This window comes from Micromonospora sp. NPDC047762, from assembly GCF_043204655.1.
Taxonomy (GTDB): Bacteria; Actinomycetota; Actinomycetes; order Mycobacteriales; family Micromonosporaceae; genus Micromonospora.
On the sequence record NZ_JBIDCQ010000005.1, the window covers coordinates 396029 to 453144 of the forward strand.

At 71.1% G+C, this 57116-nt stretch carries 52 protein-coding genes, 1 tRNA gene and 1 other RNA gene (2 of these 54 running past the window's edge); 12 read left to right on the forward strand and 42 right to left on the reverse strand.

Annotated elements, in window-relative coordinates; genetic code table 11:
- The 6 genes from ACGF3C_RS18920 to ACGF3C_RS18945 form a co-directional block, all read right to left on the reverse strand.
- Positions 1-84 carry the beginning of a sigma 54-interacting transcriptional regulator gene (locus tag ACGF3C_RS18920; RefSeq protein ID WP_357228747.1) on the reverse strand. The gene continues 1377 nt to the left of window position 1, outside the view, so 84 of the gene's 1461 nt are visible here — the first part of the coding sequence; the start codon lies at positions 82-84; the stop codon falls past the left edge of the window.
- Between the two features lie 57 nt (positions 85-141).
- A complete protein-coding gene (locus ACGF3C_RS18925; RefSeq protein WP_393223480.1) occupies positions 142-1218 on the reverse strand; it encodes a hypothetical protein in 1077 nt (358 codons plus the stop codon).
- A gap of 76 nt (positions 1219-1294) precedes the next feature.
- Entirely contained in the window at positions 1295-1945 is a 651-nt protein-coding gene (locus ACGF3C_RS18930; protein WP_393223483.1) for a response regulator transcription factor, read from the reverse strand.
- Positions 1942-3186 (reverse strand): sensor histidine kinase, encoded by a 1245-nt coding sequence (locus ACGF3C_RS18935; RefSeq protein WP_393223486.1) that lies wholly within the window; start codon positions 3184-3186, stop codon positions 1942-1944. The genes ACGF3C_RS18930 and ACGF3C_RS18935 overlap by 4 nt, the downstream gene beginning before the upstream one ends.
- A 55-nt stretch (positions 3187-3241) precedes the next feature.
- Complete coding sequence (locus ACGF3C_RS18940; protein WP_030331463.1) at positions 3242-3739, reverse strand: hemerythrin domain-containing protein; 498 nt, start codon at positions 3737-3739, stop codon at positions 3242-3244.
- A 5-nt stretch (positions 3740-3744) separates the two neighbouring features.
- Positions 3745-4725, reverse strand: a complete 981-nt coding sequence (locus ACGF3C_RS18945) for an aldo/keto reductase (RefSeq protein ID WP_393223489.1) — start codon at positions 4723-4725, stop codon at positions 3745-3747.
- Positions 4726-4795: 70 nt separating this feature from the next.
- On the opposite strand from ACGF3C_RS18945, the gene mgrA reads away from it, so the two are divergent.
- On the forward strand, positions 4796-5791 hold the full coding sequence (gene mgrA, locus ACGF3C_RS18950; RefSeq protein WP_357228734.1) for an L-glyceraldehyde 3-phosphate reductase: 996 nt from the start codon (positions 4796-4798) through the stop codon (positions 5789-5791).
- Positions 5792-5818: 27 nt separating this feature from the next.
- On the opposite strand, the gene ACGF3C_RS18955 is transcribed toward mgrA, so the two are convergent.
- Entirely contained in the window at positions 5819-6748 is a 930-nt protein-coding gene (locus ACGF3C_RS18955) for a lytic polysaccharide monooxygenase (protein WP_393223493.1), read from the reverse strand.
- A 124-nt stretch (positions 6749-6872) separates the two neighbouring features.
- On the opposite strand from ACGF3C_RS18955, the gene ACGF3C_RS18960 reads away from it, so the two are divergent.
- A complete protein-coding gene (locus tag ACGF3C_RS18960) occupies positions 6873-6995 on the forward strand; it encodes a 50S ribosomal protein L36 (RefSeq protein ID WP_030490864.1) in 123 nt (40 codons plus the stop codon).
- Between the two features lie 157 nt (positions 6996-7152).
- On the opposite strand, the gene ACGF3C_RS18965 is transcribed toward ACGF3C_RS18960, so the two are convergent.
- Together ACGF3C_RS18965 and ACGF3C_RS18970 are read right to left on the reverse strand one after the other, a co-directional pair.
- Positions 7153-7225, reverse strand: a tRNA-Ala gene (locus tag ACGF3C_RS18965).
- An 88-nt stretch (positions 7226-7313) separates the two neighbouring features.
- On the reverse strand, positions 7314-7904 hold the full coding sequence (locus ACGF3C_RS18970) for a YqgE/AlgH family protein (protein WP_355005543.1): 591 nt from the start codon (positions 7902-7904) through the stop codon (positions 7314-7316).
- A gap of 321 nt (positions 7905-8225) precedes the next feature.
- Between ACGF3C_RS18970 and mdlC the strand changes: the two genes are divergently transcribed.
- Positions 8226-9821 (forward strand): benzoylformate decarboxylase, encoded by a 1596-nt coding sequence (gene mdlC, locus ACGF3C_RS18975; protein WP_357227872.1) that lies wholly within the window; start codon positions 8226-8228, stop codon positions 9819-9821.
- A gap of 6 nt (positions 9822-9827) precedes the next feature.
- On the opposite strand, the gene ACGF3C_RS18980 is transcribed toward mdlC, so the two are convergent.
- The 10 genes from ACGF3C_RS18980 to pruA all read right to left on the reverse strand — a co-directional run bounded on the left by ACGF3C_RS18980 (position 9828) and on the right by pruA (position 18615).
- A complete protein-coding gene (locus ACGF3C_RS18980; RefSeq protein WP_393223497.1) occupies positions 9828-10781 on the reverse strand; it encodes a hypothetical protein in 954 nt (317 codons plus the stop codon).
- A gap of 45 nt (positions 10782-10826) precedes the next feature.
- The gene (locus tag ACGF3C_RS18985; RefSeq protein ID WP_357227876.1) at positions 10827-11351 is read right to left on the reverse strand and encodes a hypothetical protein; all 525 of its coding nucleotides are present in this window, start codon (positions 11349-11351) and stop codon (positions 10827-10829) included.
- Between the two features lie 70 nt (positions 11352-11421).
- A complete protein-coding gene (locus ACGF3C_RS18990) occupies positions 11422-12189 on the reverse strand; it encodes a hypothetical protein (protein WP_393223500.1) in 768 nt (255 codons plus the stop codon).
- A gap of 69 nt (positions 12190-12258) precedes the next feature.
- Positions 12259-12634, reverse strand: a transfer-messenger RNA (tmRNA) gene (gene ssrA / locus ACGF3C_RS18995).
- Between the two features lie 104 nt (positions 12635-12738).
- Positions 12739-13218, reverse strand: coding sequence for an SsrA-binding protein SmpB (gene smpB, locus ACGF3C_RS19000; protein WP_124854050.1), 480 nt, complete (start codon positions 13216-13218; stop codon positions 12739-12741).
- 149 nt (positions 13219-13367) lie between these two features.
- A complete protein-coding gene (gene ftsX, locus ACGF3C_RS19005; RefSeq protein ID WP_112582377.1) occupies positions 13368-14243 on the reverse strand; it encodes a permease-like cell division protein FtsX in 876 nt (291 codons plus the stop codon).
- 67 nt (positions 14244-14310) lie between these two features.
- Positions 14311-14991, reverse strand: a complete 681-nt coding sequence (gene ftsE / locus ACGF3C_RS19010; RefSeq protein WP_030331491.1) for a cell division ATP-binding protein FtsE — start codon at positions 14989-14991, stop codon at positions 14311-14313.
- Between the two features lie 118 nt (positions 14992-15109).
- On the reverse strand, positions 15110-16231 hold the full coding sequence (gene prfB, locus ACGF3C_RS19015) for a peptide chain release factor 2 (RefSeq protein WP_357208119.1): 1122 nt from the start codon (positions 16229-16231) through the stop codon (positions 15110-15112).
- A 64-nt stretch (positions 16232-16295) separates the two neighbouring features.
- Positions 16296-16811 carry a PadR family transcriptional regulator gene (locus ACGF3C_RS19020; protein WP_238666587.1) on the reverse strand — a complete coding sequence of 172 codons (516 nt, stop codon included), beginning with the start codon at positions 16809-16811 and terminating at the stop codon, positions 16296-16298.
- Positions 16812-16986: 175 nt separating this feature from the next.
- Positions 16987-18615: an L-glutamate gamma-semialdehyde dehydrogenase gene (gene pruA / locus ACGF3C_RS19025; protein ID WP_357203330.1), complete on the reverse strand. Its 1629-nt coding sequence runs from the start codon at positions 18613-18615 to the stop codon at positions 16987-16989.
- A 291-nt stretch (positions 18616-18906) separates the two neighbouring features.
- On the opposite strand from pruA, the gene ACGF3C_RS19030 reads away from it, so the two are divergent.
- Positions 18907-20034, forward strand: a complete 1128-nt coding sequence (locus ACGF3C_RS19030; RefSeq protein ID WP_393223506.1) for a hypothetical protein — start codon at positions 18907-18909, stop codon at positions 20032-20034.
- Between the two features lie 130 nt (positions 20035-20164).
- Here the strand turns inward: ACGF3C_RS19030 and ACGF3C_RS19035 are convergent, their stop codons facing one another.
- On the reverse strand, positions 20165-20674 hold the full coding sequence (locus ACGF3C_RS19035) for a DUF6912 family protein (protein WP_357233072.1): 510 nt from the start codon (positions 20672-20674) through the stop codon (positions 20165-20167).
- Positions 20675-20890: 216 nt separating this feature from the next.
- On the opposite strand from ACGF3C_RS19035, the gene ACGF3C_RS19040 reads away from it, so the two are divergent.
- Positions 20891-21118 (forward strand): helix-turn-helix domain-containing protein, encoded by a 228-nt coding sequence (locus tag ACGF3C_RS19040; protein ID WP_355005552.1) that lies wholly within the window; start codon positions 20891-20893, stop codon positions 21116-21118.
- 351 nt (positions 21119-21469) lie between these two features.
- The gene (locus ACGF3C_RS19045) at positions 21470-22060 is read left to right on the forward strand and encodes an Rv3235 family protein (protein WP_357233070.1); all 591 of its coding nucleotides are present in this window, start codon (positions 21470-21472) and stop codon (positions 22058-22060) included.
- Positions 22061-22164: 104 nt separating this feature from the next.
- On the opposite strand, the gene secA is transcribed toward ACGF3C_RS19045, so the two are convergent.
- Positions 22165-25092, reverse strand: a complete 2928-nt coding sequence (gene secA / locus ACGF3C_RS19050; protein ID WP_393223510.1) for a preprotein translocase subunit SecA — start codon at positions 25090-25092, stop codon at positions 22165-22167.
- 168 nt (positions 25093-25260) lie between these two features.
- On the opposite strand from secA, the gene ACGF3C_RS19055 reads away from it, so the two are divergent.
- Entirely contained in the window at positions 25261-26415 is a 1155-nt protein-coding gene (locus ACGF3C_RS19055) for a GNAT family N-acetyltransferase (protein WP_393223513.1), read from the forward strand.
- Positions 26412-27524, forward strand: a complete 1113-nt coding sequence (locus ACGF3C_RS19060; protein ID WP_393223516.1) for a GNAT family N-acetyltransferase — start codon at positions 26412-26414, stop codon at positions 27522-27524. Before ACGF3C_RS19055 ends, ACGF3C_RS19060 begins: the two co-directional genes overlap by 4 nt.
- 53 nt (positions 27525-27577) lie before the next feature.
- Here the strand turns inward: ACGF3C_RS19060 and hpf are convergent, their stop codons facing one another.
- The 8 genes from hpf to efeU all read right to left on the reverse strand — a co-directional run bounded on the left by hpf (position 27578) and on the right by efeU (position 37026).
- Positions 27578-28213 (reverse strand): ribosome hibernation-promoting factor, HPF/YfiA family, encoded by a 636-nt coding sequence (gene hpf, locus ACGF3C_RS19065; protein WP_357228985.1) that lies wholly within the window; start codon positions 28211-28213, stop codon positions 27578-27580.
- 245 nt (positions 28214-28458) lie between these two features.
- Positions 28459-29166 carry a ComF family protein gene (locus ACGF3C_RS19070; protein ID WP_393223520.1) on the reverse strand — a complete coding sequence of 236 codons (708 nt, stop codon included), beginning with the start codon at positions 29164-29166 and terminating at the stop codon, positions 28459-28461.
- A gap of 4 nt (positions 29167-29170) precedes the next feature.
- Positions 29171-30949: an LpqB family beta-propeller domain-containing protein gene (locus tag ACGF3C_RS19075; RefSeq protein ID WP_393223641.1), complete on the reverse strand. Its 1779-nt coding sequence runs from the start codon at positions 30947-30949 to the stop codon at positions 29171-29173.
- A 32-nt stretch (positions 30950-30981) separates the two neighbouring features.
- On the reverse strand, positions 30982-32739 hold the full coding sequence (gene mtrB / locus ACGF3C_RS19080; protein WP_357228979.1) for an MtrAB system histidine kinase MtrB: 1758 nt from the start codon (positions 32737-32739) through the stop codon (positions 30982-30984).
- A 12-nt stretch (positions 32740-32751) separates the two neighbouring features.
- Entirely contained in the window at positions 32752-33441 is a 690-nt protein-coding gene (gene mtrA, locus ACGF3C_RS19085) for an MtrAB system response regulator MtrA (RefSeq protein WP_030331519.1), read from the reverse strand.
- Positions 33442-33667: 226 nt separating this feature from the next.
- Complete coding sequence (gene efeB, locus ACGF3C_RS19090; protein WP_393223525.1) at positions 33668-34945, reverse strand: iron uptake transporter deferrochelatase/peroxidase subunit; 1278 nt, start codon at positions 34943-34945, stop codon at positions 33668-33670.
- 25 nt (positions 34946-34970) lie between these two features.
- Complete coding sequence (gene efeO / locus ACGF3C_RS19095; RefSeq protein WP_357228975.1) at positions 34971-36104, reverse strand: iron uptake system protein EfeO; 1134 nt, start codon at positions 36102-36104, stop codon at positions 34971-34973.
- 22 nt (positions 36105-36126) lie between these two features.
- Complete coding sequence (gene efeU / locus ACGF3C_RS19100; protein WP_393223529.1) at positions 36127-37026, reverse strand: iron uptake transporter permease EfeU; 900 nt, start codon at positions 37024-37026, stop codon at positions 36127-36129.
- A 136-nt stretch (positions 37027-37162) separates the two neighbouring features.
- Between efeU and ACGF3C_RS19105 the strand changes: the two genes are divergently transcribed.
- Complete coding sequence (locus ACGF3C_RS19105) at positions 37163-37318, forward strand: hypothetical protein (protein ID WP_393223532.1); 156 nt, start codon at positions 37163-37165, stop codon at positions 37316-37318.
- 277 nt (positions 37319-37595) lie between these two features.
- Here the strand turns inward: ACGF3C_RS19105 and ahcY are convergent, their stop codons facing one another.
- The 12 genes from ahcY to ACGF3C_RS19165 all read right to left on the reverse strand — a co-directional run bounded on the left by ahcY (position 37596) and on the right by ACGF3C_RS19165 (position 52432).
- The gene (ahcY, locus tag ACGF3C_RS19110) at positions 37596-39095 is read right to left on the reverse strand and encodes an adenosylhomocysteinase (protein WP_357203292.1); all 1500 of its coding nucleotides are present in this window, start codon (positions 39093-39095) and stop codon (positions 37596-37598) included.
- A 279-nt stretch (positions 39096-39374) separates the two neighbouring features.
- The gene (gene manA, locus ACGF3C_RS19115; protein WP_393223536.1) at positions 39375-40538 is read right to left on the reverse strand and encodes a mannose-6-phosphate isomerase, class I; all 1164 of its coding nucleotides are present in this window, start codon (positions 40536-40538) and stop codon (positions 39375-39377) included.
- Positions 40539-40541: 3 nt separating this feature from the next.
- On the reverse strand, positions 40542-41546 hold the full coding sequence (locus ACGF3C_RS19120) for a cation diffusion facilitator family transporter (RefSeq protein ID WP_357232157.1): 1005 nt from the start codon (positions 41544-41546) through the stop codon (positions 40542-40544).
- 67 nt (positions 41547-41613) lie between these two features.
- Positions 41614-42810 (reverse strand): SIS domain-containing protein, encoded by a 1197-nt coding sequence (locus ACGF3C_RS19125; protein ID WP_357232160.1) that lies wholly within the window; start codon positions 42808-42810, stop codon positions 41614-41616.
- On the reverse strand, positions 42807-42992 hold the full coding sequence (locus ACGF3C_RS19130; RefSeq protein WP_091394023.1) for a Trm112 family protein: 186 nt from the start codon (positions 42990-42992) through the stop codon (positions 42807-42809). The genes ACGF3C_RS19125 and ACGF3C_RS19130 overlap by 4 nt, the downstream gene beginning before the upstream one ends.
- Positions 42993-43053: 61 nt before the next feature.
- A complete protein-coding gene (locus ACGF3C_RS19135) occupies positions 43054-44439 on the reverse strand; it encodes a phosphomannomutase/phosphoglucomutase (RefSeq protein ID WP_393223540.1) in 1386 nt (461 codons plus the stop codon).
- Positions 44440-44508: 69 nt separating this feature from the next.
- Positions 44509-45567, reverse strand: a complete 1059-nt coding sequence (locus ACGF3C_RS19140; RefSeq protein ID WP_393223543.1) for a hypothetical protein — start codon at positions 45565-45567, stop codon at positions 44509-44511.
- 151 nt (positions 45568-45718) lie between these two features.
- On the reverse strand, positions 45719-46426 hold the full coding sequence (gene nfi, locus ACGF3C_RS19145) for a deoxyribonuclease V (protein ID WP_393223545.1): 708 nt from the start codon (positions 46424-46426) through the stop codon (positions 45719-45721).
- Between the two features lie 361 nt (positions 46427-46787).
- A complete protein-coding gene (locus ACGF3C_RS19150; protein ID WP_393223548.1) occupies positions 46788-47228 on the reverse strand; it encodes a hypothetical protein in 441 nt (146 codons plus the stop codon).
- Positions 47225-51589 carry a toxin glutamine deamidase domain-containing protein gene (locus tag ACGF3C_RS19155; protein WP_393223551.1) on the reverse strand — a complete coding sequence of 1455 codons (4365 nt, stop codon included), beginning with the start codon at positions 51587-51589 and terminating at the stop codon, positions 47225-47227. Before ACGF3C_RS19155 ends, ACGF3C_RS19150 begins: the two co-directional genes overlap by 4 nt.
- Positions 51590-51605: 16 nt before the next feature.
- A complete protein-coding gene (locus ACGF3C_RS19160; protein ID WP_355005572.1) occupies positions 51606-51938 on the reverse strand; it encodes a hypothetical protein in 333 nt (110 codons plus the stop codon).
- On the reverse strand, positions 51935-52432 hold the full coding sequence (locus ACGF3C_RS19165; RefSeq protein WP_357235146.1) for a YbaB/EbfC family nucleoid-associated protein: 498 nt from the start codon (positions 52430-52432) through the stop codon (positions 51935-51937). Before ACGF3C_RS19165 ends, ACGF3C_RS19160 begins: the two co-directional genes overlap by 4 nt.
- A gap of 3 nt (positions 52433-52435) precedes the next feature.
- Here ACGF3C_RS19165 and ACGF3C_RS19170 point away from each other — a divergent pair, with 3 nt between their 5' ends.
- Entirely contained in the window at positions 52436-53683 is a 1248-nt protein-coding gene (locus tag ACGF3C_RS19170) for an SUKH-3 domain-containing protein (protein WP_393223555.1), read from the forward strand.
- Here ACGF3C_RS19170 and ACGF3C_RS19175 read toward each other — a convergent pair.
- Positions 53680-55119: an aldehyde dehydrogenase family protein gene (locus tag ACGF3C_RS19175; protein WP_393223558.1), complete on the reverse strand. Its 1440-nt coding sequence runs from the start codon at positions 55117-55119 to the stop codon at positions 53680-53682. The genes ACGF3C_RS19170 and ACGF3C_RS19175 overlap by 4 nt on opposite strands.
- 142 nt (positions 55120-55261) lie before the next feature.
- Between ACGF3C_RS19175 and ACGF3C_RS19180 the strand changes: the two genes are divergently transcribed.
- Positions 55262-56698: a gamma-aminobutyraldehyde dehydrogenase gene (locus ACGF3C_RS19180; RefSeq protein WP_393223561.1), complete on the forward strand. Its 1437-nt coding sequence runs from the start codon at positions 55262-55264 to the stop codon at positions 56696-56698.
- A 27-nt stretch (positions 56699-56725) separates the two neighbouring features.
- Positions 56726-57116, forward strand: the 5' end (the start) of a protein-coding gene (gabT, locus tag ACGF3C_RS19185) for a 4-aminobutyrate--2-oxoglutarate transaminase (RefSeq protein WP_393223565.1). Its footprint extends 917 nt past the window's final position; only the first 391 of its 1308 coding nucleotides appear in the window; its start codon is at positions 56726-56728; its stop codon lies off the right edge, out of view.

Sequence of the window (57116 nt, forward strand, 5' to 3'; positions counted from 1 at the left end):
GGCCGCCCGTAGCGCGCCGAGCGTGCCGGGCAGGTCGGCCGGTGGAACCGGGATTACCGGGGTAGGCGCAGTCACCCGACCCACGCTAGCTCACATTCGCGGGGGCGCCCCGGGCATCAGGGGGCACCCCCGCTCCCACCCTCAGCCCCGATCGCAACGCCGGCAGGCACCGCGGCGGCGCAGGTGGTACGCGTACGTGGCGACGCCGAGGGCCACGCCCCACAGCGGCCAGAGCAGCATCGGCGCCCCGGTCATGCTGAACCCGCCGGTCAGCCGCCAGAACTCGGGATTGCTGAGCAGCCCCAGAGAGGCCGCGGTCACGGAGATGGCGACCAGGGTGGCCGGCACCACGGCCAGCTTCACCGGCACCCGACGGCCGGCCAGGCCGAGCATCCAGCGCGGGAACCGCTCGCCCCAGCGCTGCACCAGTCCGAGGGTGAGGATCGCGCCGACGCTGGCGAAAGCGCCCAGCCCGAGCCCGGCCCAGACCAGCCCGGTGTCCTGCATCTCGGTCAGGAACTCGCGGGAGATGCCGAGCGGGACGCCGGCCGCCCAGGCGAACCGGGTGACCGCGTACGTCAGGGGGATCACCGCGGCGATGCCGGCGGCCCACCGGCCCCAGCGGGTGGCGGCGGCCGGGGTGGTCCACCCCTTGCCGGTGTCGGCGCGGCCGCAGCCGACGCAGGCCCCGGCGGTACGGCGCTGCCAGGCGAGTACCGCCCCGACCAGCAGCAGCCCGCCGGCCAGCGCCGCGAACCGGGCGAACAGCGCCCAGTTGAAGACATCGGAGTAGTCGATGGGCGGCCAGCCGAACGGTGCCCCGACGATGAGTATCGGCAGGTAGCCGAGGACGATCAGCACTCGGACGTCCGGCACGATCAGGACAAGGACGAACGCGACCGCCCAGCCGTAGCCGGCGAGCAGCGCCCGCAGCGGGCCGGGTGATCGCGCAGCCGGGCGGCTCATGGCCAGGGCGGCCACCGCGGCGGTGAGCAGCACACCGGAGAAGAGCGGGGTGGCCACCTCCACCGGCACCAGGCGGAGCAGGCTGACGTCGCCGCCGTGGGGGTCGTTCGGGCCGAACGGGTAGCCGGCGCCGGTGAGCGTGCCGAGCAGGGCGAGCACGCCCCACAGGCCGAGCCAACCGGCGGCCAGTGGGGCCAGCCGGTCCGGCCAGCGGGAGTCGGTACGGGGCAGAGATGCAGTTATCGTCGTCATGCTCTCAGCCTCGACTGGCAGCCGCCGGATTCCCTCCCGGCCGGCGGTGAACCCGCTCCCCCGGTGGAGGGACCGATCAGCCGGACGGGGTGACGAAGCCGGACTCGTAGGCGGCGATGACCGCCTGCGTGCGGTCGCGGACCCCCAGCTTGGCCAGCACGTTGCCGACGTGCGTCTTGACCGTCTCCACCCCGACCACCAGGTGCGCGGCGATCTCCGGGTTGGACCGGCCAGTGGTCATCAACCGCAGCACCTCGGCCTCCCGTTCGGTGAGCCGGGCGGTGCTCAACCGGTCGCCGCCCGCCGGCCCGTACGCCCCGACCAGTTGGCGGATCGCGGCCGGGAAGAGCAGCGACTCGCCGGCCGCGACCACCCGGACCGCCTCGACCACCTCGGCGGGCCGGGCCCGTTTGAGCAGGAACCCCGAGGCACCGGCGCGCAGCGCCTCGTAGACGTACTCGTCGTTGGCGAAGGTGGTGACCACCAGCACCCGGGGCGGGTCGGCGGAGGTGGCCATCAGGTGCCGGGTGGCCTGGATGCCGTCGATGCCGGGCATCCGTACGTCCATCAGCACCACGTCGGGCCGGTGCCGGGCGACCAGCGGCGGCACCTCGGCACCGTCGGCGGCCTCGGCGAGCACGTGCAGGTCCGGTTGGGCGTCGATGATCGCTCGCAGCCCGATTCGGATCAGCTCGTCGTCGTCGACGATGAGCACCCCGGTGGTCATCGGGTCTCCTCGTAGGGCAGGCGGGCCCGGATCAGCCACCGGTCGCCGTCCGGGCCCACTGTGATCCGGCCGCCGAGCAGCAGCACCCGCTCCCGCATGCCGTCCAGACCCCGACCGCCCCGCCCCAGCCGGGACCGGTGGGGGTGGCTCACGGCGTTGACCAGTTCCAACTCCAGCGCGTCCGGGTGCAGGTCCAGGCGTACCGTCACCGGACCGTGGCCGTGTCGGGCGGCGTTGGTCAGTCCTTCCTGGACGATCCGGTAGCCCTCCCGGGAGACCACAGCGGGCGCCCGCGCCGGGTCGCCGGAGCGTTGCGCGTGCACGGCCAGGCCGGCCGCGCGCGCGTCGGTGATCAGCCGGTCCAGGTCGGCGAGGGTACGCTGCGGCGCCACCACGGGCCGGTCGCGTCCGTTCTCCCGGAGCAGCCCGAGGACGTGGTCGAGGTCGTCCATCGCGGTCCGCCCGACGTCCTCGATGGCGGTGAGCGCCCGCCGGACGAACTCGGGGTCGGTGTCGAGGACTTCACGGGCGGCCCCGGCCTGGAGGGTGGCCACTGTCAGCGCGTGGCCGACGGAGTCGTGCAGCTCCCGGGCCAGCCGGTTGCGTTCGGCGAGCCGGGCGGCCCGTGCTTCGAGGGCGGCGATCCGCTCCGCCTGGGCCGGGCCGAGCAGCACCGGCGCCATGGACCCGGCGAGCGCGCCGAGACCGGCGACCGCGTAGCCGAGGACGACCAGCAGGAGCACCCCGGTCACTGTCAGCCAGCCGCTGTCCTGTCCGTCCAGTGGCCCGAACTGTTCCCGGCTGATCAGCTCGGTGCCGATGCCGAACTGTTGGGCGATGAACGCCAGTGCCATCGGCAAGGCGCTGAACAACCCGATCATCACCAGCGCGCCGACGATGAGGTGGGTGGCGATCCAGAGCGCGCTGCGCAGCCGGGTCTCCCGGTCGCCGTGGTGGCCGGGCGCGGGGTCGGGCAGGTCGACGCCGAGAAGGGCCCGGACGGCGGCGATCTCCAAGGCCCGGCTGCCGTCCAGCAGCAACGGGACGACGGCGATCAGTACGGCGATGACCAGCAGGACATAGACCATCGGACGGGGGATCGCCGAGTCGGCGAGCAGTTGGGCGAAGGTCACCGCGAGCAGCCCGTACGGCAGTGCCAGCACGCCGCCGAGCAGCAGGAACACGCCGCGTCGCCAGGTGGTGCCGGCGACCAGCGGGGCCAGCGCCGCTCGGAGGGTCACCTCGTCATTCTGCTGCCCGGACGGGTCCCGCCGACTCCCCCGCGTCGGGGAGATGTCAGCGGTGGTCGGCGACGTACTGCTGCGGGTCCTTGTCGCGGAACGGCAGGTTGCGGCCGTTCTTGTGCTCGCCGTAGAAGGTCAGCCAGCGTTGGCCCAGCTCGGCGCGGAGTTCGGTGCTGGCGTGCCGGCGGAAGTCGGGCAGCGCCTCGTCCTCTTCCTCGGCCAGGTGTTCGCTGTTCTCCCGGCGGGCGGTGCCGACCGCCTCCCACCACTGGTCCGAGCCGACCGGGTGCAGTTTCGCCTCGGCGATGGCGTCGCGGATCTTGTTGTGGTCGCCGATCGCGTCGGCGGTCTCGTCCTCGCCGTCGTCGCCGTGCTTGACCAGGTGCGGGTAGAGGATCGCCTCTTCCGCCTCGGCGTGGATGTCCAGGTGCAGGGCGAGAGCGTCCCAGATGGCGAGCATCTCCTGCTCGTCGCGGGCGTCGTCGAGGCGGGCGAAGCCACGCCGGAAGGCGGCGTGGTCGTCCAGGATCAGTGCGGTGATGTCGTCCACTGTGCTCACTTTCCGGTTGGGTTGCCGATCCGGGCACGCAGCATCGCCGGCATCGCGGCGAGCCCGGTGATCGGGCGGAAGCGTTTCGCCGCCTCGGCCAGCGCCGTGTACTCGTCGTCGGCGAGGTCGATGTCGGCGGCGGCGGCGTTGCGTTCCATCTGCTCGACCCCGGACGCCCCGGGGATGGCGAGCACGTTCGGGTGGCGCAGCAGGTAGGCCAGCGCGATCTGGCTGGGGGTGGCGTCGTGGGCGTCGGCGACCTGGCGCAGGGTGTCGATCAGGGCCGCGCCGCGCTCAAGGTTCTCCGGCAGGAAGTACGGGTTGGCCCGCCGGACCGCACCGGTCGGCGGGTGCTTGGCGTCGTAGCGGCCGGAGAGGAAGCCCTGCGCCAGCGGGCTGTACGCGATGACCACCCGGCCGGCCTGCCGCGCGTACGGCAGCAGGTCCTGCTCGGGCGCGCGGTCCAGCATGCTGTAGCGGACCTGGTTGCTGAGCACCCGCCGGCCGAGCGCGGCTTCGGCGATCTGCCAGCGGCGCAGCCCGTAGTTGCTCACGCCGACGTCGCCGATCAGCCCGACGTCCTGCAGGGTCCGCATGCCGCGCATCGTGGTGTGGTCGGCGACCAGCGGGTTGTGCTGGTGCACCTGGTAGAGGTCGATGCTGGTGACGCCGAGCCGGGCCGCCGAGGCGACCGCCCTCTGCTGCACGACAGCGGCCACCGGCAGCACCGGCAGGATCTTGCTGGCGATCACGACCTTCGGCCGGTCGTCGCCGAGGGCCGCGCCGAGGATGCGTTCGCTGCGCCCGAAGCCGTAGATCTCAGCGGTGTCGAAGACCGTCACACCCAGCTCGACGGCCCGCCGGACGATCTGCGCCGCCTGCCGCTCGAAGTCCGGGCCGTACCCCCACTCCCTGGAGCCGAACTGCCAGGTGCCCAACCCGATCTTGGACAGCGGTTTGGGGGTGTCGAGCGCAATGAAACGCATGGCGTCGAAACTACCCCGATGTCCTGGTTTCCACGCCCGATCCACGCCAGGGCGGGCCGGAGCTAGGCTCATGATCGTGACTTACCTCGCCGCGGATGACCGCTACGACACCATGACCTACCGGCGCAGCGGACGCAGCGGCCTGCGACTGCCTGCCGTCTCGCTCGGGCTGTGGCACAACTTCGGTCCGGACCGCCCGTTCGAACGGCAGCGCGACATCGTCCGCCGCGCCTTCGACCTGGGTGTCACCCACTTCGACCTGGCCAACAACTACGGCCCGCCGCCCGGTTCGGCGGAGGAGAACTTCGGCCGGATGCTCGCCACCGACCTGAAGCCGTACCGGGACGAGTTGGTCATCTCCAGCAAGGCCGGGTACCTGATGTGGCCCGGCCCGTACGGCGAGTGGGGCTCGCGCAAGAACCTGATCTCGTCGCTGGACCAGTCGCTGGGCCGGATGGGGCTGGACTACGTCGACATCTTCTACTCGCACCGGTTCGACCCGGACACCCCGCTGGAGGAGACGATGGGGGCGCTCGACGCCATCGTCCGCTCCGGCAAGGCGCTCTACGTCGGCATCTCGAACTACAACTCGGAGCAGACCACGCGGGCCGCCGCGATCCTGCGCGAGTTGGGTACGCCGCTGCTGATCAATCAGCCGTCGTACTCGATGCTCAACCGCTGGACCGAGTCCGACGGCCTGCTCGACACGCTGGAGCAGGTCGGTGCGGGCTGCATCGCGTACAGCCCGTTGGCGCAGGGCCTGCTGACCGACCGCTACCTGGGCGGCATTCCGGCCGACTCGCGGGTTCGCACCAGCGTCTTCCTCAACGAGAGCGACCTCAGCGACGAGAAGATGGCCACCATTCGTGGGCTCGGCGCGGTCGCCGAGGGGCGCGGCCAGTCCCTCGCTCAGCTCGCGTTGGCCTGGGCGCTGCGTGACCCGCGGATGACCAGCCTCATCATCGGCGCGAGCAGCGTCGAGCAGTTGGAGACGAACATCGCCGCGCTGGACAACCTCGACTTCACTGCCGACGAGTTGGCCGAGATCGAGCGCCACCTGGGCTGAACACCGTCGGGTTCCGGGCGGGTCGGTTCACCAGATCCGGCGCCGCCCGGCCCGGTGGTTACGCACCTCGCACTGCCGGCCCACCGGTGCTGCGGCGCTGCGGCGTCGCCGTCCGGCACCGATCAGCAGCAGCGCCAGGACCAGCACGGTGGCAGCACCGGCCAGCACCGGCCACCGACCGCCGAGGGTGGTCACCGACGCCACCGGCACGCCCGGGTCGGCCGCCGCCGCCACCGCCGCCTCGGTGGCGGCCGGCCCACTCGCGGCGGTACGCGGCGCGCTCTTCGGCGCGGCGGCCTTCGCCGGGGTGGGGGTGGCCGTGGCACCGGTGGCCTTGGCACCGCGGAACACCACGTCGGAGCAGGAGTAGTAGGTGTCCGGCGTGTTGGAGTTCTGCCAGATCGTGTAGATCAGCTGTCGGCCACTGCGGCCCGCGGGCAGCCGGCCCGCCAACTGGTACGCCCCGGCCCGCACCGGCGGGTCGGTCAGCGTCAGGAACGGGCGCGACTCCAGATCCGCCCAGGTCAGCTTCTTGCTCGGGTCGTAGTCGGGCGTGGTGACGTAGAGCCGGAAGGTGCCCCGGTGCTCGATGGTGGTCCGGTACCGGAAGGTGAACTTCGCGCCGGTGGTCAGCGTGGTGCTGGGCCAGTCGGTGCGGGGCAGGTCCAGTCCCCGGTACGCGGACAGCCCGCCGCTGCACAACTCACCGTCCGGGATCCGTTCCCGATCTCGCCCGTTGATCGTGGAAACGCGCACGTTGTCCCATTCGCGGACCGCCGCGCCGGCCTGGATCGCCGCCCGGCAGGCGCTGGTGGTCGCGTACCGGCCCTCGGGGCCACAGGCAGCCGCGCGACTGATCGGGTCGGTCGGGGCGCCGTGGGCGGCTGCGGGTGTGGCGGCCAGCGGCACTGTCGCGGCAGCGACCAGCACCGTGGCGACGAGCCGGCGTACGGGCATGAGGATGACCTCCGCCCACTGGTACGGCTGGCAGACGGCAAAGGTTCGACGCTGACCGGCCGGGAATCCGGCGGGTGGGTACGGCGTTTCGATACTCGGAACCGCTGGCACCGAGGAGGCAGACATGAAGGTACGTAGCTCGTTGCGTGCGCTCAAGCAGAAGCCGGGTTCGGTGGTGGTCCGCCGTCGCGGCCGGGTGGTCGTGGTGAACCGCGCCAACCCGCAGTGGAAGAGCCGCCAGGGCTGATAGGCCCCACACGGACATAACAGTCGAACAGCGCCCTGACCGGATACCGGTCAGGGCGTTTTCGACCGAGTGGGGTGGCTCCACGATGCGGCAGAATACCGCCAACAACAGCAGAACGCCCTGGTCGGATAATCCCGACCAGGGCGTTTCTCAAGGGTGGAGCCGAGGGGACTCGAACCCCTGACCCCCACACTGCCAGTGTGGTGCGCTACCAGCTGCGCCACGGCCCCTTGCTGTTCTCCCGGTCGCCCGGGCACTGGGAAACTATACACAGACCGGCCCGCATGGTCATCTCGCGGGGTCCCCCGCCAGGCCGGGTCAGTTGAGCGCCACGTCCGGCGGAAAGTGCGCGACGGCGGCCATCATTCCGCCCTGTCGGCGCAGCACCATCGGCCACAGGTCGTCGGGCCGGTCGACGAAGGCGTCCCCGGGCAGCCCGTCCAGCACGAACCAGGACCCGTCGGCGATCTCCTGCTCCAACTGGCCGCTGCCCCAGCCGGAGTAGCCGGCGAAGACCCGGATGCCGCCGATGCTCTCCCGCAGCCGCTCCGGGTCGACCGAGAGGTCGATAGTGCCGACCGCTCCGGAAACCTGGTGGAAGCCCTTCACCCGGCGCATCGGGTGCCGCATCCGGGCGAGGCAGATGGCCGAGTCGGGCTGCACCGGGCCACCCTCGAAGAGCACCGCCGGGTGGCGGGCCAGGTCGCTCCAGTCACCGAGCACCTCGGCCACCGGCACCTCGGTGGCCCGGTTGAGCACCACGCCGAGCGCGCCGCCAGGCTCGTGGGCGACCAGCATCACCACCGTACGGTCGAAGTTCGGATCCTTGAGCGCCGGAGTCGCAACCAGCAGCCGCCCGGTCATCGACTCCATCGCTCGTCCGCCGATCGCCTGGCCCTCTCCCTGCATGCCACACACCCGTCAACCGTGAGCCCGCGCCGGGCGTCGGTCATCGACCGGATCCGCCCGCCGCATCGGGTTCAGCCGCGCTGTCAACGCCATGCCTGGCACCATAGCCTGCGTGCTGGGTGCTGGCTAAGGTCTGACCGGCGGGTGATCGGACAGTTAAGACGAAGGGCCGACGCACCCGGCGGCGGAGCTCCCGGTGATCGACCGATCGGAGCCACCGGCGGCCGAGAAACGCCCGAAAGGTCCGTCACATCCCGATAGATTCGGCTGATCGGGAGGGCGAACGCGGTTGCCCCTGCCCGCGACACGGAGGCGGGTGCGATGGCAACTGTCCGGGACGCGACGTACGACGTGCTCCGCACCCTCGGTATGACCACTGTCTTCGGCAACCCTGGGTCCACCGAGGAGCCGTTCCTCCAGGACTTCCCCTCCGACTTCCACTACGTCCACGCGCTGCACGAGGCGACGGCCGTCGCGATGGCCGACGGCTACGCCCAGGCCACCGGGATGCCCGCCCACGTCAACCTGCACACCGCGCCGGGCACCGGCAACGGCATGGGCAACCTGGTCACCGCCTGGCACAACAAGACCCCGCTGATCGTCACCGCCGGCCAGCAGACCCGGGAGATGCTGCTCCTGGAACCCCGGCTGGCCAGCCGCCGGCCCACCGAACTTCCGCAGCCCTACGTGAAGTGGGCCTACGAGCCGGCTCGGGCGCAGGACATCCCCGCCGCGATGCTGCGGGCGTACGCGACGGCGGTGCAGCCACCGGCCGGGCCGGTCTTCCTCTCCCTGCCGATGGACGACTGGGCCCAGCCGGCCGACCCGCCGCCCGCGCCGCGAACGGTGGCCACCCGGTTCGCGCCGGACCCACAGCGGTTGGAGGAGTTCGTCCGCGTGCTGGCCGGCAGCCGCAACCCGGTGCTCGTGTACGGGCCGGGGGTGGACCGTTCCGCGAGCTGGTCGACGGCGGTGGCGCTGGCGGAGCGGCTCGCCGCGCCGGTCTGGTCGGCTCCCGCCACCGAGCGGGCGGTGTTCCCCGAGGACCACCCGCACTTTCGCGGCGTGCTGCCGTACGCGATCGGTCCGCTCGCCGATGCGCTGCGCGGGCACGACACGGTGCTGGTCGTCGGCGCCCAGGTGTTCCGCTACTACCCGTACGTGCCGGGCGGGCACCTGCCCGACGGTGCCCGCCTGCTGCACATCACTGACGACCCCGACGAGGCCGCGCGGGCCCCGGTCGGTGACAGCCTGCTCAGCGACCCGGGACTGGCCCTGGCCGCGCTGGTCGAAGGGGTGCCGCCGAGCGACCGGCCGGCACCCGGGCGACGGGACGCGCTCGCGCCGCCGGAGGTCAGCACCCCGATGAGCGCCGACGCCCTGTTCGCCGCACTGGCCGCGCACTGGCCGCCGGACGGCGTGCTGGTCCAGGAGTCACCATCCAATCTGTCCGCGCTGCGTCGTCAGCTGCGGATCACCCGCCCGGCGTCGTACTTCACGATGGCCAGCGGCGGCCTCGGCTACGGCCTGCCGGCGGCCATCGGCATCGCACTGGCCGAACGGGACACCGGGCGCGGTCGCCCGGTGGTGGCGGTGATCGGCGACGGCTCCTTCCACTATTCGGTGCAGGCGCTCTGGACGGCCGCGCGCCTGGCACTGCCGGTGGTGGTCGTCGTCCCGGTCAACCAGCAGTACGCGATCCTCAAGGCGTTCGCCGAGCTGAAGCACACTCCCGGTGTGCCCGGCCTGGACCTGCCGGGGTTGGACGTCGTCGCGATCGCGGCCGGCTACGGCTGCGCCACGCAGGTGGCCGAGACCCCCGACCAGCTCGGCGCGGCGCTCTCCGCCGGGCTGCGCGCCGACCGGCCCACTGTGGTGCCGGTACCGATCAGCACCGAAGTGCCCAGCATCCTCTGAACCGGGTCAGCGTGGTCCGATCGACAGCGGGGCACCGGTGAAGACGTCCAACACCGGTCGGTTGCCCAGCGGTGTCGCCAGGTTCACGGTGACCGGCTCCACCTTCAGCAGGGCGATGCATTCGCCGGTGGCCCGGGTGACGCCGCCACCGACCACCACGACGTCCGGCCGTTCCCACACCAACGGCGTGATCCCGGTGTCGCACGCGCCGACGCCGAGGCGCACTGTCAACCGGGCGCCGTCGACGGCGGCCAGGTCCTGGGCCGCCACCAACCCGTCCGGCAGCGGCCGGGCCGGCGTGGTCGGCTCGGGCACGGGGGTGACGGCCGTCGGCGCGACGGCGAGCCGGACCACCGGCGTGGTCAGCTCCTTGATGGTGAACAGCCAGGCCGGGACCTGCGCCACGCCACGGCTCGTGCGCACCGGCACGGCGTCCAACGTGACAGCGGTGACGGTGAGCGGAAGGCAGGCGGTCTGCGTGCTGCTCGTGACCCACCCGTCGGGCCCCGGTTCGACTGTGGGGCCGCCGGGGGTGGGTCGTCCGGGCCGTTTCGGCCGCCCCGGGCAGGGCAGTGGGTCACCCTGGTCGAGCTGCCGGTACGCCTCGGCGGCACTGACCAACGGCAGCGTCAACCGCCCGTCCGGGAACTGGATCTCGCCGCCGACCCGGGTGGGCGGTATTCCGACCTGCTCGCGGTACCACCCGGCCCGGAAGGCCGCCTCGGTCTCGGGGGTGAAGCCCGGGTCACCGGTGAGCAGGGTCGGCCCCTCCAACGGCACGTAACCCGTGCGCCACTCGACGCCGGGCCGCCACGCCTCGGCGACCTGGGCGGCCCGCTGGGCGAAGGCCGCCGCCCCGTCCGTGCGGCTGGGCGGGCCACCGGCCGGACCGGCGTCGGTCGCGGCACAGCCCGTCAGGAGCAGCAACGGGAGTACGAGCAGCAGGGCGAACCGATTCATGCACGGTTCGACGCCCCCGCCGACCGGCCGGTTCCCGACCTGAGCTCAGGTCTCGCCACCCAGATCCGTCTGGTACGCCTCCCAGAGCAGGTCGGCACCGCGCCGCCGATGTCGGGCCAACCGCCGCAGCAGGTGCCCGGCCCGGTGTCGCAGCTCATCGGGGCGCGCCTCGGGTTGCTCGGCGATCTGCTGAACCGCCAGGATCGCGGCGACGATCGCCACGTGCTCCCGGGTCAGCAGCCGCACCCCGTGGTCAAGTCGTGGCGACTGGCTGAGCAACTCCCGGTAGAGGCCGGTGGGACCTTCGGTGACCCGGACGTGCTCGGCGAAGCCGTGGCGCACCGGACGCAGGCGAAGGAGCACCTCCTCGCGCCAGCACGGCTCGGTGCTCGCGACGGCGACGGCCCGGCCGAGGGCGTGCACGTCACCGGCGAGGCCGGCCGGGCGCGGCACGCCGGGCAGACCGATGGAATGTGGATCGGCGGGGAGCCCCGCCGGATGCGCGACGCGCGCTTGGGCGACGACTGACGGCTGCTGGACCGGACCGGTGACCATTGGCACCTCCCGCACGGCGGCTCTGCTACCCCATACCGCGATGGTGAGGCTGCCCGGCCCGCCCTGTCCAGGGCCCAGGCTCGTCTCATCTGCCCCGTTGACCCCAGTGACCCCACCAGCCCCGCTGCTGTGGCCTCCAGCCCTCCGCGTCGGCCTCCTGGGACGTACGACCGCCTCGGTCGGCCGACGGGCGCTCTGCCAGCCGGCGCAGGTGGTCGGCCACGGCGGTCGCGTCGCCCGCCGGCTCATCGCCCCGTCGACCCGTCGTGATCGCCTCGGCCAGCGCCCGCAGCTCGGACGGCGGCAGGACGGGCAGCCCCATGCCGCGCAGTGGGATGGTGACCCCCCGGGCGCTCCCCGGGTCGGTCGCGAGGATGGCCCGCGCCTGCGGTTCGCCGGCCGGGTCGTTGACGTCCGCCTCGCGGTACGACACCGCACCGGACTCGATCCGGGCGGTGGCGAGGTCGACGGTGCGGGTGCGCAGCGCACCGCGTACCCGAGCCCTGCTGCCGTCCAGCCAGGCGGCCGTACGGAGCACCCGCAGCACCAGGTAGAGGCCGAGCAGCACGAAGGGCAGACCACACAGGCCGACGAACGGGCTGGGACCGGACTGGTCCGGGTCGACGGAGTCGCGCAGTCCGGGCGGCAACAGCCCCGGTGGCAGGTCGCGAGCCTCCTCATAGGAGGCGAACGCGTCGCCCCGGCCGGTCAGTCGGCGCAGCAGCCCATCGGCGATGAGGGGCAGTGCCACGAACGCCGCGCCGACGGCCGTGAGCAGGACGCCGAACACCACCGCCACGACGCGCTGGCCGGGCGACGCGCCGACCGACAGGCGCAGCTCCTGGTTGGTCACAGGAGGCAGCGTAAGACCCCGCGAACAACGAAGCGCCCCGGCTGGTGGGCCGGGGCGCTTCGTTCGAGGTGGTGGAGGTGCCGGGAATCGAACCCGGGTCCTTCGCCGGTTTGTCAGGGCTTCTCCGAGCGCAGCTCGCTGTGCCTCTACTCGGCCCCACCGCTCACGCGAGCAAGTTGGTGTGACGGGCCCAGTCGCTGATTAATCTCGCCGCACGGACCCCGCGACCGGGTCCGATTGGCCAGCCTCCTAGCTGATGCCGGCTACTGGGACGAAGGCGTTCCCAGGCCGACAGACTTAGCTACTCGCCTCAGGCGGCGAGAGCGAAGTCAGCGCGATTTTGCTTGGCGCTTATAAGTTTCCGACGACCGATTCTCGAGACGACGTCGGCTTCCTCGGCTCGCTTCCCCTGTCGCTGCGTACGAAGTCGAAACCAGTCACCCCCTCGACAGGCCGCCGATGTGGCGGCACTGACAAGACTAACGCCTGCCGCAACAGCTTTCATCCCGAGCCCCGGGCCGGCACGCCGACCCGGGCAAACAGGATGAACTAGTCGTCCATTCCCTTGCCGCGTCGACCGGACACCCGGGCGATCTCCCGGTCCGCGTCGCGCTTGGCGAGATCCTGGCGCTTGTCGTACGACTTCTTGCCCTTGGCCAGGGCGATCTCGACCTTGGCCCAGCCGTCCGAGAAGTAGACCTGCAACGGGACGATGGTGAAACCGCCCTCGCGGGTCCTGCCGAGGAGCTTGTCGATCTCGCCCCGGTTGAGCAGCAGCTTGCGGGTACGCCGAGGCTCATGGTTGGTCCAGGTGCCCTGGGTGTACTCCGGGATGTGCATCGCGTGCAGGAACAACTCGCCGTCACGTTCCTGCGCGAACGCGTCGACAAGTGACGCCCGCCCGGCCCGCAGCGACTTGACCTCGGTGCCGGTCAGCGCCATGCCCGCCTCGTACGTGTCGAAGATGGCGTAGTCGTGGCGCGCCTTCTTGTTGGAGGCGACCACCTTGCGCCCCTTTTCCCGTGGCATCGGTGCCACCCCCTCTCCTGGCGTCCGCGGCCGGGCTCACCCCGGCCGGACAACCGATCATGCTACCCGAATCACAAGGACCCTCCCGCGCCGTTTATTTCCGGCTGCGGGAGGGTCCTCGGGAGACCACGGGACGACCCGTACGGTGCCTAGACCCGCAGGTAGAAGCGCAGGGTGATCCAGGCGGTGCCCGCGCTGACCAGACCACCGACGCCGGCCATCAGCGGGAAGATGAACAGGATGTCGCCCCAGGTGATCGGCGAGAGCAGACCCTGCAACGCGCTCAGCGACCCGTCGAAGAGCAGATACTTCGCCGCGACCAGGGCCACCAGACCGAGCAGTGAACCGATCAGGCCGGCCACCACGGCCTCCAGCACGAACGGCGCCTGGATGAACCAGTTGGACGCGCCGACCAGCTTCATGACCGCCACCTCACGCCGCTTGCTGTACGCGGCCACCTGAATGGTGTTCGCGACGAGCAGCAGGGCGGCGACCGCCATCACGATGGCGGCGGCCAGGGCGATGTTCTGGATCGCGGTGAGGATGTTGAAGATCTTGTCGAGCAGTCGACTCTGGTCGACGATCTCCTCGACACCCTCCGTGTCCTTGTACTGGTCGTAGACGTTCTTGTACTGCTCCGGATTGTTCAGTGTGAGTCGGAAGGACTCGGGCAGCTGGTCCGGCTTGACCGCGTTGACCAGATCCGGCGCGTCCTGGTACATCGACTTGAAGCGCTCGTACGCCTGGGCCTTGTCGACGTAGATGACCTCCTTGACCAGGGGGTCGCCGTCGAGCTTGGTCTGCAGGTCGGTGCGCTGCTGCTCGCTCACCTCCTGCTCCATGAAGATCGAGACCTGGATGTTCTTGTAGTAGAGGTCCTTCATGTCGTCGACCTGGCGGTACATCAGACCGCTGGCGCCGAGCATGGTCAGCGAGACCGCCATCGTGATGATCATCGCGATGGACATGGTCACGTTGCGCCACAGTCCGACCAGTACCTCGGACAGGACGTATTTCACGCGCATCGGGATTTCCTCCGGGTCTCCGGCATGAGGTGTTCGTCGTCAGGCTGCGCAGGGGTGGAGCGCCGGCTCACCCGTAGACGCCGCGGGCCTGGTCACGCACGATGCGACCGCTCTCAATCTCAACGACGCGGCGGCGCATCTGGTTCACGATGTTGGAGTCGTGGGTGACCATCACGACGGTCGTGCCGGTGCGATTGATCCGGTCCAGCAGACGCATGATCTCGATCGAGGTGTCCGGGTCCAGGTTTCCGGTGGGCTCGTCCGCCAGCAGGATCAGCGGACGGTTCACGAACGCCCGGGCGACGGCGACCCGCTGCTGCTCACCACCGGAGAGCTCGTGCGGGTAGCGATGCTCCTTGCCACCGAGCCCGACCAGCTCCAGCACCTCCGGCACGACCCGGCGGGCAACCGCCTTCGTCTTGCCGATCACCTCAAGGGCGAACGCCACGTTCTCGTAGGCGGTGCGGTTGGGCAGCAACCGGAAGTCCTGGAAGACGCAGCCGATCGAGCGCCGGAAGTGGGGTCGCTTCCAGGAGCGCATCGACGTGACGTCCTTGCCGTTGACGACGACGCGCCCCTTGTTGGGGGCCACCTCGTGCAGCAGCATTTTGATGATCGTGGACTTGCCGGAGCCGGATGGACCGATGAAGAAGACGAACTCGCCCTTCTCGATCGAGACGGACACGTTGTCGAGCGAAGGCCGGGACGCCTTCGGGTACGTCTTCGTCACTTGCTCAAGCTGAATCACGGGTGGTGAGTCTACGCGGTGTAACAACTGAGCCAAGCCCCACGCCCCACAGATCCGGCGCGCGTCGTCGAATCAGGCCTCTACCTGGAGATCGATGACGCGCTCCGCCCGCGAGCCGTCACGCAGTGTCGTTGGCGAGTTGACGCTGCTTGCGCCAACGGATGCCGGCCTCGATGAAATCGTCGAGGTCGCCGTCGAAGACCCCGCTCGGATTGCCGGTCTCCTGCTCGGTTCGGAGATCCTTCACCATCTGATACGGGTGCAGGACGTAGGAGCGCATCTGGTCGCCCCACGAGCTCGTGCCGCCGCTCTTGAGGCCGGCCATCTTCTCTTCCTCCTCCTGGCGCTTGCGCTCCAGGAGCCGAGCCTGAAGCACCCGCAGCGCGGAGGCCTTGTTCTGCAACTGGGACTTCTCGTTCTGGCAGGTCACCACGATGCCCGTCGGAATGTGCGTCAGGCGCACCGCCGAGTCGGTGGTGTTGACGCTCTGCCCACCCGGCCCGGAGGAGCGGTAGACATCGACCCGAACCTCGTTCTCCGGGATGTCGATGTGGTCGGTCTGCTCGGTGACCGGCAGAACCTCGACACCCGCGAAGCTGGTCTGCCGACGGCCCTGGTTGTCGAACGGGCTGATCCGGACCAGCCGGTGCGTGCCCGACTCGACGCTGAGCGTGCCGTACGCGTACGGCACCTTGACCGCGAAGGTGGCCGACTTCAGGCCCGCCTCCTCGGCGTACGACGTCTCGTAGACCTCGGTGGGGTAGCCGTGCCGCTCCGCCCAGCGCAGGTACATCCGCAGCAGCATCTCGGCGAAGTCCGCGGCGTCCACGCCACCCGCGCCGGCTCGGATGGCGACCAGCGCCTCCCGGGAGTCGTACTCGCCGGAGAGCAGGGTGCGGACCTCCATCTCCTGGATGGCCTTGGTCAGCCCGGTGATCTCCGACTCGACCTCGGTCAACACACCCGGGTCGGCCTCGGCCTCGGCCAGCTCCAGCAGCACCTGGGCGTCGTCGAGGCCGGAACGCAGGCTGCCCAGCTTGCTGATCTCGCCGTTGACGTACGACAGCTGCGAGGTCACCTGCTGGGCCTTGGCCTGGTCGTCCCACAGATCGGGGGCGGAGGCCTCCTGCTCCAGGCGGGCCTTGTCCTCGTGGAGCCGGTCGAGGTTGAGGACGGCCTCGATGTTTCGCAGGGTCGCGTCGAGTTCCTTGAGCTGTTCGGCGTAATCGGCAGCGGTCACGACAGACAAGCGTACTGCGTCGGGAGCGGAGCAGCTCGTTCCCTATGCGCGAACCCGCCGAGCGTCACCCGACGGGGGCGGACTTCAACCACGACAGGGCCGCCCGGTGGTAGGCGACGGCGAACTCCAGCGCGCTGGCGTCGTACGTCTCGCCGTCCCGTTTGGCGTTCTTCACCTGCTCCCGCACCTGGGCGAGGGCCTCGGTGTGGTATTCGTTGGCCGAGGCGTACAGGCCCTTCAGCTGGCTGGCGGAGTGCAGGTTGCCGAACGCCATCCGGAGCGCTATCGGGTTGCGGATGGTGTCCCGCCCCGGGTTCTCCGCGAGCCAGCGGGAAAACGTCCGTTTTCCGCTGGCGGTGAGTGCGTAGGGCTGGCTCATCCGCGGGCCCGGCTTGCCGAGCCGCACGTAACCCCGCTCAGCCAGCACCGGCAACTCGCGGTACACCTGACTGCGGGTCATCGACCAGTACGGCGCCAGACGGCGCTCAGCGGCGGCCATCAACTGACCGCCTGTCATCGGGCCCTCGTGGAGGAGGCCGAGAAGGGCCGCCGCCGTAGGGTTGACTCCGGAATCCGCCATGGCCACTACGCTGCCACTTTGCGCACCCGGCGTCCAGGATTTGCCGGTTTGCCACCCGACAGGACTTCCTAAGTGCACTGTCGGCGGCAGACTGTCCGTTGAGGACTATCGATGGATTGCCACATTCCGGGCATCCCGCCGGCGGCGCCACGCGCCGCCGGCGGGTCGTCGCCGGTCAGCCCATGTGGGGGTACGTGTGGTCGGTCGGCGGCACGAAGGTCTCCTTGATCGTCCGCGGAGAGACCCAGCGGACCAGGTTCAGCCAGGAGCCTGCCTTGTCGTTGGTGCCGCTGGCACGGGCGCCACCGAAGGGCTGCTGCCCGACCACAGCGCCGGTCGGCTTGTCGTTGATGTAGAAGTTGCCGGCCGCGTACCGCATCCGCTCGCCGACCGACTCGACGACCCGGCGGTCGGTGGCGAACACCGAGCCGGTCAGCGCGTACGGGGCGATCGACTCCGCCTGCGCGACGACCTCGTCGAAGCGGGCGTCGTCGAACACGTGCACGCCCAGGATCGGCCCGAAGTACTCGGTGGTGAAGGTCTCGTGAGCGGCGTCGCCGCACTCGAAGAGCGTCGGTCGCACGAAGTAGCCGACCGAGTCGTCGGCGGTGCCGCCGGCCAGCACCCGGCAGCTGTCGTCACCGGCGATCAGCTCCAGCGCGGCGGTGTGCCGGGCGAAGGCCTTGTCGTCGATGACCGCACCGCCGAAGTTGCCGAAGTCGGTCACGTCGCCGTAGGTCAGCGAGTCGGCGGTGGCGGCCAGCCGGTCCCGCAGCCCACCCTCCCAGATCGAGCGCGGCACGTACGCCCGCGAGGCCGCCGAGCACTTCTGGCCCTGGTACTCGTACGCGCCACGGATCAGCGCGGTGTGCAGAGCGTCCACGTCGGCGCTGGTGTGCGCGACGACGAAGTCCTTGCCGCCGGTCTCGCCGACCAGGCGCGGGTAGCCCCGGTAACGGGAGATGTTGTCGCCCACGGTCCGCCACAACTGCTGGAAGACCTTCGTCGAGCCGGTGAAGTGGATGCCGGCCAGATCCGGGTCGGCGAGCACGACATCGGAGACCTCCTCGCCCCGACCGGTGACCATGTTGATCACGCCGGGCGGGAGGCCGGCGGCCTCGAACAGCCGCATCGTGAAGTGCGCGGCGAACTGCTGGGTCGGGCCCGGCTTCCAGACCACGGTGTTGCCCAGCAGGGCCGGCGCCGACGGCAGGTTGCCGGCGATGGCGGTGAAGTTGAACGGGGTGACCGCGTAGACGAAACCCTCCAGCGGGCGGTGGTCGAAGCGGTTCCAGACGCCGGGCGAGGATGCCGGCTGCTCCTCCAGCAGGCGACGCGCGAAGTGCACGTTGAACCGCAGGAAGTCGATGAACTCGCACGCCGCGTCGATCTCCGCCTGGATCGCGGTCTTCGACTGACCGAGCATGGTGGCGGCGTTGAGCGTGTCCCGCCAGGGACCGGCGAGCAGCTCGGCGGCACGCAGGAAGATCGCGGCGCGCTCCTCGAAGGGCAGCGCCCGCCACATCGGCGCGGCGTCCTTGGCCGCCCTGGTCGCGGCGCGGGCGTCGTCGTGGGTGGCGTGCCCGGTCACCCCCAGCACGTGGGCGTGCTTGTGCGGCTGCACCACGTTGATCGGGTCACCGCCGGCCATCCGCTGCTCACCGCCGATGGTCATCGGCAGGTCGATGCGCTCGGCGGCGAGCTCGGTCAGCCGCCGCTGGAGCCGGTCCCGGTCGGGGCTGCCCGGCTCGTAGTTGCGAACCGGCTCGTTGCGCGGCTCGGGAACGGAGAACACGGCATCCATCAAGGCTCCTGGCGATCTCGACAGCAGTGGCGAAACCGGACCCGCGGGCACCGACCGGATGGCCGGACACCGGACACCGCACGGGAGGCCGAGCAGCGGCGGGACCTCCCGTGATTCTCCCACGACGGGCCGCGCGACCCACTTCCGCCACCGCCCCGCGCCAAGGACCGCCCCACCCCTCCTCCCCTTACCGACCGGCCTCGATCCGTCCCGCCGTCCCGGGGCGACAGGCAGCCCAGCGGGCCCGCGTACCCTGAATGGTCGGTGACCTGCCGCCTCGAAGGGGAGACGATGACCAAGCAGCCCGGCCGCGTCCCGGCCGCCGAGTCGGACGAGCCGGTGGTCGACGCGGCCAGCGCCGGCAGTCGGCCGCTTCCCGCCCCCGGCGCCGCAGTGCTCGCGCTGCTGGCGCTCGGCTGGCTGGCCGCCATGCTCTGGTCCACCCGGGAGGCCATCACCTCGGCGGCGGCCGGGGTCACCGCGATCAGCCTCTCCGCGTTCGCCCTGCCCGGCGTGATCTCGGCCGCGCTGGTGGCCGGGGCAGCCGTCGCGCTGGCCGCCGGCAACCTGCTGGCCCGCCGGTACGGCGACTGGGCCACCCTGCGCTTCGCCGGGGCGATCGGCGGCGGAATGCTGGTCGGGCTCGCCGCCGCGGTCGCCATCAACCTCACCTACTTCGACACGTCCACCACCAACGTGATCGCCGGCACCACGGCGGCCGCGGCGATCATCGGCGGCGCGCTGGCCGGCGCGCGGACCGCCCCGGCGATCGGTGCTGTGGTCACCGCCGCGCTGGGCACGCTGATCTTCGTGGTCGCGTTCAGCCGCGCCCGGGACCCGCTGTTCGACCTCTTCGGCTCCGGCGACAGCCAGGAGTCGTTGATCAACGCAGCCAAGTGGGTGTCCCGCACCGAATCGCTCGTCGCCGGGCTGCTCGCCGGGCTACTGGCCTTCGGCTACCTGACGTGGGCGCGGCGTCGAGCCGTCCGCCGCGATCCCGAGGCACCGACGCTGCGCTGGCCGGCGTACCTGCTCGCCGGCGCCGGCCCGGGGCTCCTCCTGCTGCTCGCCGAAGTGATCATCAGGGTTGGCGGCCGGTCGCTGCTCGACCTCGCCAGCGCGCTCAGTGAGGCCGACGCGGTGGCCCAGACCTCGCTGGGCACCTCGCGGGTCGACAACGGCATCTGGGTGCTCTTCGTGGGGGCGCTGACCGCGCTCATCGCGTTCGGCCGCACGCTCAGCCCCGCCCACAGCGACGACGACGAACCCACCCACGACCCGAACCCGGTCGCGGCCCAGGTCGACCCGGCGGACGACAAGCCGGGCTACGCCAAGGCGTTCGACGCCGACCCGGCCGAGACGTTCGACGCACCTGAGACCTCCGACGCCGACCAGGCAAAGGCAGACCCAACGCGCTGAGCCGCCCCCTTCCCCGGTCGATCATGGAGTTGTGGTGGGCGGTTCACCCGCCTGTGCGGCTTATGCTCACCACCACAACTCCATGATCGGCGCCGGGGGCAGCTCGGGCGGTCTGGGCCGGTGTTCCCGGTCAGTCGGTGGCGTGGAGAAGCTGGTCCAGCTCCGTCACGTCGTACCACTCCAGTTCGTGGTCCTCGGCGCCGTCGACGGTGAACTGGGCGTCCGGGTCACCAGCCGCCGCCTCGGCCACCACGTCGGCAGCCGCGCCGACCTCCTCGGCCGCGTCCGCGCCATCCACGTGGATGGCCGCGACGGCGCCCACCGGCACGGCGTTGGTCAACGCCACAGAGCTGGAGCCGAGCTCACCGTCAGCGCGCCCGACCGCCGCCGACGGCAGGTCGACCGAGACGACGACGCGACGCCGGGGAGCGGTCGGATCGGCCCGGAGCAGGTGCAGGGCGTCCTGGGCTGCGCGGGTGAAGGCGACGTACTCCAACTCCTCCTCGTCACCCTCGGCGTACCACTCACGAAGCGCCGGAGTCACGGCGTGCGCCTGGTCGGCGGCCAGCCCCTCCTCGCGAAGCCGGGCCAGCATCGGTACGGTCGCCGGCACGTACACCCGGACAAGCTCGTCGGTCACCGGTCGTCTCCCCGCGTCGTCCTCCACCGGCGGCCGCCGGCACGGGCGCAGATCATGCCGCACGCCGTGACCGTCATACACCCCGGCTCCGGCCGGAGGAAGTTTCCCGCCGGTGTGTCCCGCGCGGGTTGGTCGGCCACCGGACCGGTGCGGCGCTGGGCGGCGGGGTCTGTCGGTGGCAAACTGAGCCAAACGACATCAACCCCGGGAGTTTCTGTGGAACCCAGGTTCCTGCTGCTCTCCGACGTGGCCGCCGAGCTCAACGTGTCGGACTCGCAGGTCTACCACATGGTGCGCAGCGGTGAACTGCCGGCGATCAAGATCGGCGGGCGCGGCCAGTGGCGCGTCGAGCGCACGCGGCTGGAGGAGTACATAGCGCGCAAATACGATGAAACGGCAGACTGGGTGCAGAGCAACCCGCTGGTCGACCGCGACCCGGAGTAGCAGCGCCCCGCCCCACCCGTCCATCCCGCCCGCCGAGCCCCGTCGAGGCCCGCCGACGCCCGTCGACGCCCGTCGAGGCCCGCCGAGGCCCGTCGAGGCCCGTCGAGGCCCGTCGAGGCCCGTCGAGGCCCGTCGAGGCCCGTCGAGGCCCGCCGAGGGCATGATCCACTCGGTTTCGCGGAAGTCGGGGCATTGAGGCCGCTCGGACACCGCGTCATCAAGGAACCCGAGTGGATCATGCCCTTTGTCGGGTCGAGGCCACCGCGAAGCCATTGACCGAGGCCGTTCCGTCACTCAGAATCGAACTAGTCGGAGGCAAACGTAGGCAAACGCAAGATCGAAGGGGCCCTGATGAGCGGAGCGCGACCCGGTCCTTCCCGACCACCAGTGCGGCTACGCCCCGTTCCGCCCTTCGACCCGCCCTACGTGGACGAGAGCGACGGGTCGTACTGGCCGGGGCCGACCGACGGTCAACTCGCCCTCGACCTGTTCGCCTCCACCCGACCCAGCCCGGTTCGGCCGGCGGAGCGGCGAGCAGCCCTGCGCCCGGTGCCCAGCCGGTCCACCACCCACCCGGTCGCGTCGTTGCCGCCGTCGACCGCACCGGAAACCACCCGGGCCGCGCACCGCTTCGTCGGCACCTGCCTGGAGGTGGTCAACGGCTACCGTTCGCCGACCCAGGTGCGAGCGCTGCTCGACCCGGCCCGAGCGGGTGACCTGCTGACCGAGCTCGCCCGCGCATCCGGCCGGGCCGGGACATCCCGCCGCCGTAGCGGCCGGCCGCTGGTCCGGCTGCTACGCCTGCGGGTCTGTGAGCCCCGGGAGACCGCAGTGGAGGCGGCAGCCGTCCTCACCGGCGCGGGCGGCCGAAGTTGGGCGATGGCTTTGCGCCTCGAACATCGCCGGGGCCGCTGGCTCTGCGTCGCCCTGCACGTGCTCTGACCCGCCTGCCCCACACGGCGGCGAGGCTCACAAGAACACCGACGGGCCCCGGCCTGGTCGGCCGGGACCCGTCGGTCAGACGCTGTCGGTGCAGCTGCTGTTGGTCAGTTGCCGCCGTTGGGCGCGCCGTGGCAGCGCTTGTACTTGCGGCCCGAGCCACACGGGCACGGCGCGTTGCGGGACGGGCCGTTGCTCGCCTCCGCCTGGTTCGGTGCCGGCCGACGGGCAGCAGCCGACGGAACAGCCGGGCCACGCAACCCGGATGCCGGCCGCTGCGGCGCGGACGGCGCGCTCCGCCCCGGTGCCGCCGGAGCACCCGGAGCCGGTCGGCCCACACCGAGCGCCGGTGCCTGCTGTTCGGCCTGCTCCACGGCGACCGCACCCGGGCTGGCCTCACCGTCGATGGTGGGGGCGGAGTATTGCAGGCCCTGCCGCCGCGGTGCCTGGTTGAGGCCCTTGGCCCGGATCTCCACCGGCTTGTCGAGCAGGGTGACCTCGTCGGCCCCCTCCTCCGGCTCCGGTTCGGTCACCTGGACGTCGACGTTGTAGAGGAAACCGACTGTCTCCTCCTTGATGCCCTCCATCATGGTGGCGAACATGTCGAAGCCCTCGCGCTGGTATTCCACCACCGGGTCGCGCTGGGCGTACGCCCGGAGGTTGATGCCCTCCTGGAGGTAGTCCATCTCGTAGAGGTGCTCGCGCCACTTGCGGTCGATGACCTGGAGCAGCACCATCCGCTCGAGCTGGCGAACGCCCTCGGTGCCGAGCTGCTCCTCACGCCGGTCGTACGCGGCGTTGGCGTCGTCCTTGAGGCGGGCGACCAGGAAGTCGGCGTCCATGCCGGCCCGGGAGCCACCGGCCTCCTCCTCCAACTCCTCGATCGTCACGCCGACCGGGTAGAGCTGCTTGAGGCTGGACCAGAGCTGATCGAGGTCCCAGTCTTCGCCGTAGCCGTCCGAGGTGGCGCCCCGCACGTACGCCTCGACGGTGTCGTCGATCATGTTGCGGACCTGGTCGGAGAGGTCTTCACCGTTGAGCACCCGGAGCCGCTCGGCGTAGACGACCTGGCGCTGCTTGTTGAGCACCTCGTCGTACTTCAGCACGTTCTTGCGGATCTCGGCGTTCTGACCCTCGATCTGGGCCTGGGCGCTCTTGATCTGCCGGGTGACCATCTTCGACTCGATGGGCACGTCCTCCGGGATGTTGAAGCGCTCCATCACCGCCTCGACCGCTCCGGCCCGGAAGCGCCGCATCAGCTCGTCCTGAAGGGACAGGTAGAAACGGGACTCGCCCGGGTCGCCCTGCCGGCCGGCACGACCACGCAGCTGGTTGTCGATCCGCCGGGACTCGTGCCGCTCGGTGCCCAGCACGTAGAGGCCGCCGGCGGCCGAGACCTCTTCCGCCTCGGCGTCGCAGGCCTGCTTCCAGGTCGGAAGGACCTCCTCCATCGCCTTGGCGTACTCTTCCTCGTTCTCCAGCGGGTCGAGGCCGCGCTGGCGCAGCTCGTTCGCGGCGAGGAACTCGGCGTTGCCACCGAGCAGGATGTCGGTGCCGCGGCCGGCCATGTTGGTCGCCACGGTGACCGCGCCCTTACGCCCGGCCTGGGCGACGATCTCGGCCTCCCGGGCGTGGAACTTGGCGTTCAGCACGTTGTGCGGGATGCCACGGCGGCGCAGCAGCTGGGAGAGGATCTCGGAGTTTTCCACCGAGACGGTGCCCACCAGCACCGGCTGACCCATCTGGTGCCGCTCGGCGATGTCCTCGATGACGGCGTTGAACTTGGCCTTCTCGGTCTTGTAGATGACGTCCGGCCGGTCCTCGCGAACCATCGGGCGGTGGGTCGGAATGGTCACGACGCCGACCTTGTAGACCTTGTTGAACTCGCTCGCCTCGGTCTGCGCCGTACCGGTCATCCCGGACAGCTTCTCGTAGAGGCGGAAGTAGTTCTGGAGGGTGATGGTGGCCAGGGTCTGGTTCTCCTGCTTGATCTCCACCCCCTCCTTGGCCTCGATCGCCTGGTGCATGCCCTCGTTGTAGCGACGGCCGTGCAGGATGCGACCGGTGAACTCGTCGACGATCAGGACCTCACCGTCGCTGACGATGTAGTCCTTGTCGCGCTTGTAGAGCTCCTTGGCCTTGATGGCGTTGTTGAGGTAGCCGACCAGCGGGGTGTTCACCGACTCGTACAGGTTGTCGATGCCGAGCCGGTCCTCGACCTTGGCGACACCCCGCTCGGTCACCGCGATGGTGCGCTTGGAGTGGTCGACCTCGTAGTCGCCCTCGCCGTCGGTGCCGGGCTGGAGCCGGGCCACCACGCCGGCGAACTCGCCGTACCAGCGGGCGGAGTGCTCGGCCGGGCCGGAGATGATCAGCGGGGTGCGGGCCTCGTCGATCAGGATGGAGTCGACCTCGTCGACCACCGCGAAGTTGTGCCCGCGCTGCACCAGCTCTTCCTTCGACCAGGCCATGTTGTCGCGCAGGTAGTCGAAGCCGAACTCGTTGTTGGTGCCGTAGGTGATGTCGCACTCGTAGGCGGCCTTGTGCTCACTTGCCGGCCGGTTGGGCAGCACCACGCCGACGGTCAGCCCGAGGAACTCGTGCACCCGGCCCATCCACGCCGCGTCACGCTGGGCGAGGTAGTCGTTGACCGTGATCACGTGGACGCCCTTGCCGGAGAGCGCGTTGAGGTAGACGGCCATGACCGAGGTCAGCGTCTTGCCCTCACCGGTCTTCATCTCGGCGATGTTGCCGAAGTGAAGCGCCGCGCCGCCCATCACCTGGACGTCGTACGGGCGCTGGCCGAGCACCCTGGCGGCCGCCTCACGGGCCACCGCGAACGCCTCCGGCAGCAGGTCGTCGAGGGTCTCACCCTCGTCGAGCCGCTCCCGGAACTGTTCGGTCATGCCGGCCAGTTCCTCGTCGGTGAGGTTGACGTAGTCGTCCTCGATCGAGCTGACGGCATTGGCGATCGCCTTGAGGCGGCGCACCATGCGGCCCTCGCCCGCGTTAAGGACCTTTTCCAGAATCGACACGGATCAACGCTCCCCTAGACAGTCTCGAACCATCGTAGGCGCTTCATCGGCGCGATGGTCACTGGTGGCGGTGCTCGACCCCGCCGAACCCGACATAACTCGCGTCCTGCACACGCCCCAAACGTTATCCGGTTACGCCGTCGGCGAACGCTACGGCAGGATGCACGGGTGGAGCTCGTGGAGATCATCGAGGACGGCGTGCTGCTGCGGCCCTGGCGAGAGACGGATGCCGAGGCCGTGCACCGAGCCTGCCAGGACCCGGACATTCAGCGTTGGACCACCGTACCGCGCCCGTACCGGCCGGAACACGCCCACGGATTTGTCACCGAGATGAGCCGGAAGGCCTGGGCCGAGGGCACCGGGGCACCGTTCGCGGTCTGCGACCCGGACACCGGGGAGCTGCTGGGTTCCAGCGGGCTCACCTCGATCGGCGAGGACGGCACCGGTGAGATCGGCTACTGGACGGCACCCTGGGCGCGTGGTCGAGGCGTGATGGTCCGGGCCACCCGGGCGGTTGCCCGCTGGTCCTTTGACACCCTCGGGCTTCGCCGGCTCATCTGGCAGGCCGAGGTGGGCAACCACGCCTCCCGGCTGGTGGCCCTCCGGGCAGGTTTCCGGATCGACGGCAGGTTGCGGCTGGCCGACCCGGCGCTGCTGCCCGGAAGCGCGGACGGCTGGATCGGCTCGCTGCTGCCCGGCGAGGTGCCGGCCGCCGGGTCGGCCGGTCCGGCCGGACCGGGCACCCTCGCCGCCCTTCGGGCCGCCGTCTTCGGCCGCCCGCAGCCCGTTCTGTTCGCCGAGACCGGGGCTGGCGAGCTGCGGCTACGGCCGATGGAGGAGAAGGACCTGAACGCGGTGGTGCAGACCTGCCGGGACCCGGAGACCATCCGCTGGACGACGGTGCCGGACCCGTACGACCGCGCCGACGCGGAGGGCTACCAGGCGTACGGCCGCGACTCCTGGGCTCGGGGGGACGCCGCCTGTTTCATGATCGCCGACGCCGACGACCGGTACGTGGGCACGCTCGACCTGCGGCTCTCCCCCACCGACCCGCTGGTGGCCGACACCGGCTTCATGACCGCGCCGGCAGCCCGGGGCCGGGGCTACCTGCCCGCCGCGCTGGTCGCGCTCAGCGCCTGGGGCTTCAGCACGTTGGGCCTGGCGCGGATCGAGTGGAAGGCGAACGTGGGCAACACCGCCTCCCGGCGAGCGGCGGAGAAGGCGGGCTTCCTGATGGAGGGGACCGCCCGGGGTGGCGTGCAGCACCGGGGCGAGCGGGTGGACGTGTGGGTCGGGGCACTTCTCGCGAAGGATCTGGGATGAGATTGCGGCCGGTGGTCGAGGCGCACGGGGTGCGGCTGCGTCCCTTTCGCCCGGAGGACAACGCCGACGTCGTCGACGGCTGCGCGGACCCGCTGACCCAACGGTTCGTCTCGAACCTCCCGACGCCGTACACCGAGGCCGACGCCCGCTGGTGGATCGACGTCGGCGCCCCGGCGGCCTGGACCGGCGGCGGCACTGCGTACGCCGTCGCGGACCCCGCGACCGATCGGCTGCTCGGCGCGGTGGGGCTGAACAACCCGGTGCCCGCCAGGGGTCAGCTGGAGATCGGCTACTGGATGCGGCCGGCGGCCCGCGGTCGCGGGCTGGCCACCGCGGCGACCCGCGTGCTGAGCGAGCACGCGTTCGCTGCCGGGGCGGCCCGGCTGGAACTGCTCACCGAACCGGAGAACGGTCCGAGCCAACGGGTCGCGCTGGCCGCCGGATTCCGCTACGAGGGTCTGCGCCGGTCGGCCGGTGCCTCCCGCGACGCGGGCCGGCACGATCTGCTGGCCTGGGTACGCGTCACCGGTGATCCGCCCGGCCCGACCGCCCGGCTGCTGCCCGACCTGCCCGGCGGGGCGCTCACCGACCAGGTGGTGGCGCTGCGCCCTCTCGCGCCGGACGACGCGGCGCTGATGTACCGGTTGCACAGCCGACCCGAGGTGGTGGCGAACCAGGCGCCGCCGGTGCCGCCGACCCGCGAGGCGATGGAGCGGCGTTGTCGTCTCGCGCAGAGCGGCTGGCTGACCGGCGAGATCGCCAGGCTGATGATCACGGACGTGACCAGCGGCGAGCCCGTGGGCAGTTGCGGCTTGTCGTACACCGACGTGGCCGCCGGCGAGGCGTCGGTCGGCTACGCGTTGCTGCCGGACTGGCGCGGCCGGGGGTACGCGACGAGGGCAGTCCGGTTGCTCGCGGGCTGGGCGTTCGGCTCGGTCGGTATCGCCCGACTGTCGGCCGGAACGGTGCCGGACAACACCGCGTCGCACCGGGTGCTGGAGCGGGTCGGTTTTCGCCGCGAGGCAGTTCAGCGCGGCCGACTGCCCGGACTGGCCGGCGCCCGCCTGGACGACCTGACCTTCGCGTTGCTGCCCGCCGACCCCCGCTGACCGGTGTCGTGGGGTTGTGGTGGGGCACCCACCGCAACCCCACGAGCTGCCGGTCAGGTATCGAGGGAGATGATGCCGTAGTCGTACGCGTGGCGCCGGTAGACGACGCTGGGGCGGCCGGACTCCTTGTCCTGGAAAAGGTAGAAGTCGTGGCCGACCAGTTCCATCTCGAACAACGCGTCGTCGATGGTCATCGGCTCCGCCGGGTGGACCTTCTCCCGGGCGATGTGCCACGGCTGGTCGTCGTGCTCCTCTTCGACCCGCTCCGCGACAGCCGTGCCGGCGCGGGCGCCATCGCTCGGCGCGCTCAGCGCGTTGGGCACCAGGTCCGCGACCGGCAGGCCAGCGGTGGCCTCGGCGACGGAGATCGGCGCGTGCCGGCCCCGGTGTACGCGGCGACGGTCGGCCGCGCGGCGCAGCCGGGTGTCGAGCTTCGCGATGGCCGCGTCGAGCGCGCTGTAGAAGTCGTTCGTGCAGGCTTCGGCCCGCATGACCGGGCCCCGGGAAACGCAGGTGATCTCCACCCGCTGGCAGTGGTCGGCTTGGCGCGGATTGCGCTCGTGAAACAGCTCGACATCAACGCGAATAAGTTTGTGGTCGTAGCGTTCGATCTTCGCGAGTTTCTCGGCTACGTGTACCCGGTAATGGTCCGGCACTTCGACGTTTCGGCCCTTGACCACGATGTCCACGTGACCTCCCTTTTTCGGACGGTCTTCGATCCGGTTACCCGGCCGCGCGCCGTGGGGAGACCCGCTGGCGTCGACCGGTTGGTACGGCTACGCCTCCTCTCACCGCCGAGGGTGGTGGGAACGACCTCCTACCCCCGACAGCGAAACGCTAACTCTTGTTTGCCCGGCAGTCACCCCATGTTGCCGAGACGACCCAGGATTTTTCGCAGCTCGTACACCAACGGGTGAAACGGAAACACTAAGGGTTACGACTGGTGCCTTTTCTCGGTCGCCGCGAGCACCGCCGCAACACCCGGTGCCCATCCTGTCGCGGTCAGCACCCGGCTCGCGGCGGCGAGGGTCACGCCGGTGGTGACGATGTCGTCGAGCAGCACCACGACCGGCGCCGGGCCCCCGGCACGACCCTGGAGCGGCCCTGTCGGGCGGGGCTGGAAGGCCGCCTCGGCCGCCGCCGCGCGCGCGGCGCTGTCCAGGGTGACCGAGTCGGGCCGGGGTGACGCCCGCAGCGGACGGTGCACCCGCACCGCCCAACCGCTCCGGTTGAGCCGGGCCGCGCAGTGCCGGGCCAGCCGGTCGAGGTGGTCTCCGTAGCGGGACCGGGCCGCCGCCGCGGTGTCCGGGACCGGAACCAACGCCAGCGGACGGGCCCCACCGACAGCCGCCGCGACGACCTCGGCGAGCAGCGCGCCGAGCGGGCGAGCAAGCCCGTGTCGGCCGTGTTCCTTGTACGCCAGCAGGGACTCGCGCAGCGGACCCGCGTACGGGCCGAGGGTGACGCAGGACGGCAGGCCCGGCGGGGCGGGGGTGGGGCGGACCGCCCGTGGCCGCAATGCACCCAGCGCCACGACACAGGCTGGGCAGACCCCGTGCCGCAGGCCGGGTCGGCGCTCCCGACAACCGGCGCAGTCGGCGGGCAGCACCAGGTCGGCGAGGTCCGCCCAGAGCCCGCTCACCGTGTCAGTAGAGGAAGAACGGCGCGGACGGGTTGCTCGGCCGGACACCGGTCGGCACCGGGGCGATGTCGCGTACCCGGCCGGGCTCGATCCGTTCGAATGGGCTGCTGCGGTAGGCCACCCCGTTCGCCTCGTACATGTACGCCCCGCTGGGCGTCCGCACACTGCGGTTGGTCGGGTACGCGGTCAGGTGGGTGACCTTGGCGCCGAGGTCGGTCCGCAGCGGTGTCTCCAGGGCGCCGTCGACACTGATCTCGTAGATCGCCGGCTGGCCGACCGACCCCGCCACCACCAACTGGTCCTCCCTGCCCCAGTCGACAGCCGTCGGGTTGGTCAGCGAGGTGACCAGCTCTCGGGGCGGGCCGATGGAGGCCCCGCCGCCGTCGAGGTTGACCGCGGCGACGTAGAGACGGCCGCCGACGATCAGCGCCACCCGCTGGCCGTCCAACCCGGCAGCCACCGCGGTGACCGCGGCGGAGGGCAGGTTGAGCGGCACCGGATACATCCGGGCCGCCTCGTCGAACCGGTAGAGCTGCCCGTCGGCCACGACGAGGCCGCGGCTGGGGCGGTTGTCGACCGTACGCAGCCAGACCGGTCGGCCGATCGAGGAGTATTCGGCGCCGCTGCGGCTGACCACGGAGACCGGGTCGGCACCCGTGCCCACGGCGAGTCGGTACCGGTTCTTGCCGCTGCTGGCGACCACCATCGCGGCGAGGATCCGGCGGTCCTTGGCCAGCCCGAGGCTGGCGGAGACGACGTTACGGTTGGCCTCGGGTGTCAACGGCACCGTGCCGCTGGGCTCGCCGTCGAAGTCGAGTGGGTGGATCGCGCCGTCGTACACGCCGAACCGCTGCGGGCTGGCGGCATACGGGTAGAGCACTCGGGCGTCTCGTCGCTCGCCCAGGTCCACCACGGGCTGCGCGTTGTTGCGGATCTTCAACTCCAGCTGACCGGTGAGGTCGCCCAGCGACCAGGCGATCTGCGTGATCAACTGGTCGATCCCGCTCTGGTCGTCGCCAGACATGTCCAGGTTGACCTCCCACCGACCGTTGCCGCCGGTGGCGTTGTTGATCAGCTCGGTGCGGTCCGGCAGCCCGACGACTCCCGGGCGCAACCAGTCGGAGGGGCCACCGACCAGCCACTTCACCACCTCGTTGACCTGCCGCTCGACCGGCACCGCCTGCGGTCGGTAGCGCTGGTCGGGCACCAGGCGGCTGCGGTCCGAACTCCAGAAGTAGATCGTCTCGTCCTGGTAATACTCCCGAAGGGCGGTGTCGCTGAGCAGCAGCACGTTGGGCGGGTTGATGACGTAGAGGCCGGCCCGGTCATCGTTGACGCCGCCGTTGAAGGACGCGCTGCGCAGGCCGAACTCGTACTCGGTCTCGGTCGCCACCGGTGGGGCCAGGATGCCGTTGGTGCGCAGCACCCCGATCTGCTGCACGGCGATCTTGACGGTCGTGGTCGAGTCGCTGTTGAGGGTGTAGACCGCCTCGCGCAGCCGGACCACGTTCAGCGCGACCTCGCTGCCCTTTTTGTCCTGCAGGCGAGTCTTGTCCTCCGGGGCGATGAACGCCTTGACCCGCTCGTACGCCCGATCCGGCTCGCCGGCGGCGGCGGACAGGAAGTTGCGGACGAACGTCTCGTTGACGCTGCCGCTGGCCGTGCGCGTCGGTGGCTCACTGCCCCGACTGATCACACCGGCCTCGGTCGCGGCGCTGCCCTTGCCGTCCACCCGCACGTCGGATGCCGCCGGAATGCCACAGCCGGCGCCCAGCAGCACCATCACGCCGAGGGTTCCGAACAGAGTCGGCCGTCTCACGAGCGCACCTCCGTCCGCTGCCCGTCGCCAGCCGGAGCCGGACCGATCGCCAGTGCCGCGCCGGTGCCGGGACCGATGGCCAGTGGCCCACCGTCGCGGGGGCCGCCGAACGGTAGGGCGGCGTCGGCCGGCACCAGCCGCAGCGGTGAGGTGGTCAGCCGATCACCAGCACGGGCCGGCAGGGTGAGTCGGAACTGCGCGCCCTGCCCGGGAGCACCCCACGCCTCCAGCCAGCCGCCGTGCAGCCGTGCGTCCTCCAGGCTGATCGACAGGCCCAGCCCGGTGCCCCCGGTCTGCCGGGCCCGCGACGGGTCCGCCCGCCAGAACCGGTTGAACACCAGCTTCTCCTCGCCAACCTTCAGCCCCACACCGTGGTCGCGGACCGTGATCGCCACGGCGGTCTCGTCGATGCCGAGGGTGATCAGCACCGGGCGGGCCTCACCGTGCTCGACGGCGTTGCCGACCAGGTTGCGCAACACCCGCTCGACCCGGCGCGGGTCGACCTCGGCGATGACCGGCGCGCCCGGCAGGTCGAGTTCGATCGGTACGCCCACCCGCTCGGCCAGGCCCGCCAGCCGGTCGACCACCCGGTGCACCACCGGCACCAGGTCGGTCGGCTCGGAATCCAGCATGGCGAAGCCCGCGTCGAACCGACTGATCTCCAGCAGGTCGGTCAGCAGCTCCTCGAAGCGGTCCAACTCGGCCTGGAGCAGCTCGGCGCTGCGGGCGACGGCCGGGTCGAACTCGTCGCGCTCAGCGAAGATCAGGTCGGCGGCCATCCGCACCGTGGTCAGCGGGGTACGCAGCTCGTGGGAGACGTCCGAGGTGAAGCGGCGTTGCAACCGGGACATCTCTTCCAGGCGCAGGATCTGCCGTTGCAGGTTGGTGGCCATCTGGTTGAACGACGCGGCGAGCAGGGCCAGGTCGTCCTCGCCGTTGACCACCATCCGCTGGTCGAGCAGGCCCGCGGAGAGCCGCTGGGCGGTACGTGCGGCGACCCGGACCGGGTTGACCACCAGCCGGGTGACAAGCGCCGCGAGCAACCCGAGCAGGATCACCAGCGCGACCCCGGTGGCCACCACAGTGGCGCGGGCGTCGGCGGCGGTGACGTCCTGCCGGCCCAGCGGGACCAGGTAGTAGAGCTCGATCTGGCCGAAGCGGGTGGGCACCGGCGAGCCGTAGACAAGGTATTTGGTGCTCTCGCCGGTGAGTCGCCCGGTGCGGATCTGACTGGCCACCTTGCCGTCGGCGATCGCGGCTCGCAGCTCGGGGCTGATCAGCGACTGCACGTTCGCCGACGGGGAGGTGCGCGTCTGGATGTCGTTGGGATAGTCGTCGGCGGTGATGGCCACCACCACCCCGCTGGTCTGCTGAGGGTCGCCGCCGGCCAGGTAGTTGACAGTGCCGTCGATGGTCTCCTGGAGCTGCGCCTCCTGCGGCTGCCCGTAGAAGGAGACCTGCTTGGCCGCGTAGCTGGCGCCGGTTGTCACCCGCTGCCGGACGTCGCTGCGCGCGCTGTCGAGCAGGATGGTGGTGATCTTGTCAGCGATCAGGAACGCGAACCCGCCGACCAGGAGGCTGGACGCGACCAGCGTGATGGTCACGACCCGAACCTGGAGCGAGCGACGCCAGGTCTGGTGTGCCCGACCCACCGCACGAGCGACCCGACCACTCACCGCACGCCAAAGCTCCCCGCCGGCGCTGGGCCGGCGGGCAGCCGTACTCGGGGAGGGTGGGGGCGGCGAGGTCGACACAGTGCGACCAGGCTATCCGGTCCCCGCCTTGTAGCCCACGCCCCGCACGGTGAGGATGATTTCCGGTCGCTCCGGGTCTGGTTCGATCTTGGCCCGCAACCGCTGGACGTGCACGTTGACCAGACGGGTGTCGGCCGCGTGCCGGTAGCCCCAGACCTGTTCGAGCAGCACCTCGCGGGTGAAGACCTGACGTGGCTTGCGGGCGAGCGCGACCAGCAGGTCGAACTCCAGCGGCGTCAGCTTCACCTCCTCGTCGTTGCGACTCACCGTGTGCGCGGGCACGTCGATGGTGATCTGGTTGTCCGGCGGCCCGATGGTGAGCATCTCCGGGGCCACGTCCTCGCCTCGGCGCAGTCGGGCCCGCATCCGGGCCACCAGCTCCTTGGGCTTGAACGGCTTGACCACGTAGTCGTCGGCGCCGGATTCCAGGCCGAGCACGACGTCGACGGTGTCGCTCTTGGCGGTCAGCATGACGATGGGCACGCCGGACTCCGCCCGAATCGACCTGGCGACGTCGATCCCGCTCATGCCGGGAAGCATCAGGTCAAGCAGCACTATGTCGGGACGACTGTCGCGAAAAGCGGCCAACGCCCGCTCGCCGTCCGCCACAAAAGAGGGCAGGAAACCCTCACTGCGCAGCACGATGCCGAGCATCTCGGCGAGCGCGGGGTCATCGTCGACCACCAGTACGCGGGCTCTCATGGGATTAATATTGCATCCTCATTCAGTTCGGTGGGACCGGCGTCCGCCGGTAACGCTCAGCGCCGCCGTCAAACCGGGTGCCCGCGGTCCGCGGCGGCGGCGCCACGTGCTGCGGTGCCTGTGCGCACGGATGGCCGCGGGCCAGGCTGCCACCATGATCCCCCTTTGGCGGCGCCCGGCGCCACCGCAAGCCGGACCGATCCGGCTGTCGCCATCCGGACGACGGTCAGCCGAACAGCCCACTCCCCCAGTGTTCCCCGCCGTCGCGTACCCCGGGTGGGCAGGCGAACACCCCGCTGGAGACGTGTCGCAGGTACTCGTTCATCACGTCGTGCCGGGCCAGCTGCGTCTGGATCGGCACGAACTGACGGCGTGGATCACGCTGGTAGGCGATGAAGAAGAGGCCCGCGTCGAGCCGGCCGAGGCCGTCCGAGCCGTCGACGAAGTTGTAACCCCGGCGCAGCAGTTGGGCCCCGCCGTTCCGGCTCGGGTGGGCCAGCGTGACATGGGCGTGCTCGGCGATCACCGGATTCCCGTCCGCGCCACGGGCGGCGAAGTCGGGCTCGTCGAACTCGTCGCCGCGACCCAGCGGCGCGCCGCTGCCCTTGGCCCGGCCGACGATCTCCTCCTGCTCGGCGAGGGCGGTCCGGTCCCAGGTCTCCACCAGCATTCGGATCTTGCGGGTCACCAGGTACGAGCCGCCGGCCATCCAGTCCGGCCCGTCGCCCGGCTGCACCCACAACTGGTCGCGCAGCAGGTCGGTGTCCTCGGCCTTGAGGTTGGCCGTGCCGTCCTTGAACCCGAAGAGGTTGCGCGCGGTCGCCTGCTCCCGCGTGGTCGACGAGGTGCGGCCGAAGCCGAGCTGCGACCAGCGGACGCTCACCACGCCCATGCCCAGCCGGGCCAGGTTACGGATCGCGTGCACCGCCACCTGCGGGTCGTTGGAGCAGGCCTGGACGCAGAGGTCGCCGCCGGAGAGCTGCGGCTGCAACGCGTCGCCGGGAAACTTCGGCAGCTCGGCGAGGGCGGCAGGGCGACGCTCGGCGAGGCCGAAGCGGTCCCGTCCGTCGGCGTCGCGGAACAGCGTCGGCCCGAAACCGATGGTGAGGGTGAGCTGCGAGGGAGGCAGGCCGAGCGCCTCGCCGGTGTCGTCCGGTGGGGCCTCCGGCATCCCGCCGACCGCACCCAGCACCCCGGCGTCGCGCCCCGCCGTCATCCGGACGGCGGCGGCCGTCCACTCCTCCAGCAGCTCGACGAGTCGGGCCCGGTCCTTGGTGATCACGTCGAAGGCCACGAAGTGCAGCCGGTCCTGCGCCGGGGTGACGATGCCGGCCTGGTGCTCTCCGTGAAACGGCACCGCCCCGGCCGGGTGGTCGCTCGCCGCGGCCGGGCCATGGGAGCCGTTCAGCAGCGCCCCCGCGCCGGCCGCCACTCCGGCGACCCCCGCCACCCCGGCGCCGGCCAGGGTGATCGCCCGGCGCCGGGTGAACCTGCTTCCGCTCATCGACTCGACTCTCTCTGCCAGGTGGTCACTTCGCGACGGCCGCGGCGACCTTGCTGATCGGCTCGGCGAGCGCGTTGATCCCGTCGGAGAGCTCCTTGAGCTCGGCCTTGCTCAGCGCGGTGTGCAGCTTCCACCCGTCGCCGTCGCGGTGCTTGCCGAGCAGGCCCTCGACGTTCGTGAACTCGGCGTCCAGCTGGGTGACCAGCTCCGGCGAGCGCTGCTGCAACGCGGGCCGCAGGGCGGACACAGCGGCCTTGGAACCTTCGAGGTTGGCGGCGAAGTCCCACAGGTCGGTGTGCGAGTAGCGGTCCTCCTCGCCGGTGATCTTGCCGCTGGCCACCTCGTCGAGCAGTTCCTTGGCACCGTTGGCGAGCTGGAGCGGGGAGAGCTTCTCGGCGTTCGCCTTGGCCACGATCTCCTTGACATCCACCAGCAGGCGGTCGGCGATCGGGCCGTCCTTGGAGATGTCGCCGGACTGCCAGAGGTCCTTCTCGATCCGGTGGAAGCCGGTGAACTCCATCCCCTCCTCGAGAACCTCCTCGCGGCCATCGATCTTGGGGTCGAGGTCACCGAAGATCTCAGCGACCGGCTCAATCCGCTCCCAGTAGGTGCGGGCGACCGGGTAGAGCGCCTTGGACTTCGCCACATCGCCGGCCTTGACCGCGCCGACGAACTCCTCGGTCTTGTCCAACAGCGCGCTGGTCTGGCTCTTCACGTACCGCTGGTAGTTGTCAGTGGCGTCACCCAGCGCGGCGTCGGCGGTGAGCGGCTGCGCCGACCCGCTGACCTTGAGCGCGCCCCGGATGCCCTTGCCGCTCATCCCCGGCTTGCAGGCCGTCTGGTACGTGCCGGCCGGCAACTCCACGTGCAGCTCGCGGCTCAGCCCAGGGGCGATGTTCTCCACCTCGCCCATCACCCGGTCGCCGTCGGCGTACACGTAGAACTCGGTCACCTTCGCGCCCGAATTGGTGATCTTGAAGGTGGCGGTGCCGGCGCCCAGGTCGGTCGAGCCGACCTCACAGGCGGTGTCGCTGGCCTTGACCACGATCGGTCCGCCGGACCCGGCCGAGTCACCCTTGTCTGAGTCGGAGCAGGCGGCCAGACCGGCCGTGGCCAGCACGCCGGCGGCGGCCAGCGCGAAGAACTGGGTGGTACGCATCTGAGCTGTCTCTCCTCGTGGGTCAGGCACGCTGCGGCGCGGACGCCGCCTCGGCCTCAGCGCCGGTGTCAGCCCCGCGCTCGGTGACGGTGGTGGTGGTCGCGGTGGGTGCCGGCTTACGCCGGGCCGGTCGCAGGAAGAGCAGGAGCACCGGCACGGCGTACGCGACCCAGGCGATCGTCTCCAGCACTGTGGGCGCGGGGGTCACGTTGAACATGCCGGCGAGCAGGGCCGCGTACCAGGTGCTCGGGTCGAGCAAGCTGGTGATGTCGAAGGCCAGGTCGTTCAGGCCGGGCAGGACACCGGCCTCCTGGAAGTCGTGCACGCCGTACTTAAGGATGCCGGCGGCGACCAGGATCAGCAGCGCGCCGGTCCAGGTGAAGAACTTGCTGAGGTTGATCCGCAGGGCGCTGGCGTAGAGCAGCACGCCGAGGACCACGGCGGTGACGATGCCGCCGATCAACGCGAGCAGCGGGCCGCTGTCGCCGGCCGCACCCTGGGCGGCCGAATAGAAGATCAGCGCCGTCTCCAGACCCTCGCGGATCACCGCGAGGAACGCCATCCCGGCGACGGCGAGGGACCCGACGGCCAGCGCCTCGGTGAGCTTGCCCCGCAGTTCGCCGGCGATGGTCCGGGCGGCCCGGCGCATCCAGAAGATCATCCAGGTCACGAAGACCACGGCGGCGACCGAGGTGATCGCCTCGAACAACTCACGATCCTCGGATCGGGACAGCAGCGAGGTCGACGTGTACTCGATCAGCCAGCCGAAGAGCACCGAGAGCGCCACGGCCAGGCCGACACCCGCCCACACCTGCGGCAGCCGGTCCCGGCGCTGCGACTTCACCAGGAAGGCGACCAGGATGCTGACCACCAGGGTGGCTTCCAGCCCTTCCCGCAGACCGATCAGGTAGGTGGCGAACATCCGAGCTCCGAGTAGGTTAGGCACGCCTTGGTTGACTTAGGGCAGGCATACCTTCCTCCTGGCCAGCGTCGTCGTCAAGTCGTTCACGACAAGCTCACCCTGTCTGCGGCGAACTCCACTGTGCGAAGATCGCGCCGTGAGGGGATTCCTGCCGTGGTTGACGGTCCTGGCCGTGGTACTGCTGCTCAGCGCACTACGCCTACGGGCACTGGCCACCCTCGTCTCGCTCGGCTGGCTGGCCTGGTGCATCTGGACCTGGTTCCGCCCCACCCGCCCCACCCGCCGCACCTGACCAAGCCCCGACCCCGCACCCCGAACCCGCACCCCGGCCCCGGACCCCGCGCCCCCGCGCCCCGCGCCCCCGCGATCTTGCACTTTCTGCGGCGACATATCGCACCTAAAGCCGTGAATCTCCAACCGAAACTGCAAGATCGCGGGCGTGCAGGGCAGATCGCCGGAGTGCAGGGCAGATCGCGGGAGCGCCGGGCACGATCGCGGCGTGCAGCGGGCAGGGCGGAGACGACGGACCGGGCCGGCTGCGAACAGCCGACCCGGTCCAGAGATGTCGATCAGTAGCGGTAGTGATCCGGCTTGAACGGACCCTCCGTGGAGACGCCGAGGTAGGCGGCCTGCTCCTTGGTCAGCGTGCTCAGCTTCGCGCCGAGTGCGCCGAGGTGCAGTCGGGCCACCTTCTCGTCCAGGTGCTTGGGCAGCACGTAGACGCCGATCGGGTACTCCTCGGTCTTGGTGAAGAGCTCGATCTGGGCGATCGTCTGGTTGGCGAACGAGTTCGACATGACGAAGCTCGGGTGCCCGGTCGCGTTGCCCAGGTTCAGCAGGCGGCCCTCGGAGAGCACGATGATGGCGTGCCCGTCGGCGAAGCGCCACAGGTCGACCTGCGGCTTGATGTTGATCCGCTCGACGTCGGACCGCTTGGCCAGCCCGGCCATGTCGATCTCGTTGTCGAAGTGGCCGATGTTGCCGACGATGGCCTGGTGCTTCATCCGGGCCATGTGCTCGTTGGTGATGACGTCGAAGCAGCCGGTGGCGGTGATGAAGATGTCGGCCTGCTCGACAACGTCGTCCAGGGTGGCGACCTGGTAGCCGTCCATGGCGGCCTGCAACGCGCAGATCGGGTCCACCTCGGTCACCACGACCCGGGCGCCCTGGCCGCGCAGCGACTCGGCGCAGCCCTTGCCCACGTCGCCGTAGCCCATGACGACCGCCATCTTGCCGCCGATCAGCACATCGGTGGCGCGGTTGATGCCGTCGATGAGCGAGTGCCGGCAGCCGTACTTGTTGTCGAACTTGCTCTTGGTCACCGAGTCGTTGACGTTGATGGCCGGGAAGAGCAGGGTGCCGGCCCGGTGCATCTCGTAGAGCCGGTGCACACCGGTGGTGGTCTCCTCGGTCACGCCCTTGATGCCGCCGGAGATCCGGGTCCATCGCTGGCCGTCCTCGCCGAGCGAGCGGTGCAGCAGCTCGAGGATGACCGCGTACTCCTCGGAGTCGGCGGACTCGACGGGCGGGACCGCCCCGGCCCGCTCGAACTCGGTGCCCTTGTGTACGAGCAGGGTCGCGTCGCCGCCGTCGTCGAGGATCATGTTGGGGCCCTGCCCGTCCGGCCAGGCGAGCACCTGCTCGGTGCACCACCAGTACTCCGGAAGGGTCTCGCCCTTCCAGGCGTACACCGGAACCCCGGCCGGAGCCTCGGGGGTGCCGTCCGGGCCGACGACGATCGCTGCGGCGGCGTGGTCCTGGGTGGAGAAGATGTTGCAGGACGCCCAGCGCACCTGCGCGCCGAGCGCGACCAACGTCTCGATCAGGACGGCGGTCTGGATGGTCATGTGCAGGGAGCCGGTGATCCGCGCGCCGGCGAGCGGCTGCGCCTCGGCGAACTCGCGACGGATCGCCATCAGGCCGGGCATCTCGTGCTCGGCGAGCTGGATCTCTTTACGCCCGAACTCGGCGAGCGACAGATCCGCCACCTTGAAGTCGCCGTCGGCGAGCGTGCTCGGCCGGGCCTCGGACGGCGTGCCGCTGGCGGACGCCGGGAGGGTGCTGGTCATGAAAGCTCCTGTCGAACGATGTCTGCGCCGACCTTCCACCTTACGCGCGTCGGCGACGGGCATCAGGCACGGTCGGCGGACAGCGCACGGGGCGGTCGGTGATGGACGGACTTTCCCGCCCACGTCCCGCCCGCCCCGTGCATCCCCCCGGTTTGGTTCCCCCGCACGTTCTCGGACCGTCGTCGCGATAACGCTGCGTACTCATAGAGTCACACTCAGGCAGGGTGACGTCAAGCTATTCCGGGAAAGTCGGACTTGTGTCGTTGACCCGAGTCGAGGTCAGCGCAGCCCCGACGTCGCCACGAACGCCACACCGGCGCCGTCGATCCGCAGCGGCGCTTCCAACGCCGTACCGATCGCCGCCTCGCCGGAGGCCAGCGTCAACGCGCCGGCACCGTCGTCCACGGTGATCGAACCACCAGCGCAGAGCACCACCCGGGGGCCGGGCAGCGACAGTGTCACCGAGGGGACCGCCGCGTCGACCCGGACCCGGTGCAGCGCGAAGTCGTCCACCGGTACGGGCCAGCAGTCCACGCCCGGGCCGACCGGCTCCGCGGCCCGCACCGGATCGACGAGCACCTCGAAGCGCAACACCCGCAACAACTCGTCGACGTCCACCCGCTTCGGGGTCAGGCCGCCGCGCAGCACGTTGTCGCTGGCCGCCATGATCTCCACGCCGCAGCCGCTCAGGTAGGCGTGCAGGTTGCCAGCGGGCATCCAGATCGCCTCCCCCGCCTCCAGCCGCAGGTGGTGCAACAGCAGCGCGACCAGTGCCCCCGGATCCCCCGGGTACGCCGTGGCCAGTCGGCGGGTCAGCTCCGCGTCCGGGCCGTCGGCCGGCGCCGCCACCACAGCGGCCAGCAGGTCGTGACGCTTGGCGACCGGCCAGCCGAGCAGCGTCCGCACCGCCGTCCGCAACCCTGCCGGCCCGGACCGCAACGCGGCGACCACAGGCGCCAACTCCGGTACGCCGAACCCGGCGAGCGCCTCGGCCGACTCCGCCGGATCCCGGAAACCGCACAGCGCCTCGAACGGGGTGAGCGCGACAAGCAACTCCGGCTTGTGGTGCGGGTCGGAGTAGTTGCGCGGCCCCTCGGTGCGCCCCGCCTCCGCCGCGTAGCCAGCCTGCGCCTGCTCGGCGTCCGGGTGGGCCTGCAGGCTCAGCGGAGCGTCGGCCGCGAGCACCTTGAGCAGGAACGGCAGCCGGTCGCCGAACCGCTCGGACACCCGCTGGCCGAGCCACTGCCCAGGTTCGTCCCGCACCAGGTCACAGAGGCTCACCCGCAGGCCGGCACGATCCACGAGGGCCGGGGCGCCCGGGTGGGCCCCCAACCACAGCTCCGCCTCCGGGCCCGCGCTCGGCACCGCTCGCCCCTGCAGGAGGGCGATGGCCGAGCGCGAGCCCCAGGCGTAGTCCCGGATCGGCCCGTACAGTGGCTCCACCCGTCAGCCCCCGGGCCGCCCGGCCGGCTCGCCCGACGTGTCCTGCTGCGGCACCGCGGTGTCGGCCGCGGCACCGGTGCCTGCCTCGGCGGCAGCGGTGCTGTAGACGTCCGGCTCCAGATAGATCACCCGGGCGATCGGCACCGCGGCGCGGATCCGCGCCTCGACGGCGTTGATGCCACGGGCCAGGTCGTGGGCGCTCTCCCACTCCGGAACGGCGATCTTGGCGGCCACCATCAGCTCTTCCGGGCCCAGGTAGAGCGTCTTCATGTGGATGATCCGCTCCACCTCGGGGCCGTCGGTGACGGCCCGCTCGATGGCGGTCAGCTCGGACGCCTCGGCGCCCTCACCGAGCAGCAGGCTCTTCGTCTCGATGGCCAGCACGACGGCGATGACCACCAGCAGGATGCCGATCATCGCGGTGCCGGCGGCGTCCCACTCGCCGTTGCCAGTGATCAGCGTCATGGTGACGCCGAACAGGGCGAACACCAGACCGACCAGCGCGCCGAAGTCCTCCAGGAGCACCACCGGCAGCTCCGGCGCCTTGGCCCGGCGGATGAAACGCACCCAGGACTGGTTGCCCCGGATGTGGTTGGACTCCTTGATGGCGGTCCGGAAGGAGAACGACTCCATGATGATCGCCGACACCAGCACGACCACCGGCAGCCAGTGCCAGGACTCGATGCCACCCTTGTGATGCCACTTGTGGTACGCCTCGTAGAGCGCGAACAGGCCACCGATGCTGAACAGCACGATGGACACGATGAACGCGTAGATGTAGCGCTCCCGGCCGTACCCGAACGGGTGTTCCGGTGTGGCCGCGCGCTTCGCCCGCTTGCCGCCGAGCAGCAGCAGGCCCTGGTTACCGGAGTCGGCGACCGAGTGGACCGCCTCGGCCAGCATCGACGACGAGCCGGAGAGCAGGAACGCGATGAACTTGGTGACGGCGATGCCGATGTTGGCCAGCAGGGCGGCGACAATCGCCTTCGTCCCACCGTTGGCGCTCATGCCACCGCTCCGCTTCGCCGCACGAAGCCGCTCGGTCCGCGCATGACGCGCCGCCCCCTACGTTCGTTCACTGGTTCGACAGCTCCTTCATCTCGGTGATGGCCGGAACGGCCATCGGGTCCAACCCGTGTGCCAGAGCAAGGTAGATCGAGGCGAAATCCGGAACGGCGATCAGCGACGCCAGCCGCTCCAGGGCGGAGCCGCCCTCGGCGGTCACCACGTCGCACCGCACGCCACGGCGCTCCGCGAGGGTCTGCACCGCGTCCGCACGGCGCTCCTCGACGGCGAGCGGCTCGTCGGTGTCGTCCTCGGCGTTGAGGCCGCCGTCGCGCAACAGCACCAGCCGCAGCCGGGTGCCCTCACCGTCGTCCTCGGCCGGGTCGGCGAAGATGTCCCGCTCCCCCTCGGCGAGGCCGCCGAAGACGCCGTCGAGCAGCCCGACCCGACCCCGCCCGGCCTCACCCAACGCTCCGGTGACCACCGGGTAGCGGGCGTTTGCCGACAGGGTGTCGCCGAACCGGCGGGCCGCCACCGTGGCCAGCGGGGACGAACCCCAGACGATGGGGATCGAGCCGGCCAGGCCCAGCGCCAGTGACTTCGCCGGGTTGACGAAGGACTCGGCCGCGGATCGGCAGCGGTCCGCGTCCGCGTCGAGCCGGGACGCGGTCTCAGCCAGGTCGGCCTCGTTCACCTTCACGAGCCCGAGGGAACGGGCCGCGAGCAGGACCGGCACCGTGAGCGCCCAGAGACTGGCCCGGGCCGGGGCACGCCGGGGCACCGGGATGAACGGCGCCCGGGCCTGCTCGGCGATCGACTGCAACTGCGAATCCGGGGCACCAACGGCGACGAGTCGGGCACCACGGCGGTGGGCCGCCTCGGCGGCGCCGAGCGCCTCCGGGCTACGTCCGGACGCGCTCACCGCGATCACCACGTCGGCCGCGCCCACCCAACCGGGCACGCCGGCGGAGCGGTGCCCGATGATCGGGACCGGGCAGCGTGGCCCGGCGACAGTGGCCAGCACGTCACCGGTACGCCCGGCGGTGCCGATGCCGGCGATCACGACGGCTCGGGGCCGCCCGTCGTCGGCGAGCACCGCGAGGTTCGCCTCGGCTGCCAGTGCGGCGCTCTCGCGAACCTGCGCTCCGCCCGACGCCGTGTGCCGGAGCATGCCGCCCGGGTCGGCCTCGGCCAACGCCTGCGGGTTGTCGAGCAGGGCCTCGTCGGCGTCACGGCGCCCACTGACCCCGGCCGTACCGTCGATCATGAGGACTGCCCGGGGCCGCCGCGCGCCTCATCGAGCAGCAGCACCGGCACGTCGTCGCGGACCTCGAAGATCCGGCCGCACTCCGTGCAGGTCAACGTCTGCGCCTCGGCGTCATAGGTGAGCGGGGCGTGGTGCGTGTCCGGACAGGCAAGGATCTCCAGCAACTGCGGATCCAGGGCCATGGCACGGCTCCTTCCACGTGTACGGCTTGACCGACGGCGGTGCCGACCGGCGCAGGCGATCTTATCGGCGAACGCGCTCGAGCACGTCGTCCCGGAGCGAGACCATCCGATCCCGGGTGGGTGCCTCGACGTTGAGCCGCAGCAGCGGCTCCGTGTTGGAGGCGCGCAGGTTGAACCAGGCGCCGTCGGGGAAACGCAGGGTGAGCCCGTCCATCTCGTCAGCGACCGCGTCGGGGTACGCGTCGCGCACCTCGGCCACCGCCGCCGCCTGGTCGGTCACCGTCGAGTTGATCTCGCCGGAGGCGATGTAGCGCTCGTACTCACCGGCCAACACGGACAGCGGCAGCGACTGCTCACCCAGCGCGGCCAACGTGTGCATCGCCGCGAGCATCCCGGTGTCGGCGAACCAGAAGTCCCGGAAGTAGTAGTGCGCGGAGTGCTCGCCGCCGAAGACGGCGTTGGTGCGGGCCATCTCCGCCTTGATGAAGGAGTGCCCGACCCGGGCGACGACCGGCTTCCCACCGTGCTCCCGGATGATCTCCGCGACGGCGCTTGAGGTGATCAGGCCGTGGATCACCGTGGAACCCGGGTGCTTGCCCAGCTCACGGGCAGCGACGAGTGCGGTGATCGCCGACGGTGAGACCGGTTCACCGCGCTCGTCCACCACGAAGCACCGGTCGGCGTCACCGTCGAAGGCCAACCCGATGTCCGCCCCGTGCTCGACCACAGCGCGCTGAAGGTCGACCAGGTTCGCCGGGTCCAGTGGGTTGGCCTCGTGGTTCGGGAAGCTGCCGTCCAACTCGAAGTAGAGCGGCACGATCTCCAGCGGCAGCGGCGACAGGGCCGCGTCGCCCAGCACCGTCGGAACGGTGAAGCCACCCATGCCGTTGCCGGCGTCAACGACCACCTTCAACGGCCGGATGCCGGACAGGTCGACCAGTTTGCGCAGGTAGCCGGCGTAGTCGGGGAGCAGGTCGCGCCGCTCGGCGGGCCGGGTCGGCGCTCCGGCGGGACGAGCGTCGCCCGAGTCCAGAAGTGCCTGGGCCCGCTCCCGGATCTCGGCCAGGCCGCTCTCCTGGCCGATCGGGCGCGCGCCGGAGCGGCACATCTTGATGCCGTTGTACTGCGCGGGGTTGTGGCTGGCGGTGAACATCGCGCCGGGCAGGTCGAGCGAGCCGGACGCGTAGTAGAGCAGGTCGGTGGACGCGAGGCCGATCTCGATCACCGAGCGGCCCTCGGCGCGTACGCCGGTGGCGAACGCGGCGGCCAGGCCGGGCGAGGTGGCCCGCATGTCGTACCCGACGACGACGGCATCGCCCGGCTCGTCGGTGGAGTTGAGCAGTTGGGTGAAGGCGGCGCCCAGTGCCTCGGCGGCCCGTTCGTCCCACTGGTCCGGCACCGTCCCGCGGACGTCGTAGGCCTTCACAATCTGGGACAGATCAGACACGTGTTCCACTCCTTGGCCGCGGGTTAGACACCGATCCTGAGCCTAACGGAGGGCCGGGCCGTCCTCCGCTCAGCCGGGGAGGCGGGGGATGAACACGGTGTGGCCGTCACCGTCGGTGGGCGGGTCACCGGGCTTCGGGCGACCGTCGGGCCGGCCCGGCATCGGCTGGGTGGCCTCCGGGGCGGGGGTGTCCGGCCGGGCACCGTAAACCCCGCCGGTGGCGGGACGCGGTGACGGCACCGCACCACCCCAGGCGGCGGCCGGCGGCTGCTGGCCGTACACCTGACCGGGGCGACCGGGCGCGGCCGGCAACCCACCCCCGGCCCGGTAGGTGGTGCCGCCGGGGTTGCCCGGCAGGGTGTCGGGCGCCTCGTCGGACGGCTTGCGGTCCTGCCGCGAGCGGCGGAACAGCAGCACGATGAGCAGCAGTCCGACCGCCACCAGCACAATGCCGAAGTACATCACCGGCGATCCTCCGGACGACTCGGCGGCGGTCGCCGTGGTGCTCGGCGCCGCGGAGACGCCGCCCTGCGCCGCCGGGTTCACCGCCTCGTCGACGGTCGCGACCTCGGTCGGGCTCGGAGTCGGCGTCGGCGTCTTCGACCGCGACGGAGTCGGCGACGGAGTGACCCGCGCTCCGGTCAGCCGCGCCGCGTCGGTGGCGCGACCCAGCGTCTGGCCGGAGGCGCTGATGCCCACGCCCGTGACCACGAGACGGCCACCCGGCGAACCCGCCGCGAACGCCACCCGGTAGCGCACCGTGATGCCCTTGCCCTTGCACAGCGTCGGCTTCGACGGTGACGTCTGCGCTGTCGACACGGTGCCGGTGCCGCCGGTGACGGCCACCGGGAACCAGCGCCCGCCCGCGTTGACCTCGACCGCCACCTGGTTCGGTTGGAGGCCCTGCAGGCTGAAGCCCAGCGCGGTACGCAGCAGGACACACCCGTCGGTGCGCTTGCGCACCGCGACGTTCACCCCCTGCGCGGAACCACCGGCGGCGAAGCTGCTGGCCGCGCCCACCCGGACCGAATCCTGATCGGCCAGCGCCGGTGACGCACCGAGCATCACCAGGCCGCCCGCAAGACCGCAGACCGCCGCGAGCCGTGCCACGCGTCGACGCACTGTCATGATTACCTCGCCGTTCTCCCCGGGTGGGGTCCGCCGGCCAGGCTACTACCGGCCCACCTGTCCCACCGGTCATAGAGCGCCCCGCATGTGTGCGGCGTTACGGTTTACCGCCCCTCCCACCGACCTCCCGAACGCTGGACTGACCAGCCAATCAGCGGGCGCGCTCCGCCTCGGCGAGGGCGTCACGGCACAGCCGGTCGGCGGTGCGGGTGGTCTCCGGCAGCCGGTAGCGCGGAGTCAACGCGAGCACCCGCGCCGCCGCGTTCTCCAGGCTCATCCGATGGCCGACGCTGACGAAGACCGGCTTCACCCCGTCGCGGGTCCGCAGCACCCGCCCGACGACCTCACCACCGTGGCGCAACGACGACCAGGAACCCCGCTCGGCGGACGGCGGATCCCACACCCCGACCAGCGGCGTCTTCGCCACGCCGATCGCGGGCAACCCGGTGACCACCCCCAGGTGGCAGGCGAGCCCGAACCGGCGCGGATGGGCCAGCCCGTGCCCGTCGCAGACCAGCAGGTCCGGGATGGTCGTCAGCCGGTCGAGCGCGGCGAGCAACGCGGGCAGCTCACGGAAGGCGAACAGCCCCGGCACGTAATCGAACGCGGGTCGCCCCACACCGACCGCGGAGTCCACCACCGCCAGGGTCCGGGCGTCCAGCACCGTCACTGCCGCCGCCAGCAGGTCACCACCCTCGGCGTACGCGACGTCCAGGCCGGCCACCGTCGCGGGCGCGCTCGGCCCCGGCCCGACCAGGTCCACAAGCGGCCGCAACTCCTCCTGTACGGCCACCGCCTCGGCGACACTGCCCGGCCATTGCGACGCTTGCGGCGCTCTCCATGATCCACTCGGCTTCATGGAAGTCGGGTGGTCCCGCCGCCCTGGATGCCCCGACATCAATGAACCGGAGTCGATCACCCTCGACCTGAGGCACCGACGCCATCCCCGGCGGCCCCGCCATCCTGGGCAGGATCACCGCCGGCCCGGCTCCTGATCGCACCCAGGCCAAGGGCGAAGGCAGTGCAGAAGGCGATACCGAAGGCAACGCCACCCTTCGCACCGAACACGGGAATGCCGATCGCCAGACCGATCAGGAGGCCGACCGGCCAGGCCCAGACAGTGGACCTGACGCTCTGCGTACCAGATTTCGCCATGCGTCGATCTTATTCGGCCCCGCCAGGGCCCCGCCGATCTCTCCCACGCTCAGGCAAGCCCACGCCTACGTCGCTCTCCCGATGTCGGGGTCCGCGCCAGGATCACCGGCCTCGTGAAGCTGCTCCTCGAACATGACGAACGTCCGCTGCCGAATCCCGCGAATGAGCGCCTGCTCCTTCGGCGTCTCGTGACGCGCCTCAGCGTCCGCCAGAAGCTCGATCGAACGCACCGTCTCGTAGAGCGCGAAGATCGGCCCTTCACCCTTGAGATAGTGCGCCCGGAACGCCTCGACCTCCTGCACGAAGTCCTCGGCGGTGCGCCGGAATATGTCACCTCCGACGCCTAGGGTCACCTCAGCAAAGATGTCGTTCTTCTCATGCCAACCACCAGAGTCGATAGACAGCCGCCAGACCCTGGCACCGCCGTCGGGAGTCTCGACGATCTTCACTGGCGATTGGTAGTAGAGGTAGTAGGAGGGAAGCACCAGACCCGGCATCTCGGTCATTCAGACTTCTCCTCGAAGGTTGACTGTAATGCCGTCCAGAACAGCTGTTGCTCACGAAGGCGAATGCCATCTGTGATCGCTCGCTCTCGAGGTGTCAGGGCTCGGCCTTCCTCCTCGGCAAGGGCCTCCACGTCCCTTCGGACCTCATAAAGCACATGCTCCCAGACAGCAACGGCGTCAAGCGCAGCCAGGTGGAGGCGAAATTCGGCTAGGTGACCGTTCCGCATCCGCAGCACGATTTGCACGTCCCGATAGCCACTACTCATTGGTGACACGAATCGATCTTCACAGCTCACAACAGCGATGCCGGGGTAGTCGTTGACCCGTCCGAGTGCCGCGTAGAGGTCGTCGAGGTTGCGGAACTCGACCTTCGCGGCGGCCAGGTCGAGCAGCTTGGACGCATCGCCCTGGTGTTTGGCCACCTTGTCCTCAGCTCGACGACGATCCTTGGGCTGAGGACGCCAGCCGGGCTCACCGACACGAAGACCATCAACCTGGGCTAGGGATACCGCAAGCTGATTCAGATCAACCTGCGCCTCTACCGCCGCCGAGTAGAGATCGTCGAGGTAACGCCTCCGGTAGCCAGCGTCGTTCCGTCTGGCCTCGTCGAACCCTGCCTGCGCCACCGGTCCTCGACGCACTTGGATGCTTGCGCTGATCGTCAACTGCTCGCTGGTGAGGGGTGTCGGCTCTGGTGGGGGCACTTCCCGGCGGTCCGAATCCTGTCGCGTCGCCTCCTGCTGGGCGACGTCGTTCAGTACCTCGGCGAGGACGTCGATTGCCTGCTGATGGCTGGCCAGGTGATACAGGGTCAGCGGACGGGACGTCAGCGACGCCGCGAGTTCAGGCGTGGACTGGATCATGCGCGCCAGGTCCGGCTGCTGCACCAACTGCCGCACCAACTGCTCGGCGAGGTCCGGCTCGTTCGGGGGCGGCTCTCGTCGGGCAGCGTCGAGCATGTCCCGGACCCGGTCGTCGGCGAACAGTCGCACGAGATCCCGTGCCGACGCTTCGTCCAGGCCCGGAACCAGCCGACGAAGGGTGGGGCTGTCGACCGCCGTCGCGAACTCAACGGGAGTCACCCCCGCCGCGAAAACGTCGTCCAGGCTGCTGGCCGACAGAACGGTGCGGGCACTACCGCCATCCGGTGTGGCGCTCGCTGAAACGTTGGCGTCGGGCGACGGCGGGGCCGAGCCCGGGCCGTCGAGGAGCAGGTACATCCGGTTGATGTACGGGTCGCCGTGGCCGCCGTCGTCGCGCGTCGGCGGGTGATCCGGCAGGTCGGGCCGTTCGCTGAACCGGCCCCGGGGCAGTCCGCCGAGCGGCATCGGTCGGCCGTCTCCGCTCAGCACCAGCGCGTCGATGCCGACCACGTCGGGGTAGAGCGGCCGGTCCCGGACCACGCCGTTCTGTGGGTCCACGTAGAGCACAGTGCCGTTCTGGTTGAGCGCCACCCAGGCGTGTGAACCGCCGTGCGCCCACTCGGTGACCAGGAACGAGTAGCTGCCGTGCCCGCCCAGCAGCAGTTGGTCGTGCAGGTTGCGGTAGCCCCGGTCGGCGGCCTGCCGCGCCTGTGCGGAGTCCGTGCGTTGGCCGGACGCCGGTGCGAGGAGTTTCTGGAAGCGCCCGCCGGTCACGTCCTCCACCCGGCCGGGGCCGCCCGCCTCGCCACGGATGGGGCGCCGGATGTCACCGTCGAGGTAGCCGTCGAAGGTTCGTGGCGCCGACACGCGGGGGCGCCCGTGCACCCACGTCTCGAACAGCGACAGTGTGCAGTCCAGGCAGTTGATGCCCCGGGTGGCGTCGGCCGCGGGACCGCCGTCGTTGAGCAGCCCGAACCAGCCGCCGTGTCGGGGGTCGGCGGTGCGGGTGACGGTGCCGTCCGGTCCACGGGGCATCTGTCGTTCGACGTCGACCTGGTGCAGGGCGAGCGGTGGCCGGAGTCCTCCGGGCTGCCCGTACGGCCGGGAGTTGTCGATCGGCGGCGGATCGTCGTCGCCGGTGAGCCTGGACGGGCCGGTGGTCTCCACCGCGCCGAGCGCGAGCGCGCCCACGTCCCGGTTGGCGTGCTCGAAGGTGGCGCTGATGTCGACGACCGGCGGGGCCGTGGTGCCGGCCAGCACCGCGTCTGCCAGGTCACGCCATTCGGAGTACTCGCGAACTTCCTCGTTCGCGGCGCGCTGCCAGCCGTCGGCCCACTGCCGGTTGCCGGCCTGGTGCAGTTGGCGGGCGTAGGTGGCGTACTCGACGGCTCGGCGATCGTGCTCCACGGCGCGGGTGCGCAGTCGGGCGGCCTCGGACTGCCGGCGGTTGTTCTCGAACCCGGTTCGCAGCGATTCGTAGTGGTCCTGGTAGCGCCGCCGCTCGGCGGCTTCGGCCGCTGCGGCCCACTGCGCCGCGTACGCGTCGTTGGTGTCGGGCTCGCGCACCGACGGGGCGCCGAACGCGGCCACGTCGACGGGGATCGACGCCCTTCCCCGGGCGGGATGGTCGGGCGCTCGCACCGGTGCGGGCGTCTGCCGGGTCGGGACACGCGCGGGCACGGTGAATCGACCCACCACCGGTGGGGTGGAGGCGACCGGCAGCGGCCCGTTGGCTGTCGTCGGGGCGCCGTAGGTGATCGGTGCCGCCGGGCCTGGGGTGATCGTCGGTGCGGAGGGGACGGTCGCCGGAGACCAGGCGGTCGGTCCGGAGGGGACGGTCGCCGGAGACCAGGCGGTCGGTCCGGAGGTGGTGACGTGCGGGGAACTTGCGGGCTGGACCGGCGGCACACCGGTGGCAGCCGGCCCGCTGCCCGATTCGAGGGGGCCGACCACGGGCGCGGACGCCGACGAAAGCCTCGGATCAGCACCCACCACAGATTGACTCGGATCACCTACCGCCGACGTGGTCGGGTTGGTGGTCGTCGCCGACGGCGCGGGGTCGGCCGTGACCGGGTGCGGGACGCCCGCTCTGTCGCCGAGCGACCCACCCGTCTCGGAGACGCCCACCGCACTGTGCACCACGTCCACGTCGGACAGCGCGCCGACCGGCGTCGGGGACGACGTGTGCGCGTCGGGCGCGACCGGAGACGCCGGCCCGGCTCCTCGTGACTGCTCGGCAACCGGTGGTGTCGGCGCAGCCACCTGGTCCGGTGGAGTGGTGGCGACACCCTCCGTCGCCTGCATCGGAACGCTCGCAGCCGTAACCGGACCACCCGAAGCCACACCACCGACAGCCCCTGCGGAGGGAGCACTCGCGGCAGACGAGACCCCGAAGGAGGGAGCCGCTCCGGTAGAGGCCGCATCCCCCGCGACAGGCAACACGGGCGGAAGGGAGGGGCCCGTGAAGGATGCTCCGGCGAGGGCGTTGGCCTGCGCGTCGAGCCGGGCGCGTAGCGCGTGGTCGGTCTGCCCGGTCGCCGAACCGGTGGCCCCGGACGCGGCGGCGCGCGCCACGTCCTCCATCGAGGTCAGGCCCTGACCGGTGGCCAGGCTCGCCGCGCTGTCGGCGAGCACCTCGCCGGTCATCTCCCGCCCCAGGTGCTCCCCGACCTTCGCCGCCCGCCCGGTGGCGTGCCGGCCCAGGCCGGCCAGCGGTGCCACCGCTCCGCCGGCCAACCCGCCCACCGCCGACGCGCCGAGATCGGTCAGGTCCAGGCCGTGTGCCCGCCCGCTGGAGTTCTGGTACGTCTGGGTGGCCAGGGTGACCCCGGCCTCCTCGGTGGCCTCCTCCAGCCCGCCCCGGGCGGCCCGCTTGGCGAACCCGCGCGCGCCACCTCGGGCGACCTCCTTGGCGGCCCGCTCGCCGGCCTCCTTGAGCCCGTGCTTGAGGGACTTGCTGGCCAGTTGGCCCATCAGCCGCTTGAAGATCTGTTGCACCAGCAGTCGCGTCGCGGTGATCGCCGCCCCCGCGGCCGGGGTTGCCGCACCGGCGGTCAGCACCGCCGCCACCGCAACGGTGAGCAACTCGATGACCAGGATGCCCAGCTCGATCCAGACTTCCAGCTTGGCGCCCTCGATGTCGCAACCGCACTCCTCGACCAGTCGGCCCAGGTCGGCCGTGACCGCGAGCAGCACGGGCAGCGGAGCGTCGGCGCCCTCGGCGATCCTCCGCCAGGCCGCCTCGAACGCCGCGTCGACAGCTCCGACGCCGCCGTACCCGTTGTGCACCTCGACGGCGGCCGTGGCGGCGTCGGCGTGCGGCCCGGCGAGCACGGAGGCGACCGCGTACCACTGGTCGGCGACGTCCCAGACGGCCCGCTCGTTGCCGTCCGGCCACTGCACGCCGACCACCCAGTCGAGGGCCTCGTAGATCCAGCCGGGCACGTCCCACGGCGCGTGGTCCAGGGGGTGCGGGATGGGGCTCGGCAGCACGCTCATCTCAGCTCGTCGGCCGTCAGCGCCGGTCGGCGGCCCGGCCGACCCGGGCGGCGTTGGCTCCGTCGGTCTGCACGCTCGCATCGACCGCCTCGACCACGTCGCTGCCCAGCTCGGTGAGCCGGTGCCCGACGCCGGCCCAGGCCCGCAGCACGGTCTGCTCGAACCCGCGGTAGTTGCGCTCGAAGGCGGCGCCAATGTCGTCTCGACCCCAGGGCCGGGCACCGCTGGCGGCCTCGATCGCGCCCCCCTCCGCCGCACGACGGGCCGTCACCGCCTCGCCGGCGAGCGCCAGGTCGGCACCGCCCCGGCGGGCCCGGGACGGATCAAGCCAGAGCTGCCCGTCGGTCATGGCTTCGCCTCACCTGTGCCGAGGACGGCGTCGGCCCGACCGAGCAGAGTGGCGTAATCGCCGGTCTTGAGGAAGTCCGTCGCCCCGGAGCCGGCCGGCATGCTCTCGGCGACGAGGTCGCGGGTGGCGTCGGCGGCGGCGGTCGCGGCGGCCCGGATCGTCTCGGTGACCTTTCGGCCGAGCGCGTCGGCGTCGCGGTCCCGGTAGATGGCCGGCGTCAGCTCGACCTCGATCACCTGGCCCTGCGCGCCAACTGTCGCCGTCACCTGCCCGTCGGTCGAACGGCGGGTCACCCGCAGCGCGGCGAGTCGCGTCTGGAGGGTGTCCAAACCGGATCTGAGCTGCTGGTATTGCCCATAAACGTCGTCAAATCGGGCCCGTAGCTCGCGATTGACGCTCCGGTCCGCCTGTTCCCCCACCGCCGCCCTCCCGTCACCGTCGGTAGAACGAGACAATACCGGCCGCCATCGATCCGTGTAGTCCGGTAGTTTCATAGCGTGATCGACCGTCGACAGGCCGAGCAGCTCGCGGCCACCTGGGCCCGCCGTGACTCGCAGCGTCTCGGTCACGAGTGCACTGCGATGGTCGACGAGTTCGACCTGGGGTGGGTCATCACGTCCGTCGTGCCCACCGAGGTGCCCACGGTGCCGGGTGACCTGCCGACGACAGTCATCGACAAGCAGACCGGCACTGTCACCACCTGGCCCCGGGTGCCGAGCGCTGTGGTGGCGGAGCTGTACCGGCGTAGCCGGCCCCCCGAGCCGACCGCCCCCCGCACTCTCGACCCGTCGACCCTGCTGGTCCGGGAGATCCATCGGGGTGCCACCCCGAACACCGCCGCGCACCTGACCATCGACGGACGGATCTGGACGGCCCAGGGCACGAAGGCCGACGTGCCACTCAACCATCACCCGCTGGTCCGCGACTATCTCGACCAGCTGCCGCCCGGTGAGTTGGTTCGCGGCGGGGCGGCGCACGCCGAGCTGATCGTGGTCTCCGACGTCCTGCACGAGTACGACCACCGCCGCGCCGCCGAGGGCATCGCGCCGATGGGGCGGGCCGAGGCAGCGGCGCTGCTGGAGGGGGCCCGCTTCGAGATCTTCCGGGTCCGTGAGCCGGGCGACCCCACTGGCGGGCCCGCCGAACGGCCCTGCGACTCGTGCATCTCCTTCCTGGTCCGGGCGAACGTCCTCCCGGAGTCGGCTCGCGCCTGGACCGAGACCTGGAACGCGCCGGAGGCACCCGACCCCGATCCTGGGCGGTTCCCGGTGGAGGTCGCGAACGCGCTGGTCGCGGCCGGTTGGCAGCCACACATCGGGGATCAGATCATGGCCGCCGCCGCCGTACGGGACGTCACGTCGGTGCCGGGGCGCAACCATCGGCACGAGGTCTTTCCCGCCGCGGTGGAGGCGCTCACCGCGTTCCCCAGCCTGGTCGGTGCGCGACGCGGCCGGGGCGAGCAGGTGTGGGTCTCCCGTTTCGACATCCGCCCGCACGCCATCGCGCACACCGCCGACAGCCTCGCGGACTTCGGCGCGGTGCTGGGCGTACGCCTCTTTCCGATCGGCACCGAGCAGCAGGACAGCATCCTGGCGGTGGACGAGCGCGGCCGGGTCTTCGCGCTCGACCAGGCCGGCGAGTGGTTCCTCGGCGACACCATCGACGCCGCGCTTACCACCCTGCTGCTCGGCCGCGCACCCGCCCGGGTGCGCGACGACGGCACCTGGCCGGCCGACCCGAGTTAGAGCGTGAGGCCGGTCAGCACCATGACCCGGGCCTCGGTGTAGTCGTCCATCGCGCTGCGCAGCCCTTCCCGGCCGACGCCGCTGCCCTTCACTCCGCCGTAGGGCATCTGGTCGGCGCGGTACGACGGCACGTCACCGATGATCACTCCGCCCACCTCCAGCGCGCGGGCGGCGGCGAAGGCCACGTCCAGGCGTCGCGTGAAGACGCCGGCCTGCAAGCCGTACGCCGAGTCGTTGACAGCTGTGAACGCGGCCTGGTCGTCGGCGACCGGGGTGACCACCAGCACCGGCCCGAACACCTCCTCGGCCACGACCTTGGCGTTCGCCGGCACGCCGGTGAGCACGGTCGGGGGGTAGGTCGCGCTGTCGCGGAGGCCGCCCACCTCGACGGTGCCGCCGGCGGCGACCGCCTCGGCCACCCACGTCTCGACCCGGCGGGCCGCGTCCTCGGACACCATCGGCCCGACGTCGGTCAGCTCGGACGCGGGGTCTCCGGTCCGCAGCCCTCGCACGGCCGCCACCAGTCGGGGCAGGAAGTCGGCGTGCAGGGCGTGGTGCACGTACACCCGCTGGACGGCGATGCACGACTGGCCGGCCTGGTAGTTGGCGAACGTCGCGATGCGCTGCGCGGCGAAGTCCAGGTCCTCGTCGGCGGTCCAGTCCGCGCAGAGCACCGCGGCGGCGTTGCCGCCCAACTCCAGCGTCACGTGCTTCTGCGGCGCGGCGCGGCGGATGGCCGCGCCGACCGGCCCGGAGCCGGTGAACGACACCACGGGTAGCCGGGGTTCGGTGACCAGTTCGGCGGCGCGGTCGTTGGGCAGCGGCAGCACCGAGAACATCCCGGCCGGGAGGTCGGTCTCGGCCAGCAGCTCGCCGAGCAGCAGCGCGGTCAGGGGCGTCGCGGGCGCGGGCTTGACGATGATCGGCGCCCCGACGGCGATGGCCGGCGCCACCTTGTGGGCGACGAGGTTGAGCGGGAAGTTGAACGGCGTGATGCCCAGCACCGGCCCGCGCGGCACCCTGCGGACCAGGGCGATCCGCCCCTCGGCGGCCGGGTCGGTGTCGAGTCGTTGCAACTCGCCGGAGAAGCGGCGGGCCTCCTCGGCAGCCCACCGGAAGGTCGACACCGCACGCCCGACCTCGGCGCGGGCCCACTTGAGCGGCTTGCCGTTCTCCGCGGTGATCAGGGCGGCGATCTCGCCCGCGCGCTCGGCGAGCCGCCGGGACACGTGGTCGAGGGCCGCCGCGCGGGCGTGCGCGGGCAGGGCCGCGGCCTGCGCGGCCACACCGGCCGCCGCGGCGACGGCGGCGTCGACCTGTTCGGGCGTGGCGACTGTGGTACGCCCCACCGGGCGGCCGTCGTACGGGTGGTGGACGGTCAACTCACCCTCGCCGGTGGCGGGGCGGGAGGCGACGAAGATGGGTACGGGCTCCACGCGGAGCAGAGTAGCCGAGCGACCAGCCGACGGAAACAGTCGCGATAACCCTTGTCTGCCGCGAATTCAGTAGCGAAGATGGCAGGGAGATTGCGATAACCGCCGCAGAATCGCGCCCCCGGCCCCCTCGGAGTGATCCCTCATGAGTGACCAGCAGCAGCTGCGCAACTTCGTCAACGGCTCCTACGTCGACCCGTCCGATGGCGGTTACGCCGACCTGGTCGACCCCTGCACGGGTGAGGTGTTCGCCCAGGCCCCGGTCTCCGGCGCCGCCGACGTGGACGCGGCGATGAACGCCGCCGCCACCGCCTTCGAGAGCTGGCGGGAGGTCACCCCGGCCGAGCGGCAGCGGGCACTGCTCAAGCTCGCCGACGCCGTGGAGGCGCGCGCCGCCGAGCTGGTCGACGCCGAGGTGCGCAACACCGGCAAGCCCCGCCAGCTCACCGCCGATGAGGAGCTTCCCCCGGCGGTGGACCAGTTCCGGTTCTTCGCCGGTGCCGCCCGGATGTTGGAGGGGCGGTCCGCCGGGGAGTACCTGGCCGGGCACACCTCCTACGTGCGGCGTGAGCCGATCGGCGTCTGCGCGCAGGTCACCCCCTGGAACTACCCGCTGATGATGGCGGTCTGGAAGATCGCCCCCGCGCTCGCCGCCGGCAACACAGTGGTACTCAAGCCGTCGGACACCACCCCGGTGTCGACACTGCTGCTCGCCGAGATCGCCGCCGAGTTCTTCCCACCGGGCGTGTTCAACGTGGTCTGCGGCGACCGGGACACCGGTCGTACCCTCGTGTCGCACCCGACCCCGCAGCTGGTGTCGATCACCGGCTCGACCCGCGCGGGCATGGAGGTGGCCGCCGCGGCGGCCCCCGACCTGAAGCGCACCCACCTGGAGTTGGGCGGAAAGGCCCCGGTGGTGATCTTCGACGACGCGGACGTGGCCGCGGCCGCCGAGGCCATCGCGATGGGCGGCTACTTCAACGCCGGGCAGGACTGCACAGCGGCCACCCGGGTGCTGGCCGGCCCCGGCGTCCACGACGACTTCGTGGCGGCGCTCGCCGAGCAGGCCCGCAACACGAAGACCGGCGCACCGGACGACGCCGACGTGCTCTACGGGCCCCTGAACAACGCCAACCAGCTCACCCGGGTCAGCGGTTTCGTGGACCGCCTGCCGGACCACGCGGCGATCCAGACCGGCGGGTCCCGGCAGGGCGAACGCGGCTACTTCTACGCGCCGACAGTGGTCTCCGGGCTGCGTCAGGCCGACGAGATCATCCAGGACGAGGTGTTCGGGCCGGTCATCACCGTGCAGCGCTTCTCCGACGAGGACGAGGCGGTGCGCTGGGCCAACGGCGTCGACTACGGCCTGTCCGCGTCGGTCTGGACGCGCGACCACGGCCGGGCCATGCGGATGACCCGTCGACTCGATTTCGGCTGCGTCTGGGTCAACACGCACATCCCGTTCGTCTCCGAGATGCCGCACGGTGGCTTCAAGCACTCCGGGCACGGCAAGGACCTCTCGGTCTACAGCCTGGAGGACTACACCCGGATCAAGCACGTCATGCACAACATCGAGGGCTGACCGGTGAGCGCGAGGAGTGAGCCGGTCTTGCGAGCCCCCCAGCCGCTACCGAAAGGCGGTGCCGCGCCGACGTCCGAGGAGCTGCACAAGCGGCGCGGCGACGCCGTGGCCCGAGGTGTCGGCAGCGTGATCACGTCCTATGTGGACAGTGCGTCCGGCGGGACGATCACCGACGTGGACGGCCGGGAGTGGATCGACTTCGCCGCCGGCATCGCCGTGACCAGCGTGGGCAACTCGGCTCCGAGGGTGGTCGAGGCGGTCCGGGCGCAGGTGGAGCGGTTCACCCACACCTGCTTCATGGTCGCGCCGTACGAGTCGTACGTGGCGGTGTGCGAGCAGCTCAACGCGGTGACGCCCGGCGGGTTCGCGAAGCGCTCGGCGTTGTTCAACTCCGGTGCGGAGGCGGTGGAGAACGCCG

Coding starts and splice junctions, on each gene's coding strand:
- ACGF3C_RS19160 (WP_355005572.1), bottom strand. CDS start 51,938: ATGACCGACGGGCAGCTCTGGCTTGATCCGTCCCGGGCCCGCCGGGGC.
- ACGF3C_RS18970 (WP_355005543.1), bottom strand. CDS start 7,904: ATGCAGGGAGAGGGCCAGGCGATCGGCGGACGAGCGATGGAGTCGATG.
- ACGF3C_RS19120 (WP_357232157.1), bottom strand. CDS start 41,546: ATGAGCGCCAACGGTGGGACGAAGGCGATTGTCGCCGCCCTGCTGGCC.
- ACGF3C_RS18945 (WP_393223489.1), bottom strand. CDS start 4,725: ATGCGTTTCATTGCGCTCGACACCCCCAAACCGCTGTCCAAGATCGGG.
- ACGF3C_RS18955 (WP_393223493.1), bottom strand. CDS start 6,748: ATGCCCGTACGCCGGCTCGTCGCCACGGTGCTGGTCGCTGCCGCGACA.
- ahcY (WP_357203292.1), bottom strand. CDS start 39,095: ATGACCAGCACCCTCCCGGCGTCCGCCAGCGGCACGCCGTCCGAGGCC.
- ACGF3C_RS19045 (WP_357233070.1), top strand. CDS start 21,470: ATGAGCGGAGCGCGACCCGGTCCTTCCCGACCACCAGTGCGGCTACGC.
- ACGF3C_RS19130 (WP_091394023.1), bottom strand. CDS start 42,992: ATGGCCCTGGATCCGCAGTTGCTGGAGATCCTTGCCTGTCCGGACACG.
- efeB (WP_393223525.1), bottom strand. CDS start 34,945: ATGAGCGGAAGCAGGTTCACCCGGCGCCGGGCGATCACCCTGGCCGGC.
- ACGF3C_RS18925 (WP_393223480.1), bottom strand. CDS start 1,218: ATGACGACGATAACTGCATCTCTGCCCCGTACCGACTCCCGCTGGCCG.
- mtrA (WP_030331519.1), bottom strand. CDS start 33,441: ATGAGAGCCCGCGTACTGGTGGTCGACGATGACCCCGCGCTCGCCGAG.
- ACGF3C_RS19180 (WP_393223561.1), top strand. CDS start 55,262: ATGAGTGACCAGCAGCAGCTGCGCAACTTCGTCAACGGCTCCTACGTC.
- ACGF3C_RS18960 (WP_030490864.1), top strand. CDS start 6,873: ATGAAGGTACGTAGCTCGTTGCGTGCGCTCAAGCAGAAGCCGGGTTCG.
- ACGF3C_RS19075 (WP_393223641.1), bottom strand. CDS start 30,949: ATGGTGCTGCTGGGCGCCGGCTGTGGCATTCCGGCGGCATCCGACGTG.
- ACGF3C_RS19165 (WP_357235146.1), bottom strand. CDS start 52,432: ATGAAACTACCGGACTACACGGATCGATGGCGGCCGGTATTGTCTCGT.
- ACGF3C_RS19030 (WP_393223506.1), top strand. CDS start 18,907: ATGACCAAGCAGCCCGGCCGCGTCCCGGCCGCCGAGTCGGACGAGCCG.
- ftsX (WP_112582377.1), bottom strand. CDS start 14,243: ATGCGCGTGAAATACGTCCTGTCCGAGGTACTGGTCGGACTGTGGCGC.
- pruA (WP_357203330.1), bottom strand. CDS start 18,615: ATGGATGCCGTGTTCTCCGTTCCCGAGCCGCGCAACGAGCCGGTTCGC.
- efeU (WP_393223529.1), bottom strand. CDS start 37,026: ATGTTCGCCACCTACCTGATCGGTCTGCGGGAAGGGCTGGAAGCCACC.
- mgrA (WP_357228734.1), top strand. CDS start 4,796: ATGATCGTGACTTACCTCGCCGCGGATGACCGCTACGACACCATGACC.
- efeO (WP_357228975.1), bottom strand. CDS start 36,104: ATGCGTACCACCCAGTTCTTCGCGCTGGCCGCCGCCGGCGTGCTGGCC.
- ACGF3C_RS19020 (WP_238666587.1), bottom strand. CDS start 16,811: ATGGCGGATTCCGGAGTCAACCCTACGGCGGCGGCCCTTCTCGGCCTC.
- smpB (WP_124854050.1), bottom strand. CDS start 13,218: ATGCCACGGGAAAAGGGGCGCAAGGTGGTCGCCTCCAACAAGAAGGCG.
- ACGF3C_RS18930 (WP_393223483.1), bottom strand. CDS start 1,945: ATGACCACCGGGGTGCTCATCGTCGACGACGACGAGCTGATCCGAATC.
- ACGF3C_RS19140 (WP_393223543.1), bottom strand. CDS start 45,567: ATGACAGTGCGTCGACGCGTGGCACGGCTCGCGGCGGTCTGCGGTCTT.
- ACGF3C_RS19155 (WP_393223551.1), bottom strand. CDS start 51,589: ATGAGCGTGCTGCCGAGCCCCATCCCGCACCCCCTGGACCACGCGCCG.
- mdlC (WP_357227872.1), top strand. CDS start 8,226: ATGGCAACTGTCCGGGACGCGACGTACGACGTGCTCCGCACCCTCGGT.
- ACGF3C_RS18980 (WP_393223497.1), bottom strand. CDS start 10,781: ATGAATCGGTTCGCCCTGCTGCTCGTACTCCCGTTGCTGCTCCTGACG.
- nfi (WP_393223545.1), bottom strand. CDS start 46,426: ATGAAGCCGAGTGGATCATGGAGAGCGCCGCAAGCGTCGCAATGGCCG.
- ACGF3C_RS19125 (WP_357232160.1), bottom strand. CDS start 42,810: ATGATCGACGGTACGGCCGGGGTCAGTGGGCGCCGTGACGCCGACGAG.
- ACGF3C_RS19060 (WP_393223516.1), top strand. CDS start 26,412: ATGAGATTGCGGCCGGTGGTCGAGGCGCACGGGGTGCGGCTGCGTCCC.
- ACGF3C_RS19150 (WP_393223548.1), bottom strand. CDS start 47,228: ATGACCGAGATGCCGGGTCTGGTGCTTCCCTCCTACTACCTCTACTAC.